The sequence below is a fragment of the Massilia luteola genome (assembly GCF_034420155.1).
GTDB lineage: Bacteria > Pseudomonadota > Gammaproteobacteria > Burkholderiales > Burkholderiaceae_D > Telluria > Telluria luteola.
Window position 1 is genome coordinate 1 of sequence record NZ_JAXOFN010000017.1, and the last position, 57,103, is coordinate 57,103.

A 57,103-nucleotide genomic window follows, 5' to 3' on the forward strand; every position below is an offset into this window, starting at 1 on the left:
AGGCTGGCCCATCGCACCTGCGCAAGCTGCTTTACATGCCAGCCGTCGTGGCCCGGCGCTTCAATCCTCACATCAAATCCTTCAGCGAGCGCTTGCTCGCTAAAGGCAAGTCCAAGATGGCCGTGATCGGTGCCTGCATGCGCAAGCTGGCCCACCTGTGCTTTGGTGTTGTGCACTCAGGCAGGCCATATGACCCGAATTACGCCATGTGAGGCTTGACGCGCAAGACGGTATCTACATTATTCAAAATCGCCCCGCTCCGGATTTACCCCTGCCCGATCAACCGGATGCGCCCGTCACGCACATACTTTAACGTTCGCTTCGCCTCGTAGGGTGGGCACCCCGTGCCCACGCGTGACGTTTGCGTCGTGCCGACGTTCGCTATTCAAAATCGCCCCACTCTGGATCCGCTCCACCTTCCCAATCGGCCGGATAGACGCCCTCGCGCACATACCGATGGATCGTGGAATACGGCCAATCGACCGCACGCGTCACGTATCGATGCCGCACCGGGTTGTAATGGATGTAGTCGAGATGCCGCTCGAAATCGACGTCGTCACGGATCAGATGTTCCCAAAACCGTCGTTGCCAGATCGTCGATTCGCGATGCTTGCGTGCGGACGCACCGCGCAGATTTGGATTAAGCGCGGCATCCGGCGAAAAACGCGAGACGGAACGTTTGATCAGCGACCAGCGCGTGGAAAAATCGGAGTCGCCATCGGGCAGAGTCCAGATACAGTGCAGATGATCAGGCATCGATACCCAGGCGTCGATCGAGAACGGACGCGTTTTTCGCACATCATCGATCGCACGCCGTAACGACAGCCGGATCGCCGGATCACACAGGATGGGGCGCCGGTGGAAGGAAACGAGTGTGAAGAAGAATGTATTGCCCGTCCGGGCACGACGATAATAGGTCATGATCCGGCGATCGTACGCCGGCGGTCATCAACCGGGCAGGAGGCCGGTCAAGCGTACGCGTGGGCACGGGGTGCCCACCCAACGGTAACGGTCAATCGTCCGAATCCGGTGAAGATCCACCCAACATCAACTGCGCCGCCTCGGTCGGCAACGCCTCCACCGACTTGAGCTTGCGCGCCATCTGGCGGCTGCGCACCTCGGCATTCTCGATGTTCTTGGCGGCGCGCTCCAGCGTCAACTTGGTCTGCGCCAGCACGTCGCCGAACTTGCCGAACTCCGTCTTCACGGCACCCAGCACCTGCCACACTTCGGACGAGCGCTTTTCCAGCGCCAGCGTGCGGAAACCCATCTGCAGGCTGTTGAGCAGCGCCGCCAACGTCGACGGCCCCGCGATCGTCACGCGCAAGGTGCGCTGCAGGTCGTCGGCGAGGCCCGGTCGGCGCATCACTTCCGCGTACAGGCCCTCGGTGGGCAGGAACAGGATGGCGAAATCCGTCGTCGCCGGCGGTGCGAGGTATTTGTCGCAGATGGTCTTCGCCTCGCCGCGCACGGCGCGTTCCAGCTCCGCGCCTGAGCGCGCGACGCCGTCGGCATCGCCCTGCTCGGCCGCTTCCAGCAGGCGTTCGTACTGCTCTTTCGGGAACTTGGCGTCGATGGGCAGCCACAGCGGCGGGCCGCCGTCGATTGAGCCCGGCAGCTTGATCGCGAATTCCACGCGCGCGTTCGAGCCCCGCACCGTCTCGACGTTCTTGGCGTACTGGTCGACGGTCAGCACCTGCTCGAGCAGCATCTCCAGCTGTACTTCGCCCCACGTGCCGCGCGTTTTCACGTTGACGAGCACGCGTTTCAGGTCGCCCACGCCCACGGCCAGCTGCTGCATCTCGCCCAGGCCTTGGTGCACTTTTTCCAGGCGGTCGGACACCTGGCGGAACGATTCCGTCAGGCGTGTCTCGAGCGTCGCGTGCAGCTTTTCGTCGACGGTCTGGCGCATCTCTTCGAGGCGCTGCGCGTTGTCGTTCTGCAGGTCGCGGATCTTGGCCTCGAGCGTCGCGCGCACCTCCAGCATGCGCTGTGCGTTCGACTCCGTCAGGTTCGCCAGCGCGCCGTTCAGCGTGTCGGAAAAACGCTTCAGCGCGCGCGCCTGTTCTTCGCGGCCGCCCTGCGAATTCAACTGGATCTGCTGGCGCATGCCGTCCAGCTGCTGCACGGTGGCGGCCTGGTTCTGCGCGAGATGCGCGGCCAGTTCCTGGCGCGTCGCCTGGGCGCTGGTCTGCAATTCCTGGCGCAGCTCGCGCTCCAGGCGTTCGAAGGCGTGGCGTTCGTCGCCGCCGCGCCGCGCACGGCTCAAGAGGACGACCTGCAGGCCGAGCACGGCCAGCAGCGCCAACGCGAGCATGATGAATTCGAGGGTCGACATGTCAGTGCGCGCGCTCAGTGTGCTCGATTTCGCATCCAGTCGGCCGTCTGGTAGAACGATTGCATCAACTTGAGGCGCAGCTCGTAGTCGTAGCCGAGATCTTCCAGCGCCATCGCCATGCAGCGCAGCCACTGGTCGCGCTCGGACGTGCCGATCGCGAACGGCAGGTGGCGCGCGCGCAGCATCGGATGGCCGTAGCGCTCGATGAAGAGGTTCGGCCCGCCCATCCAGCCGGACAGGAACATGAACAGCTTGTCGCGCGAACTGTCGTTGGGGACGGGGTGCATCGCGTGGATGCCGGCGAAATCCGGCTCCAGTTGCATGAGGTCGTAGAAACGGTCGACCAGTTCGCGCAGGCGGGTTTCGCCGCCGATGACTTCGTACAGGGTGCGGGTCTCTTCCTGCTGCTCCTGCGCGTCCTGGGAATCTTGGGGTGCGTGGGGTTGTGACATCCATCCATGATAGCGCAGCGGAAGCAACACGTGGGAAGGCGGTTTGCCGCGGGTCAGCGATATGCAACACGTCTTGCGATGATGGTGGGCACAGGGTGCCCACCCTACTGCGATCCGGTCATCGTAGGTTGGGCACCCCGTGCCCACGGAGGACGTCACGCTTCACGAAGGGTTTGTAGCGGCGGCTGCCGCAACACATTGCGCAGGCCGAACCAGCCGCCCGCCAGCGCACACACGATCCCCACGACCAGCCCCGCCACCCACACCTGCGGATCGAACGTCCACGGAAGCTTGAACTGGTACCTGGCCAGCGCCCAGCCCAGTGCCGCCGCGCCCGACGCCGCCAGCAGGCCGGACAGGCTGCCGACCAGCACGAACTCGATGCGCTGCGCCTGCGCCAGCTGGCCGCGCGTCGCACCCAGCGCGCGCAGCAGGCCCGCTTCGCGCGTACGCTCGCCCTGCGATCCCATCAGCGCGGCGTACAGCACGAGCACACCCGATGCGAGCGTGAACAGGAACAGGAATTCCACCGCGACGACGACCTGGTCGAGCACCTCCTGCAACTGGCGGATGATGCCGCTGACGTCGATGACCGTGAGATTCGGCCACGCGCGCGTCAGCGCGTTGGCCAGGCCGATGCCGCGCGCCGGCAGGTGGAACGCCGTCATGTACGTCGTCGGCGCGTTCTCCATCGCGGCCGGGTTGATGATGACGAAGAAGTTGGCGCGCATCGATCCCCATTCCAGCTTGCGCAGGCTCGTGATCCTGGCCTCGACGATCTGGCCGCCCATGTCGAAGCGCATCGTGTCGCCCAGCTTCAGGCGCAGCGTGCGCGCGAGGCCCTGCTCGACGGACGCTTCGGCCACGCCCGGCGCGTCGCGGTACCAGCGGCCCGCCGCGATTTCGTTCGACGGCGGCAGGTCGCGCGTGCTCGAGAGGTTGAACTCGCGCTCCGCGAGGCTCTTCGCGCGCTCCTCCGTGTACGTGCCGGCAGTGACGGCGTCGCCGTTCACGGCGACGAGGCGGCCGCGGATCATCGGGTACAAGGTCACGTCGCGCACCCCGGCCGCATGGATCGTGCGCGCGACGCCGTCGCGCTGGTCGGGCTGGATATTGATGATGAAGCGGTTCGGCGCATCGGGCGGCGTGGCCATGCGCCACGCGGACATCAGGTCGCCGCGCACGACGGTCAGCACGAGCAGCGCCATCAGGCCGAGCGACAGCGCGACGATCTGCACGACCGTCGCGCCGGGCCGCCGCTGCAGCGACGTGATCGCGAAGCGCCAGGCCTGGTGGCGGAACATGCCGCGCAGATGGCGCAGGCCGCGCAGCGCGAGCCAGCCGACGAGCGCGAACAGGCCGAACGCGCCGACGAAGCCGCCGGCAGTGAGCAGCGCGAGCTGCAGGTCGCCGGCCTGCCACAGCAGCAGGCCGACGAAGACGGCCGTGCCGAGGCCGTACGTGGCCAGCGCGAGCGGCTTCGGCGCCGCCTGTTCGCGCCGGATCACGCGGTTGTGCGGCACGTTGCGCAGCTGGAGCACGGGCGGCAGCGCGAAGCCCACGAGCAGCAGCATGCCGGTGGCGACGCCCTGCAGCGCGGGCAGCAGCGACACCGGCGGCAGCTCGGCCGGAATGAGGTTCTTGACCATCTCGAGCAGCACGAAGTGGGCGCCGAAACCGACGAGCACCCCGAGCACGCTGCCCGCGAGGCCGACGATGGCGAATTCGACGAGGAACAGCAGCCCGACCTCGTTCTGCGTCATGCCGAGGCAGCGCAGCATGGCGCAGGCGTCCAGGTGGCGCTGCATGAAGCGGCGCGCGGCCATCGCGACGGCCACCGCGGCCAGCATCGCCGACAGCAGGCCGACGAGCGACAGGAAACGCTCGGCGCGGTCGATCGTCGAGCGCATCTCGGGCCGGCCGTTTTCCAGCGTCTCGATGCGCACGCCGCGCACGTTGGCCTCCGCGATCCGGGCGCGCAGCCAGCGCTCGTAATCCGCGACCGCGGCCCGGTCGTTCGGCGACTTCGCCGCCACCTGCATGCGGTAGGTGACGCGCGCGTAGGCGTCGACGAGGCCCGTCGCCTTGAGGTCGGCGAGCGCCAGCATCACGCGCGGCGCGAAGTTGGCGAACGACGCGCCGCGGTCGGGCTCCGATGCGATGAGGCGCGCAATTGTAAACGTCTTGTCGCCCAGCTGGATCGTCGAGCCGACCTTCACCCGCAGCGGCGGCAGCAGGTTGACGTCGACCCATACCATGCCAGGGGCGGGCGTGTCGTGCGTGATGTCGCCGAGGGCTTCGCGGGCATCGGTCGGACTCGTCGTGACGCGCATGGCGCCGCGCAGCGGATAGTCCGGCGACACGGCCTTCACGGAGGCGAGCAGCGCCTGCGACGCGTCGCCCTGTCCCGCCTGCGCCATGCTGGGAAACGTCACCGTGTCGGCCAGCAGCAGGCCGCGCCGGGTCGCCTCGTCACGCCAGTCCCGGCGCAGCGGCTGGTCGGCGTTCACGAGCAGGTCGGCGCCGAGCAGCTGGCGGGCGTCGCGGTTCAGGCCCGCGCGCATGCGGTCGACGAAGAAGCCGACCGCCGCCAGCGCCGCCACCGCGACGACGAGCGCCACCAGCAGGAAGCGCAACTCGCCGGCGCGCCAGTCGCGCGCGGTCATGCGCAGGGATTGCATCAGCATCGTCGTCCGTCCTCGTGCGTGAAAGCTGAAAATTATGCGGCCTGCGCCGCGTCGAAGAACGCGTCGACTTCGGCGAGGCAGGCGCGCTTGCGCTCGGGCTCGAGGAAGGCCGCGCTGAAACTGTTCCTGGCCAGCCGGCGTGCGTGGCCGGCGTCGAGCGGCAGCGCGTCGAACGCGGCCAGGTAGTTCTGGTTGACGTAGCCGCCGAAATAGGCCGGGTCGTCCGAATTCACGGTGGCGACGAGGCCCGCGTCGAGCAGGCGGCGCAGGTTGCTGTCGGCCATCACGTCGAACACGCGCAGCTTCAGGTTCGACAGCGGACACACGGTCAGTGCCACCTGTTCGCGCACCAGGCGCTCGACCAGGGCCGGGTCCTCGAGGCAGCGCACGCCGTGGTCGATGCGCTCGACGTTCAGCACGTCCAGCGCGCTTTCGATATAGGCCGGCGGCCCTTCCTCGCCGGCGTGCGCGACGAGGTGCAGGCCGAGGTTGCGGGCGCGCTCGAACACGCGCGCGAACTTTTCGGGCGGATGGCCGACCTCGGACGAATCGAGGCCCACGCCGATGAGCTTGTCGCGGAACGGCAGCGCTTCTTCCAGCGTGGCAATGGCTTCTTCTTCGGAAAGGTGGCGCAGGAAACACATGATCAGCGTGGCGCTGATGGGCCCGTCCTGGCAGGCGCGCCAGATGCCATCGATGACGGTCTTGAACGGTACCCCGCGCGCCGTATGGGTCTGCGGGTCGAAGAAGATTTCGGCGTGGCGGACGTTGTCGGCGGCGGCGCGGCGCAGGTACGCCATCGTCATGTCGTAGAAGTCCTGCTCTTTCAACAGAACACTTGCGCCAGCGTAATAAATATCCAGGAAAGACTGTAGATCGGTGAAAGCGTACGCTTGTCGCAACATTTCAACGGACGCATACGGGAGCGACACGCCATTCCTTTGCGCCAGCTCAAAAATCAGCTCGGGCTCGAGCGAGCCTTCGATGTGGATGTGCAATTCTGCTTTCGGCATCGCCTGCAACATGTGGCGCAGCTGTTCGTTCAGCATGGATTCTCCGATGGATCGATGGGAATGGATTCGGGAGCAGTGTAGCGCATGGTTGCGAGGCTCTCATTTCACTGGAGGATTCGGGCTATATCGCTGCGCCATACGCGTGCGCCACTGCTTAGCAAGATAGTGCACTATTTACTTACCAATTAATAAACACGATTGTCGCCACCGGGATCAAAAGTCCCGTTTGGAAATCATGTCGACATTACCAAATTGGTGTAAAGACCTGGTTCGCAATCCTATTTAAATTGGTTATTTCCTCATTCGTTTCAACGACTTAGGAAGGCCACGCACAAGTGCGCGACACTGTTTTGACTTCGAGAACTAATAGGCAGATAATAAATTTCATAAGCGTAAGAAGACGCTCTCAGCGGGCGCTAACAATCCGGCGAGGGACCTCGCCACCAGCGCGGATCCACGCCCAGCGGGCTCCACGAGGTCCCGGTGAAACCGGATGAAAAAAAGAACATCGCCCTTCGTTTTGTGTCAGATCTTCTGACCTCCAAAATTCAGACGGCGACCCCAACAAGAACGCTTGGGGACCTCGAAAAACCGTCGGGTTTTTCAAGGTCCCATCTGCCGGAACGGGGCTTGGGCGACCACCTTCATCGGTTGCCGGACAGTGATTCAGTGTTAGCACATTAGAGGACATTCACATGACCATTTTTGATAACTACGCAGCCCGCTACGAGCGTACCCGGGAAGAGGAATACTCCCTGTCTGAGTACCTTCAGCTTTGCAAAAAAGATCCCCTGACTTACGCCAGCGCTCCCGAGCGCATGCTGGCCGCAATCGGCGAACCCACCCTGGTCGACACCCGCCTCGACCCGCGCCTGTCGCGCATCTTCGCCAACAAGGTCATCAAGGTTTATCCCGCTTTCCGCGAGTTCTACGGCATGGAGGAAGTGATCGAACAGGTCGTTTCCTATTTCCGCCACGCGGCCCAGGGCCTGGAAGAGCGCAAGCAGATTCTTTATCTGCTCGGGCCGGTCGGCGGCGGTAAATCGTCCATCGCGGAAAAACTCAAGCACCTGATGGAGCAAGTGCCGTTCTTCGCGCTGAAGGGCTCGCCGGTGAACGAATCGCCGCTCGGCCTGTTCAACGAAGAAGAGGACGGCGCCATCCTTGAAGAAGACTACGGCATCCCGCGCCGGTTCCTGCGCGCGATCCCGAGCCCGTGGGCCGTCAAGCGCCTGCACGAGTACGGCGGCGACATCAACAAGTTCCGCGTCGTCAAACGCTATCCGTCGATCCTCAAGCAGATCGCGATCTCGAAGACGGAACCGGGCGATGAGAACAACCAGGACATCTCTTCGCTGGTCGGCAAGGTCGACATCCGCAAGCTCGAGGACTACGCGCAGGACGACCCGGACGCCTACAGCTATTCCGGCGGCCTGTGCCTGGCGAACCAGGGCCTGATGGAATTCGTCGAGATGTTCAAGGCGCCCATCAAGGTGCTGCACCCGCTGCTGACGGCCACGCAGGAAGGCAACTACAAGGGTACCGAGGGCTTCGGCGCGATCCCGTTCGAAGGCATCATCCTGGCGCACTCGAACGAATCGGAGTGGAAGACCTTCCGCAACAACCGCAACAACGAGGCATTCCTCGACCGTATCTATATCGTCAAGGTGCCTTACTGCCTGCGGGTGTCGGACGAGGTCAAGATCTACGACAAGCTGCTGCGCAATTCCTCGCTCGACAAGGCGCCATGCGCCCCCGGCACCTTGCGCATGATGGCCCAGTTCGCGATCCTGTCGCGCCTGAAGGACCCGGAAAACTCGAGCGTCTATTCGAAGATGCTCGTGTACGACGGCGAAAACCTCAAGGACACCGATCCGAAGGCCAAGTCGCTGCACGAATACGTCGACTATGCCGGCGTGGACGAAGGCATGAACGGCCTGTCGACCCGCTTCGCCTTCAAGATCCTGTCCAAGGTCTTCAACTTCGACAACACCGAAGTGGCGGCGAACCCCGTGCACCTGCTGTACGTGCTGGAGCAGCAGATCGAGCGCGAGCAGTTCCCGGGCGAGACCGAGCAACGCTACATGTCGTACATCAAGGAACACCTGGCGAACCGCTACGTCGACTTCATCGGCAAGGAGATCCAGACGGCCTACCTGGAAAGCTATTCCGAGTACGGCCAGAACATCTTCGACCGCTATGTCACGTTTGCCGACTTCTGGATCCAGGACCAGGAATTCCGCGATCCGGACACGGGCGAGAGCTTCGACCGCGAGACGCTGAACGCCGAGCTCGAGAAGATCGAGAAGCCGGCCGGCATCTCGAACCCGAAGGATTTCCGCAACGAAATCGTCAACTTCGCGCTGCGCGCCCGGGCGACGAACGGCGGCAAGAATCCTGCGTGGACCAGCTATGAGAAGTTCCGTTCGGTGATCGAGAAGAAGATGTTCTCGAATACCGAGGAATTGCTGCCGGTAATTTCGTTCAACGCGAAGGCCAGTGCCGAAGATGCCACCAAGCACGCCGACTTCGTTGCCCGTATGGTCGAGAAAGGCTATACGCCCAAGCAGGTCCGTTTGCTGTGCGAATGGTATCTGCGTGTCAGGAAGTCCTCGTAAAAGGCCATCGCAAAACCAGGAGCGTGGGGCGGGCGCCGGAGCGCCCGCCGGCAGGAGCGGCGGCAGGCCGGCACGGGCCGGCCGCCGAAATCCGCGATGCCAACCACGTTACGACGCGGCGCGTTAATATACAGGGACCGGGAAGGAATCCGGCCCGCCGCGACTTTCAGCAGGAGGCCTGTTTTGACTTACCTCATCGACCGACGCTTGCAAAGCAAGAACAAGTCTGCGGTCAACCGCGAACGATTCTTGCGTCGCTATAAGGCGCAAATCAAGGATGCGGTGGGCCGGGCGATCAAGGGTCGCTCGATCACCGACGTCGAAAATGGCGAAAAGGTTTCGATTCCCGTCAAGGACGTGAGCGAACCGCATTTCGGACATGCCCATGGCGGTGTCTGGGAGACCGTCAACCCCGGCAATACGGAATACCAGAAAGGCGACACGATCAACCGTCCCCGCAGCGGTGGCGGCGGCGCCGGACGCGGCAAGGCCGGGAACAGCGAGCAGACGACCGAGGACGATTTCATCTTCGAGCTCAGCCGCGAAGAATTCATGAACTATTTCTTCGAAGACCTTGAGCTGCCGAATATGGTGAAGACGCAGCTGACCCAGGTCGTCGAATACAAGAACCAGCGCGCCGGCTACAACATTTCCGGCACGCCATCGAACATCCACGTGCTGCGCTCCCTGCGCGGCGCGCTCGGCCGGCGCATCGCGGTGGGCGGTCCCTCCCGTAAACAACTGACGGCCCTCGAACACCAGTTGCGCGAACTGCAAGAACAGGGTGTGGAAGACGATGACCCGCAGGTGATCGAGCTCAAGCAAAAGATCCACCACCTGCATACGCGCCTGCTGGCGATTCCGTTCATCGATCCGATCGACCTGCGCTACAGCAACCGGATCAAGATCCCGAAGCCGTCGACGGCGGCCGTCATGTTCTGCATCATGGACGTGTCGGGCTCGATGGATGAAAGCCGCAAGGACACCGCCAAGCGTTTCTTCATCCTGCTGTACCTGTTCCTCAAGCGGGTCTACGAACGGATCGACGTCGTCTTCATCCGCCACCACACGGCGGCGGCCGAGGTCGACGAAAACGAGTTCTTCCACTCGCGCGAGTCGGGCGGCACCGTCGTGTCGTCCGCACTGCACCTGCTGAACAAGGTCATCAGCGAGCGCTACAGCAGCGGCGACTGGAACAGCTATGTCGCACAAGCCTCGGACGGCGACAACTGGGACAACGATTCCGTGCTGTGCAAGCAGATTCTGTCCAACGCGATCATGCCCATGGTCCAGTATTACACGTATGTCGAGATCACCGACGGCCCACCCCAGAACCTGTGGGAGCAGTACGCCGAGGTGGCGGCCTCGCACCAGAACTTCGCCATGCAGAAGATCGTGACGCCGGCCGACATCTATCCGGTGTTCCGAGAATTGTTCAAGAAGCAGCCAAAGTAGCGAGGCCCGCTCATGCCAAGAGATCCCAACAACCCGCGCGCCCTGCCCGAGCAGTCCGAGTGGACGTTCGACCTGATCGAACAGGCGCACGAGGAAATCCGCCGGGTGGCCAGGAAGTTCGGCCTGGACACCTACCCCAATCAGCTCGAAATCATCACGGCCGAGCAAATGATGGACGCGTACACGTCCGTCGGCATGCCCGTCTCGTACAATCACTGGTCGTTCGGCAAGCATTTCCTGACGACGGAAAAGAGCTATAAGCGGGGCCAGATGGGCCTCGCCTATGAAATCGTCATCAACTCGAATCCCTGCATCGCCTATCTGATGGAGGAAAACAGCCTGACGATGCAGGCCCTCGTGATTGCCCACGCGGCCTACGGCCATAATTCCTTCTTCAAGGGCAATTACCTGTTCCGGACCTGGACCGATGCCGACGCCATCGTCGACTATATGGTCTTTGCGAAGAACTATATTGCCGAGTGCGAACAGCGCCACGGCATCGACGCCGTCGAAGAGTTGCTCGATTCCTGCCATGCGATCCAGAACTACGGCGTCGACCGCTACAAGCGGCCGGCCAAGTTGTCGGTGGCGCAGGAAGCGGCGCGCCAGAAGGAACGCGAGGAGTACATGCAGTCGCAGGTCAACGAGCTGTGGCGCACCCTGCCGCGGCGCGAGGAACAGATCCGCGACCAGCCGCCGCCGCGCTTCCCGCTCGAGCCCGAGGAAAACCTGCTGTACTTTATAGAGAAGTACGCTCCCCTGCTCGAACCATGGCAGCGCGAACTCGTACGGATCACGCGCAAGATCTCGCAATATTTCTATCCGCAGCGCCAGACCCAGGTCATGAACGAAGGCTGGGCGACCTTCTGGCACTATACGATCCTGCAGGAGCTCTATAAGGAAGGGATCGTCGGCGACGGCTTCATGCTGGAATTCCTGCAGAGCCATACGAACGTCGTCTACCAGCCGCCGGCCACGAGCCCCTATTACAATGGCATTAATCCGTATGCGCTCGGTTTCGCGATGATGACGGACATCAAGCGGATCTGCGAAGACCCGACGGACGAGGACCGCGCCTGGTTCCCCGACATCGCGGGCAGCGACTGGCTCAAAACGCTCGATTTTGCCATGCGCAATTTCAAGGATGAGAGCTTCATCGCCCAGTACCTGTCGCCCAAGCTGATCCGGGAATTCCACTTCTTCGCCGTGCTCGACGACGACCGCAGCGACAAGCTGACGATTTCGGCCATCCACGACGAAGCCGGATACCGTTACGTCCGCCAGCAACTGGCCGATCAATATAATATCGGTAACCGCGAGCCGAACATCCAGGTCTGGCAGGTCAATACGCGGGACGACCGGGCGCTGACGCTGCGTCACGCCCAGTTCCAGCGCCGCCCCCTGAACCAGCAGGCGCATGAGGTCCTGAAGCACGTTGCACGTCTGTGGGGCTTCGATGTACGCCTCGAGACCGTTGACCCATCCGGGCGCGTCGTCAGCAGCCTGGAGTGTCGTCGCGAGAAGCGCGCACGTTACTGACATCCCGGCCCGCGCTACTCGGCGCGGGCATTTTTTTCTTCCATCCTGTTGACACCATTCTCCCCTTGTGATGTAGTTCAACTAACCTCGGACGTGGTTAGTGAGCCATATCAATCGCCTGTATCCACATAAGATCTTGTTATGGCCGAGCCCTCTGATCCAGGGGGAAAACCGTTTCAACAGTACGCACGCGCGCTTGAAATTTCGATATAGTTAGCAGAAACGCCATGATGCTTGCTTATTATATTTTCTCAAATGCAAAACAGACATGGAAAGTTCGGCAGCATGGCATCGATCGCCTTATTTTCCACACATCATGAAAGGGACACACATAACATTGCAAAACAACTAACTTCGACCCCCATCGGCCAACCTGCGCCGGTTCTTTATTGATCACTTTCCTTGCCTGTTTTCACAGACAAACAGCCTCTGTTTGAGGGTATAAAAATGTATGTGCAAAAAAGAATTCGTAGGTATAATTCGCCGATGTCCCGGATGCGGCTCTTAGCTTTTTGTCGTGTTTTGTGGGTTTAGTAGCAACAAAAAAAGGTTGGTATTGGAGAAAGCAGGATGAATTTTTCGCATGAGAAGAACCCCGGGAAGAATTTGACTGGTATCGCCATTGTCATCGTCTTGCACCTGATCGTTGCTTACGGGATCGTGACCGGTCTCGGCAAACGGATGGTCAGCAAAATGGCCGAGGCAGTGGAGACCAAGATCGTTGAAGACGTAAAGCCGCCGCCTCCTCCGGAGACGCCGCCCCCGCCGCCGCCGCCGGAAATGAAGGCACCGCCGCCACCGTTCATCCCGCCGGTGGAAGTGCAAGTGCAAACCCCGCCGCCGCAGCAAAATGTGATCGCTAACACGACGCAGGCGAAGCCGGCGACGACGGAAATCATCAAGGCGCCACCGGCACCTCCGGCCCCGGTGGCCAAGCCGGCCGGTCCGGCCCGGACCCCGGCAGTCGCGGACTTCAATACGTGTTCGAAGCCGGAATATCCGAAATCGTCGCTGCGTAACGAAGAAACGGGTGTGTCGACGATCTCGTTCCTGATTGGTTCGGATGGCGGCGTGAAGGATTCCAAGGTCACGAAGTCCAGCGGCTTCCGCGACCTGGATAAGGCTGCTCAGGTGGCACTGGGCAAGTGCCGGTTTAAACCGGCGACTGAGAACGGCCAGGCCATCGAGTCCTGGCAGCCGGTACAGTACGTCTGGACGCTGGAATAACCAGAGGCAGCGTATCGTCTCAACGCATGATTTTCGTTGTCATTAAGTTCAGCGAACTGTTCATTTTAAATTTTTGGAGGAAGCATGTTTAAGAATACCCGTTTGTCCGCTACCGTAGCGGCTCTCCTGTTCTCGGTCACTGCGGCATCGGCACTGGTGTCCGCCCCGGCCTTCGCCGACGCTCCGGCTTCGGCAGCAGCGAGCGCCCCGGCAGCGGCACCGGCGGCTGACGCAGCAGCACCGGCAGCCGACGCTGCCGCTCCGGCAGCGGCTCCGGCTCCGGCAGCTGGCGGCGAAGCCAAGAAAGAAGAAATCTCGAACCCGTTCGGCCCGGCGGCCATGTGGGCAGAAGGCGGCGTCGTCTCGCGCAGCACCCTGATCATCCTGTCCATCATGTCGATGGGTTCCTGGTACATCATCATCACCAAGCTGCTGGACCAGATGAAGATCTTCAGGCAGTCGAAGGAAACCAACCAGAAGTTCTGGAAAGCACCGTCGATCGCCGCTGGCTCGGCACAACTGACCGACGGCTCGCCGTTCCGCTTCATCGCTGAAACCGGCACCAAGGCAACCCAGCACCACGACGGCGCCCTGCTCGAACAGATCGACCTGTCGAGCTGGGTGACGATGCAGATCCAGCGCGCCGTGGACAAAGTCCAGTCGCGCCTGACGGACGGCCTGTCGTTCCTGGCAACCGTCGGCTCGACCGCACCGTTCATCGGTCTGTTCGGTACCGTCTGGGGCATCTACAACGCACTGACCAACATCGGTATGACCGGTAACGCGTCGATCGACAAGGTTGCAGGTCCGGTGGGTGAAGCACTGATCATGACCGCCTTCGGTCTGTTCGTGGCAGTTCCGGCCGTTCTGGGCTACAACTGGCTGGTCCGTCGTAACAAGGCCGCAATGGAAGATGTCCGCTCGTTCGGCGCTGACGTGCACTCGGTCCTGATCTCGGGCGCAATGCACACTTCGGAAGCTGCACGTGCCGCCGGCGCTGCCGCTAAAAAGGTTGGCTAAACCATGAGCATGAGTGTTGGCTCCGATAGCGGAGACGAAGATGCAGTGATGTCAGAAATCAACACCACGCCCCTCGTGGACGTGATGTTGGTTCTCCTGATCATCTTTCTGATCACCAGCCCGGTTGTCCTCAAGCTGCAGAAGATTAACCTGCCGATCGAGACCAACCAGGTTGTCAAAACCACGCCGGAAGACGTGAATATCTCGGTCAACAAAGATGGCGAGATATACTGGAACCAGAAGCACCTGGCAAACACCGACGAACTGTTCGACTTCCTGGCCAAGGAATCGGTGAAATTGCCGCAGCCGGAAGTGAAAATTCGTGGCGACCAAGAAACCCGCTACGAAGCCATCGGCAAGGTGCTCTACACGGCCCAGCGTGCGGGGATTCAGAAGGTCGGTTTCATCACCGAACCGCCTGATAAGGGCTGATCCTTCAGGACACAACCCGCCAGCGTGACAGTGGTTCGCCGCTGTCACGCTGGTCCCCAAGATTTGAAAGGAAACACCATGGGTATGAACGTTGGTTCGTCCGGTGCTAAATCGGCAGATCCGGAACCGATGATGGAAATGAACATGACGCCGATGATCGACGTCATGCTGGTGCTGATCGTCATGCTGATCATCACCATTCCAAAGCAAAACCATTCGGTTAACTTGAACATGCCGGTTGGCAATCCGCCGCCGCCGACCAAGGAACCGGTAGTGATCACGATCGACGTGGACTTCGACGGTACGATCCTCTGGGATAACACCCCGGTCCCGGATCGTGCCACCCTCGAAGCCAAGCTGGCCAATGTGGCCGCCCAGGCCGATCAGCCGGAAGTGCACCTCCGTCCGAACAAGCTGGTCGAGTACAAGGTTGTCGCTGGCGTGATGGCTTCGGCCCAGCGTCTTGGCGTGACCAAGATCGGCATGGTCGGTAACGAACAGTTCCAGTAAGTCGCTTTGGCTATAATGAACACGGCAGGGTTTCCCTGCCGTGTCTATTTTGAATGAAAGAATTTCGCTAATGTCCAAATTCCGCCTCGCACACCTCGGCCTCGTTGTGGCCGCACTCGGATTCACCGCCGCCGCCCCGGTCGTCGGCCTGGCGCCCGCCTACGCAGCTGAAACCCTCCGCCCGGAAGTCGGCAAGCCTCTGGTGGAAGCCCAGCATCTGATGAAGTCGGGCAAGAACAAGGAAGCGCTTGCCAAGCTGCGCGAACTCGACAAGGTCAGCGGCAAGTCGGCGAACGAAACGTACCTGGTCGAACGCACCCGCGCCGGCGCCGCGTCGGCCGCCGGCGATTACGATACGGCCGCCAAGTCCTTCGAATACCTGATCGGTTCTGGCAAGCTGTCGGCCACCGAAAAAGCCCAGTTCTCGGAAGGCCTGATCGGCATCTACATGCGTGCCGGCGACCTCAACAAGGCCAATGCCGCCATCGAACGCCAGCTCAAGGAACATGACGATCCCAAGCTGCGCGCCTACCTCATGCAGAACTATTACAAGCAGGGCAACATCAAGGCCCTGGAAAGTGAACTGCATGCGGCCGAGAAGAATGGCCGCCTGAGCGAAGACCAGCTGGGCATGCTGGCCAACATCCAGCTCAAGAAGAATGACAAGGCCGGCTACGTCAACACCATCGAGAAACTCGCGGCCAACTATCCGAATGCCCGGTACTGGACCGACCTGCTGAACCGCGTGCAGAACAAGCCGGGTTTCTCGGGCCGCCTGGCCGTGGACGTCTACCGTCTGAAGCTGGCCAACAACCTGATGAAGAAGCCGAGCGAGTTCATGGAAATGGCCCAGCTCGTGCTGCAGGCCGGCGCGCCGGCTGAAGCCCTGAAGGTCATCGACAAGGGCTACAAGGCAGGCGCACTGGGCACCGGTCCGGACGCCGCCCGTCACCAGCGCCTGAAGGACCTGGCCGAGAAGACCCTGGCCGACCAGAACAAGACCCTGGCCGCCACCGAAGCGCAGCTGACCAAGGACGCCGACCACGACGGCCTGGCTGCGCTGGGTTACGCGCTGGTCCAGTCGGGCCAGGCCGACAAGGGCCTGAAGATGCTGATCGAGGCGTCCAAAGCCGACGACCTGAAGCATCCGGAAGACGTCAAGCTGCACCTGGGCGAAGCGTATGCCGTCGCCGGCAAGAAGCAGCAGGCCATCAACACGTTCAAGGCCATCGGCGGTACCGACGGCGCCGCGGACCTGGCCCGTTACTTCATCATGGCGATCAACAAGCCGATCTCCGGCTGAGCCACCGTGCTCCCTGCATGACGACTGCCTGCGGGCAGTCGGACAAAGCGCAGCCCGCTCCATGCCGGCTGCGCTTTTTTCTTGTGTGATGCAAACCGTACGCGTGGGCACGGGGCGCCGACCCTGCCAACCCAGGCATTGCGCTGTGCAACATGGCCTTTGCCGTATAATCTGGTATTTCGCCTAGAAGCACGAACCATCCAATGAAGGTATTTCGCGGACTTCCCAACGACAGGGCACGCGCGCCTTGCGCACTCACGATCGGCAACTTCGACGGTGTCCACCGCGGACACCAGGCACTGTTGGCCCATGTGACCGCGAATGCCCGCAAGCTCGGACTGGAAGCCGCCGTGATGACGTTCGAGCCCCATCCGCGCGAATATTTCGCCGGCCGCAGCGGCGATATGTCCAAGGCCCCGGCGCGTATCGCCAACCTGCGCGACAAGCTCGAATCGCTGGAGAATGCCGGCGTCGACCGCGTCATCGTCGAACACTTCAACGAGCATTTCGCGTCGATGTCGCCGGATGAATTCACGCGGCGCGTGCTCGTCGACGGCCTGCACGTGAAATGGCTGATGGTCGGCGACGACTTCTGCTATGGTGCCCGCCGCGCCGGCAACGTCGCCCTGCTGGCCGAGGCCGGCAAGCATTATGGCTTCGACGTGCACAGCCTTCCGGCCGTGCTGCACGACTCGACCCGCATCTCGTCCTCGGCCGTGCGCGCGGCGCTCGCGGCCGGCGATTTCGACGCCACGCGCGCCCTGCTCGGCCACCCGTATTCGATGTCCGGCCACGTGATCCATGGCCAGAAACTGGGCCGCACGCTGGGCTTTCCCACCTTGAACCTGCGCGTCGCCCACCGTCCCGCGCTGGCCGGCATCTTCGTCGTACAGGTGCACGGCCTGGCCGACAGGCCGCTGCCCGCCGTCGCCAGCCTGGGCGTCCGTCCGACCGTCGAGGACGCGGGCCGCATGCTGCTGGAAGTCCATGTGTTCGACTGGGACACGCCGTGCTACGGCAAGCTCGTGCGCGTGGAATTCCTCACCAAGCTGCGCGATGAAGAAAAATACATCGACCTGCCGACGCTCACGGCCGCCATCGAGCGCGACGCCCGGCAGGCGCGCGCCTGGTTCGCCCGACGCGCCGGCGCCCTCACGGCCACCGACCGAATTTGACCGGGACGTCGGCACGCTTACCGCCCGTCCCGACGGCCACGCGCCGTCCCGTCATCACGAACAACAGCAGTCCACTTTAGAAACCACCATGTCCGATACCAAGCAGGGTCCAAAAGCAGGCCAACAAGCAGGCCAACAAGGCAATAAGAAGCCGGAGAGCAAATACCCGGTCAACATGACCGACACCCCGTTCCCGATGCGCGGCGACCTCGCCAAGCGCGAGCCGGGCTGGGTCCAGCAGTGGCAGGACAAGAAGATCTACCAGCGCATCCGCAGGGCGGCCGCCGGCCGGCCGAAATTCGTCCTGCACGACGGTCCGCCATACGCGAACGGCGACATCCACCTGGGCCACTCCGTCAACAAGATCCTCAAGGACATGGTCGTGAAATCGCGCACCATGGCCGGCTACGACGCGCCCTATGTGCCGGGCTGGGACTGCCACGGCATGCCGATCGAGATCCAGATCGAAAAACTGTATGGCAAGAACCTGCCGACGGCCGAGGTGCTGCAAAAGGCGCGTGCCTATGCGCTCGAACAGGTCGACCGCCAGCGTACCGGCTTCATCCGCCTGGGCGTGCTGGGCGAGTGGGACAATCCGTATCTGACCATGAACTTCAGTAACGAGGCCGACGAGCTGCGCGCTCTCGGCACGATGCTCGACAAGGGTTATGTCTACCGCGGCCTGAAGCCCGTGAACTGGTGCTTCAACTGCGGCTCGGCGCTGGCCGAGGCGGAAGTCGAATACCAGGACAAGCGCGACCCGGCCATCGACGTCGGCTTCCCGTTCGCGGAACCGGAGAAGCTGGCGCAGGCGTTCGGCCTCGACAAGCTGCCCGCCGGCGACGGCTTCATCGTGATCTGGACGACGACCCCGTGGACGATCCCGTCGAACCAGGCGCTGAACGTGCATCCGGAAGTGACGTACGCCTTGGTCAGGGCCGAGCGCAACGGCGCGCCGGTCCTGCTGATCGTCGCGCAGGACCTGGCCGAATCCGTCCTGCAGCGCTACAAGCTCGAAGGCACCGTCGTCGCGACGACGACCGGCGAACAGCTCGCCGGCATCCGCTTCAAGCACCCGCTGCACGCGGCCGATCCGTTCTACGATCGCACGTCACCGGTCTACCTGGCCGATTACGTGACGACCGACAGCGGCACCGGCGTCGTCCACTCGGCACCGGCCTACGGCCTGGAAGACTTCCAGTCGTGCAAGGCGCACGGCATGAAGGACGACGAGCTCCTGAAACCCGTGATGGGCGACGGCCGCTTTGCGAGCACGCTGCCGCTGTTCGGCGGCATGACGATCTGGGAAGCCTCCAAGCCGATCTGCAACGCGCTGTCCGAAGCCGCTGCCCTGTTCGAACTCAAGATGTTCGACCACAGTTACATGCACTGCTGGCGCCACAAGACGCCGATCGTCTACCGCGCGACGTCGCAGTGGTTCGCCGGCATGGACGTCAAGCCGAAGGACGGCGGCCCGACCCTGCGCGAATCCGCGCTGGCCGGCATCGCCGACACGCAGTTCTTCCCCGACTGGGGCCAGGCGCGCCTGCACGGCATGATCGCCAACCGTCCGGACTGGACCCTGTCGCGCCAGCGCCAGTGGGGCGTCCCGATGGCCTTCTTCCTGCACAAGGAAACGGGCGAGCTGCACCCGCGCACCCCGGAACTGCTGGAACAGGTCGCGCAGCTGATCGAGCAAGGCGGCATCGACGCCTGGCACAAGCTCGACCCGCGCGACCTGCTGGGCGAGGAAGCGTCGCTGTACGAAAAGAACCGCGACACGCTGGACGTGTGGTTCGACTCCGGCACGACGCACCAGACCGTGCTGCGCGGCTCGCACGCGCAGCAGTCGCACTTCCCGGCCGACCTGTACCTCGAAGGCTCGGACCAGCACCGCGGCTGGTTCCACTCGTCGCTCTTGACCTCGTCGATGCTGAACGGCCGCCCGCCGTACAAGGCGCTGCTGACGCACGGCTTCACGGTCGACGAGCATGGCAAGAAGATGTCGAAGTCGCTGGGCAACACGCTGGCGCCGCAAAAAATCTCCGACACGCTGGGTGCCGACATCCTGCGCCTGTGGGTCGCGTCGACCGATTACACGGGCGAGCTGGCGATCAGCGAAGAAATCCTCAAGCGCGTCACCGAAGCGTATCGCCGCATCCGCAACACGTTGCGCTTCCTGCTCGCGAACACCTCGGACTTCGACCCGGCGACGAATGCCGTGCCGGTCGCGGAGCTGGTCGAAATCGACCGCTACGCCATGGCGGAAACGGCACGCCTGCAGGCGGACATCGCGCAGCACTTCGAGCGCTACGAGTTCCATCCGGTCGTGGCGCGCCTGCAGAACTTCTGTTCGGAAGACCTGGGCGGCTTCTACCTCGACATCCTGAAGGACCGCCTGTACACGACGGGCGTGAACTCGCACGCGCGCCGCTCGGCGCAGACCGCGCTGTGGCACATCGCGCACGCGCTGCTGCGCATCATGGCGCCGATCCTGTCGTTCACGGCCGAGGAAGCATGGGCAGTGTTCGCGGGCGCGCAAGCCTACAAGGACAGCGACGAGACCATCTTCACGCAGACGCTGTGGCAATTCCCGGCAATCGCCGACGGCGCCGCCCTGCTGGACAAGTACGCGCTGCTGCGCGCCGTCCGCACCGACGTCACCAAGCAGCTGGAAGAAGTGCGCGCGTCCGGCGCGATCGGCTCGTCCTTGCAGGCGGAGCTGGCCATCAAGGCCGCCGGCGCCAAGTACGCCACGCTGGCCAGCCTGGACGACGACCTGAAGTTCGTGTTCATCACGTCGCAGGCCGCCGTCGAACAGGTGCCTGACGCGTCCGCGGAAGCCGTCGCCGTGACGCCGTCGGAGGCGGCCAAGTGCGAGCGCTGCTGGCACTATCGCCGCGACGTGGGCCACGACCATGCCCATCCGGGCCTGTGCGGCCGCTGCACGAGCAATCTGTTCGGCAGCGGGGAAAGCCGCCGCTTCGCCTGACGCACGCATGTCCCGGGCCCCGCGGCCCGGGTTTTCACTTCACCACCATCGACATGGCCAGCAAAAAAAAACCAACATTCTCCGCCGTCCCGTCGCGTTCCGGCGCGAGTCTCATCCCGTGGCTCGGCATCGCCTTCATCGTCATCCTGTTCGACCAGATCAGCAAGATCACCATCACGCGCACCTTCATGCATGGCGAAGAGAAGCCGGTCACGGGCTTCTTCAACCTGGTGCTCGCGTATAACCCGGGCGCGGCGTTCAGCTTCCTGTCGACCCAGGGCGGCTGGCAGCGCTACCTGTTCGCGGGCATCGCCATCGCCGCCGTCTGCTTCATCATCTACCTGCTGCGCAAGCACGCGGGCCAGCGCATGTTCTGCTGGGCGCTCGCGCTGATCATGGGCGGCGCGCTGGGCAACCTGATCGACCGCATCGCCTACGGCCACGTGATCGACTTCCTCGATTTCTACTGGCGCGGCCTGGGCCACTTCCCGGCCTTTAATATCGCCGATACGGGCATCACGATCGGCGCGTTTTTATTCATCGTGGACGAACTGCGCCGCGTGAACAAGCACTGAACCCATCGCGGAGGATTTCATGAGCATGGACCTGAAGGGCAAGAAGATCGTCCTCGGCCTGTCCGGCGGCGTGGCCTGCTACAAGGCGGCGGAACTGTGCCGCGCCCTCACCAAACAGGGCGCGCACGTGCAGGTCGTGATGACCGAGGCGGCCACCCATTTCATCGGCACCGTGACGATGCAGGCCCTGTCCGGCCGCGCCGTCTACACCGACCAGTGGGACGGCCGCGTCCCCAACAACATGGCGCACATCGACCTCACGCGCGATGCCGACGCCATCTTCGTCGCGCCCTGCTCGGCCGACTTCCTGTTCAAGCTCGCGCACGGCGCCACCGACGACCTGCTGTCGACCTTGTGCCTCGCGCGTCCGCACTTGGTGCCGCTGCTGGTGGCGCCCGCGATGAACGTCGAGATGTGGGAAAAGGCGGCCACGCAGCGCAACGTCGCGCAGCTGCGCGAGGACGGCCTGTGCATCCTGGGCCCGGCCGCCGGCTCGCAGGCCTGCGGCGAGACGGGCATGGGCCGCATGCTCGAACCGGACGAGCTGCTGGCCGAACTGGTCGCCTCGTTCCAGCCCAAGGTCCTCGCCGGCAAGCGCGTGCTGATCACGGCCGGCCCGACCTATGAAGCGATCGACCCCGTGCGCGGCATCACCAATCTCTCGTCGGGCAAGATGGGCTACGCGATCGCGCGCGCCGCGCGCGAGGCCGGCGCCGACGTCACGCTCGTCTCCGGCCCGACCGCGCTGCCGACGCCGCACGGCGTGCGCCGCATCGACGTGCAGAGCGCACGCCAGATGCTGGACGCCGTCGTGGGGGCCGTCGCCGGCCAGCACGTCTTCGTGGGCGTGGCGGCCGTCGCCGACTGGCGCGTCGACAATGCCAGCGACCGCAAGATCAAGAAGGACGGCAGCGGCGACGCCCCGCAGCTGCAGTTCGCGGAAAACCCGGACATCCTCGCGACCGTCGCGTCGACCACGTCGCTGAACGGCTGGCCGTACTGCGTCGGCTTCGCGGCCGAATCGGAGAACCTGATCGAATACGGCGCCGTCAAGCGCGAGAAAAAAGGCATTCCTCTGCTCGTGGGCAATATCGGCCCGCAGACGTTCGGGCAGGATGAGAATGCGATCGTGCTGTTCGACGAAAGCGGCCACACGGTGCTCCCGCGCGCGACCAAGCTGGAACTGGCGCGCCAGCTCATCTCCGAGATCGCCAAGCGCCTGGAACGAAGGTCGCTGCTGGCCTGATTCATCCCGCACTATCCAAAGCATCCGACACACTGACGTAACCCATGAAGAACATCGACCTGAAAATCCTCGACCCGCGCATGAAGGACTTCCTGCCAGCCTACGCCACCGCCGGCAGCGCGGGCCTCGACCTGCGCGCCTGCATCGAGGCGCCCATGACGATCGAGCCCGGCCAGACCGTGCTCGTGCCGACCGGCCTCGCCATCCACATCGGCGATCCGGGCTATGCGGCGATGATCCTGCCTCGTAGCGGACTCGGCCATAAGAACGGCATCGTTCTGGGTAATCTGGTAGGCTTGATCGACTCCGATTACCAGGGCCAGCTGATGGTCTCGACCTGGAATCGCGGCCAGACCGCGTTCAACCTGCAACCGATGGACCGCCTGGCGCAGCTGATCGTGGTGCCTGTCATGCAGGTGGGCTTCAACGTCGTGGAGGATTTCGCAACGAGCGACCGGGGCGCCGGAGGATTCGGCTCCACCGGCAAACATTAAAATGAGGAGCACATGACCGGTATCCATCGTCAGCGCCCCGCGGGCATCAGGACTGCCGCGCTGGGCATCACCGCAGCCTTGCTGCTGTCGGCCTGCGCCACGCAGGCACCGCGCGCGCCGGGCACCACGCCGCGTATCGTCGAACGTCCCGTGGAGGCCCCGGGCCTGACGCCGCAAATGGCCGCCGCGGCCGACACGCTGACGAAGATGGCGGACCTGCAGCACCGCCTGTACAAGGTCGCGGCCCCCCTTCTGATCCAGAATGCCGAATTGTGCAAGGGCCAGGCCCGCAACCTGCTGGGCTTCACGGCGAAGAACCGCTGGTCCTACCCGGGCGACTACAACGAAGCGGCCCACGTCGCCTTCGGCATGGACGAACGCCTGCAGGTGACGGGTGTGCTGGCCGGCAGCGGCGCCGCGCGCGCGGGCCTGCAGACGGGCGACGTCCTGCTCGCCGCCGGCGGCAAACCGCTGCCGGCCGGCGAACACGCGCTGTCCCAGGCCGGCGCCATCTTCGGCAAGATCATCGCGTCGCAGGCGAGCCTGCCGATGACGGTCGAACGGCGCCGGAGCGAGCGCCAGTTGACGATCCCCGTCACGCGCGCGTGTGCCTTCGCGATCGAACTGGGCAACGCGGACAACGTCAACGCGTACGGCGACGGTTCGCGCGTGCTCGTCACGCGCGGCATGATCAACTTCACGCACGACGACGACGAACTGGCCTTCGTGCTGGCCAAGACGATGGCCCACAACATGCTGGGCCACCCGGCCATGCAGCGCAACAGCGCGACGATCGGCAGCATCATCGACAACCTCAAGAGCATCGTGCCCGACACGTCGATGCTGATCGGCAGCGGCGGCATCAAGGCCATGCCGGCCGACGCCGATGCCGCCGCCGACCGCCTCGGCATCTACCTGGCCGCACGGGCCGGCTACGACATCGAGGAAGCCCCCGCGTTCTGGAAGCGCCTGGCCGAAGCGTATCCGCCGACCGTGTTGAACGGCTACAGCGCCAATCATCCGGCGTTGCCGCAGCGGCTGGCGGCGGTGGAAAAAGCGACCGCCGAAATCAGGAGCAAGCGGTCGGGCAAGAGGCCGTTGCTGCCTTGAACGGCAGCGGATTCGCATGATCGACAGGGCCGCGTTCGCGGCCCTGTTCATTTGCGTTCCCCCGGATGGCGCGCCATATCATCGGCCTGTTGAACTCGACCAGCCGCAAATCAGCGGCCTCCAGCAGCATCCGCGCGCTTTTTGTATCATGACCGATTCCCCGCCTCCACCGCCCGATTCGAGCGCAAGAAACAGGAGGGCGGGGCAAACCGCGCGTCCTATCATCCGGCGCCGGCCCGACCTGATACCGACCCAGGAACCATGAACACTGCCAATCTTCTGCGCCTCATCCTGCTTGCCGCCATCTGGGGCGGCTCCTTCCTGTTCATGCGCATCAGCGCGCCGACACTGGGGCCCGCCGTGCTGATCGAATGCCGCGTGCTGTTCGCGGCCCTGTTCCTCGCCGCCGTCGGCGTCGTCCTCAAAAAACGCCTCGACCTGCGCGCCCACTGGAAGCACTACTTCATCCTCGGCTTCTTCAACTCGGCCTTTCCGTTCCTGCTGTTCGCGTTCGCGGCGCGCACGCTGCCGGCGTCCGTGATGGCCGTGCTGAACGCCACCGCGCCGATGTGGGGCGCGCTGCTCGGCGCCGTGTGGGGCCGCCGGCCGATCCGCGCGCGCACGGCGCTGGGACTCGTGCTGGGCACCGCGGGCGTCGCGCTGCTGGTCGGCTTCGACCACGCGACCAGCCGCCCCGGCGCCGGCATCGCCGTCGCGGCCGCGCTGCTGGGCTCGTTCAGCTACAGCGTCGCGAGCCTGTACGCGCGCACCGCGAAAAGCGTCGAGCCGTTCGCCAACGCGCACGGCACCATGTGGACGTCCGCGCTGATGGTGCTGCCCGCCCTGCTCCTGTTCCCGCCCGCCGGCGCGCCGACCGCCGGCATCGTCGGCGCCGTGATCGCACTGGGGGTGCTGTGCAGCGGCATCGCCTACATCCTGTACTTCCGCCTGATCGAGCAGGTGGGCACCACGTCCGCCCTCACCGTCACGTTCCTGAGCCCCGTGTTCGGCATCCTGTGGGGCGCGCTGTTCCTGGGCGAGGCGATCGGCTGGTACACGGTCGTGGGCTCCGCCATCGTGCTGGTCGGCACCGCGTTCGTCACCGGCGTCAATCTCCGCCTCGGCCGCGCGGCGCCGCAGCCGGCATCGAACAAATGAGCCGCCACGACACCATCGCGCTGCCGGCCGGCTACCGCCGCGCGGACGCCTTCGCCTTCCACGGCCGCGACGCCGATGCACTGGCCGAACGCGTCGACCCGCACACGGGCCGCATCCGCAAGGGCGTGCTGCTGGGCGGCGTACCGACCGTGCTCGACCTCACGCTGCACGCGGACCGCGCCGAGTGCGTCGTCGCCAGCGACGGCATGGTCGCGGACGACGCCGTGCACGACGCCCTCGTGAACATGCTGGGCCTGCGCATCGATCCCGCGCCGTTCGAACTGGCGGTGCGCGACGATCCGCTGTTCGGGCCCGTCGTCGCGCGCCAGCCGGGGCTGCGCGTGATCCAGTCCGCCACCGTGTTCGAGGCGCTGACGTGGGCCATCATCGGCCAGCAGATCAACCTGCCGTTCGCGATCGCGCTGCGCCGCACGTTCATCGGCCTGGCCGGGCGTGCCCATTCGGGCGGCCTGTGGTGTTATCCGGAGGCGGCCGATGTCGCCCGCCTCGACATCGAGCAACTGACCAGCCGTAAGTTCTCGGGCGCAAAGGCCGAGACCCTGCTGCGCTTCGCCCGCCTCGTCGCCGACGGCGCACTGTCGTTGGCGCGCGCGAGCGACGCCGCCAGCGTGAGCGAGCGCCTGCTCGCGGTCAAGGGCATCGGCCCGTGGACCGTCAACTATGGCTTGCTGCGCGGCTGGGGCTATGCGGACTGCTCGCTGCACGGCGACGTGGCCGTACGCAACGCCATCGGCCGGCTGGGCGGCACCGAACGTCCCGACATGCGCGCGGCGGAAGCATTCCTGGCAGCCTATCGTCCGCACCGCACGATGGCCGCGGCCTATCTCTGGGCCAGCCTGGGCCAGCCTGCCGGCTGACGCACGCCATCGATGTCTGGTGCCGCCACAAGGCATCGCTGCTCCGCTTGTCCAGACTGCTCCTGGCCGGACTCGACTGGAGATAGCAATGACAGCGAAAACGTGCAATGGCGGCAGTGCTGATGGTCCATGCCGCCGTCGCCCAGGCGGACACGACCGCCGACACCATCGCCCCCGACGATCAGGGCGCGTATCTGTCGCTCGCATTCGGCAACGGCCGCATCTCCGGATCAGCTGCCAGGCCGAACGTGCGCTGTCCGCGCGCATGCGGGCCATCGTCAACGTCAACCGCATCAAGACCTTCCGCAAGACGAACGACCGCGACCTGTTCCAGATCGGCCTGCTGCAACGCTTTTAGCCCACGCCTTTAGCCCGCCTCTAACCATGCCCCTCCCAGCGCGGCAGCCCGTCGAACTGCTGGGCGCCTTCGCCGGCGAAACGGATCAGCTCGTGCAAGGGCACCATGGCCAGGTTGTCGCGCCCATAGTGCCCACCTAGCGCACTGGGTATTTTCAGACAATACTTGCGCCCGGCCGTGAGGGGGCCCAGCGTCGTCTCGGCCAGGCGCACCTGGTCGGGCATGTACCAGCCGTCGAGGAATTCCTGGTTGTACGACAGGGCATCGAGGGCGGCGCGGTCGTCGGCGACCGGCTCGCACCTGAGGTCTTGCGGGGACAGGCGCCAGTACATGCCGTCCTCGTCGCGGACGATCAGATTGCCGAAGGCGTTCTCGCCCAGCACCTCCACCGCGTTCAGGCCGGTCCAGCCCCAGGCGTCGTTGATGTCTTCCACAGTAATCATCGTTCGCTCCGCTTTCAATGCATTCCCTGTCTTCGACCGGGCCGGGCGGGGCGCGTTGCGAGGAGAGTGGGAATGCTTGAGCCGGGTCGAATGGGCGAATCCGGGCGGGCCAAAACGAAAAAACCGCTGATCCTGGACAGGATCAGCGGTTTTGGAATCTGGTTGCGGGGACAGGATTTGAACCTGTGACCTTCGGGTTATGAGCCCGACGAGCTGCCAGACTGCTCCACCCCGCGTCTGATGCTTTGCATTATACGCACCTTTGGCACTTTAGGCAATCGCGGTTCTCCGACTCCCCGAGATCGCAGCATAAGTTGCCTCCGCGAGGGTGAGAACCGCTGGCGGATTGCGGTACAGCCGACACCAATACGGTGGTAAAGTAAAGGCAATTCAATTCATCCGTTCCCTATGAAATTCTGCTCCGAGTGCGCCCACCCGGTCACGGTGGCCATCCCCGAAGGCGACAACCGTCCGCGCTTCGTGTGCACCAATTGCGGCACCATCCATTACCAGAACCCGAAGATGGTGATCGGCTCGATCCCCGTGTGGGAACAGGACGGCGAACTCAAGGTCCTGCTGTGCAAGCGCGCCATCGAGCCGCGCTACGGCTACTGGACGCTGCCGGCCGGCTTCATGGAAAACGGCGAGACCACCAGCGCCGCCGCCGCGCGCGAGACCGAGGAAGAAGCCGGTGCCAACGTCGAGCTGGGCAATCTGTTCACGCTGCTGAACGTCGTGCACGTGCACCAGGTCCACCTGTTCTACCTGGCGCGCCTCGTCGACCTCGATTTCGCGCCGGGCATCGAAAGCCTGGACGTGCAATTGTTCAGCGAACACGAGATCCCGTGGAGCGACCTGGCCTTCCCCACCATCCGCACGACGCTCGAACTATTCTTCGCCGACCAGCACAAGATCCGCGCAGGCGGCACCTACGGATTCCACACCCACGACATCGTGGGTCCCATGCGCGCCCCCGTCCAACCCGACTGACCGCCTGACCATGATTCCCTGGCTCGAGGCCCATACGCCGTTCCCCGACGTGTCCGAAGCGTTGACGACCGACGCGCCGGGCCTGCTGGCGGCCGGTGCGGACCTCTCGCCGCAACGCCTGCTGCAGGCGTACCGGCACGGCATCTTTCCCTGGTTTTCCGAGGGCCAGCCCATCCTCTGGTGGAGCACCGACCCGCGCATGGTGCTGTACACCGACCGCTTCAAGGTCAGCGACAGCCTCAGGAAGACACTGCGCCGGATCGAGCGCAGCCGCCAGGCCGGCGGGCCGTGGGTCGTGCGCTTCGACGGCGCCTTCGAGGCCGTGATGCGCGCCTGCGCCGCGCCGCGCAAGGACGGGCCCGGCACCTGGATCTCGGAAGACATCATCGCCGGCTACACGGGCCTGCATCGCATGGGTTACGCGCACTCGTCCGAGGTCTGGCTGGACGGCGAACTGGTCGGCGGCGCCTATGGCGTGTGCATCGGCCGCATGTTCTACGGCGAATCGATGTTCGCGCGCGTGCCGGACGCGTCGAAGGTCGCGCTGGCCTACCTGGTCTCCTTCTTGCGCGGCCAGGGCGTGGCGATGATCGACTGCCAGCAGGAGACGGGCCACCTGGCCTCGCTGGGCGCCAGCCCGATCCCGCGCCGGGATTTCCTGCACCACCTGCGCCAGGCGATCCAGGAGAGCGCCATCGAACGTTGGGAAGTCGCGCCACCGTTGACCACCTAACGGTGCGCGGCGCCGTCTTTGGCTACAATGGGTCCAACACACGTCGTTCCGAGAGCTTTGCATGACGCACCTGAATGATCTGCCATTTTCCACGCTGCAGTTCTATACGACTGCACCGTATCCTTGCAGCTACCTCGATGCACGCCAGGCCCGCTCGCAGGTCGCCACCCCGTCGCACCTGATCAATGCGGACGTGTATTCGGAACTCGTGCGCAACGGCTTCCGCCGCAGCGGCATCTTCACGTACCGCCCGTATTGCGACGGCTGCCGGGCCTGCATCCCCGTGCGCGTGGCGGCCGAGCGCTTCGCGCCCAACCGCAGCCAGCGGCGCGCCTGGACGCGCCATGACGACCTGACGGCGATGGTGGCGAACCTGTCGTTCTCCGACGAGCACTATGCGCTGTACCTGCGCTACCAGACGACGCGCCACGTGGGCGGCGGCATGGACCAGGACAGCCGCGACCAGTACGCGCAATTCCTGCTGCAGAGCCGCGTCAACACGCGCCTCGTGGAATTCCGCGAACCCGACGGGACGTTGCGCATGGTGTCGATCATCGACGTGCTGTCGGACGGCCTGTCGTCGGTCTACACATTCTTCGACCCGGACGTGCCCGGCGCCTCGTTCGGCACGTACAACGTCATGTGGCAGATCGGCCAGGCGCGCGAACTGGGGCTGTCCTACGTCTACCTGGGCTACTGGATCGAACAGAGCCCCAAGATGGCGTACAAGATCAATTTCCGGCCGCTGGAGGCACGTATCGACGGCGTGTGGGGTGTGCTGGAACGGTGAAGGGCCCCGGGCGGCGGCGAAAGTGCGGCATTGCCTCCACACAAGGTAAAATGTCGCGAATTCCGAATTAGGCCATCATGTCCGACAAACTCCTGTACGCCCTCGCCCGCCCCCTGCTGTTTTCCCTCGATCCCGAAACGGCCCACAACGTCACGCTGCCCGCCCTGCGCCGCGCGGCGGCCCTGGGGCTGACGGGCATCGTCAGGAAGCCGAAACCGGATCCGCGCACGGTGATGGGCATCACGTTCCCGAACCCGGTCGGCCTGGCCGCCGGCCTCGACAAGGACGGCGCGTACATCGACGGCCTGGCGGCGCTCGGCTTCGGCTCGATCGAGATCGGCACCGTGACGCCGCGCGCCCAGCCGGGCAACCCGCGGCCGCGCATGTTCCGCCTGCCGGCCGCGCGCGGCATCATCAACCGCATGGGCTTCAACAACGGCGGCGTCGACGCCTTCGTCGCCAACGTCCAGGCCTCGCGCTTCTACCAGGAACGGCAAGGCGTGCTGGGCCTGAACATCGGCAAGAACGCCGACACGCCCATCGAACGCGCCGCCGACGATTACGTGGCCTGCCTGCGCAAGGTGTATCCGTACGCCAGCTATGTCACCGTGAATATTTCGTCGCCGAATACGAAGAACCTGCGCCAGCTGCAGGGCGCGTCCGAACTGGATGCCCTGCTGTCCCAGCTCAAGGAAGAACAGTCGCGCCTGGCCGACAAGTACGGCCACTACGTGCCGCTGGCGCTGAAGATTGCGCCCGACGTCGATGGCGACCAGATCCGCAACATCGGCGGCGCCCTCGTCCGCCACGGCATCGACGGCGTGATCGCCACCAACACGACCCTGGCCCGCCGCGACGTGGAAGGCATGCGCCACGCGGCCGAAACGGGCGGCCTGTCGGGCGCGCCCGTGTTCGAACAGTCGACCATCGTGATCCGCGCGCTGAAGGTCGAAGTCGGCGACACCGTGCCGATCATCGGCGTCGGCGGCATCCTGAGCGGACGCGATGCCCAGGCCAAGATCGCGGCCGGTGCCCGGCTCGTGCAGCTGTACAGCGGCCTCATCTACCGCGGGCCCGCGCTCGTGCGCGAGTGCGCGGACGCACTGCGCGAGAAGCGCTGAACGCTCGATCCGATCGTTAGCGTGTAAACGTCGTCCCTGCGAAGGCAGGGATCCAAGTTTGCTCGCGCAGCCGATACGCAAAAATTGGGTCCCCGCCTGCGCGGGGATGACGTTGATCGAGTGTGCGAGGCCTTTTACGCCGCCACCGCCGGATGCAACGCCTTCTCGATATCCGACTTGGTAAATCCCTGGGCGAAACGCTCGATGAAATCATAGGCGTACGCGCGCAGATAGGCGCCGCGGCGCACCGCCAGCCGCGTGACGTTCGGCGCGAACAGGTGCGATGATTCGATCGCGCGCAGGCCGCGGTCGCGGCCGTGGTCGAACGCCATCGACGCGACGATGCCGACACCCATCCCCAGCGACACGTATTGCTTGATGACGTCGGAATCCATCGCCGTCAGCATGATGTCGGTGCTCACGCCGGCGGCGGCGAACGCGGCGTCAATGTGGCCGCGGCCCGTAAAACCCACGTCGTACGTGATCAACGGATGTTCGGCGAGGTCGGACAGCCTGATCGGCGACTGCGACAGCAGCGCATGGCCGTCGGGCACGACGACGAGGTGGCTCCAGCGGTAGCACGGGAACGACACGAGGTCGGGGAACGCGGACAGGCCCTCGGTCGCGATGCCGATGTCGGCGCGACCCGACAGCACCCATTCGGCGATGTGTTCCGGCGCGCTCTGCTGCAGGGCGATGCGCACGCCCGGGAACGCCGTGCGGAACGCCTGCACCACCTGCGGCAGCGCGTAGCGCGCCTGCGTGTGGGTGACGGCGACCGTGAGCGTGCCGCTGTCCTGCGCCGCGTATTCGCTGCTGGCCTGCTGCAGGTTCTCGGCCTCGACGAGCAGGCGCTCGACGATCTTGAGGATGCCCTTGCCCGGGTCCGTGAGGCCGGTCAGGCGCTTGCCGTTGCGCTCGAAGATGACGACGCCGAGCTCGTCCTCCAGTTCGCGGATCTGGCGCGACACGCCCGGCTGCGACGTGAACAGGGCGTTGGCCACGTCGGTCAGATTGAAATTGCGGCGCGCGGCTTCGCGCACCGAACGCAACTGCTGGAAATTCATATGCCGTCTCCCTGGTCGACGAACACGTGCATGCGCCTGGGTTTCACGAGCAGCGTCTCGCCGTCGCGCAGGCCCAGCTCGCGGTAGCGCTCGTTCGGGATCACGGCCTCGATGATCTGGGCATTGTCGGCGCGCTCCAGGTCGAGCTGGGCCAGCGGGCCGATCGCGTGCGCGCGGCGCAGTTTCACCGCGACGCCCTCGCCGCCCGGCACGTAACGCTCGACGTCGAGGTCGTGCGGACGGACGTAGGCGATGCCTGCGCCGTTCTGTACGTTGGCGTACTGCGGCGCGTGGAACGTGGCGTCGCCGCTGGCCAGCACGCCTTCGTGCACGCGGCCGTGGAACAGGTTGACGTTGCCCAGGAAGCCGTAGACGAACGGCGACGCCGGGTGGTTGTAGACGTCGGCCGGCGTGCCCAGCTGCTCGACGTGGCCCTTGTTCATCAGCACGACCTGGTCCGCCACTTCGAGCGCTTCTTCCTGGTCGTGGGTGACGAAGATCGACGTCACATGCAATTCGTCGTGCAGCTGACGCAGCCAGCGCCGCAACTCCTTGCGCACCTTGGCGTCGAGCGCGCCGAACGGTTCGTCGAGCAGCAGCACGCGCGGCTCCACGGCGAGCGCGCGCGCGAGGGCGATGCGCTGGCGCTGGCCACCCGACAGCTGCGGCGGGTAGCGGTCGGCGATCCAGTCCAGCTGCACGAGCTCCAGCAGCTTTTTCACTTTGTCGCGGATCTGCGCTTCGGACGGGCGCTCCTTGCGCGGTTTTACGCGCAGGCCGAACGCGACGTTCTCGAACACCGTCATGTGCTTGAACAGCGCGTAATGCTGGAACACGAAGCCGACCTGGCGCTCGCGCACGTGGCGTGCCGAGGCATCGTCGCCGTCGAGCAGCACCTTGCCCGCGTCCGGGAACTCGAGGCCGGCGATGATGCGCAACAGCGTCGTCTTGCCGCAGCCGGACGGGCCGAGCAACGCCGTCAGCTCGCCGTCGGCGAACTTCAGCGAGACGTCGTCCAGGGCCGTGAACTGGCCGAACTGCTTGCGGATATGTTGGACTTCGATCGTCATGTCATTGCTCCGTGGTGTGGCCCTGCGCGCTGGCCTTGTGGGCCTGGTGCAACCGCCATTCGATAAAGGTTTTCACGGCCAGGGTCACGAGGGCCAGCAGCGCCAGCAGCGACGCGATCGCGAACGCGGCCGTGAAGTTGTATTCGTTGTAGAGGATCTCGACCTGCAGCGGCATCGTGTTCGTTTCGCCGCGGATGTGGCCGGAGACGACGGACACGGCGCCGAACTCGCCCATCGCGCGGGCGTTACACAGGATCACGCCGTACAGCAGGCCCCATTTGATGTTCGGGAGCGTGACCTTGAAGAAGGTCTTCCAGCCGGACGCACCCAGCACCAGGGCCGCCTCTTCCTCCTCGCTGCCCTGCGCCTGCATCAGCGGGATCAGTTCGCGCGCGACGAACGGGAACGTGACGAAGACGGTCGCCAGCACGATGCCGGGCACGGCGAACAGGATCTTGATGTCGTGGTCCATCAGCCACGGACCGAACCAGCCCTGCGAACCGAACAGCAGAACATAGATCAGGCCCGCGATCACGGGAGACACCGAGAACGGCAGGTCGATCAGCGACAGCAGGATGCTCTTGCCGGGGAAGTCGAACTTGGCGATGGTCCAGGCCGCGGCCACGCCGAACACGAGGTTCAGCGGCACGGCGATGCCGGCGGCGATGAACGTCAGCCTGATGGCGGACAGCGCGTCCGGATCGAGGACGGCTTCCTTGTACGTGTCCCAGCCTTTCCTGAGCGCTTCCGTGAACACGGCGACGAGCGGCACGAACAGGAACAGCGTCAGGAAGGCCAGCGCCACGCAGATCAGCGCGTAGCGCACCCAGGCCGGCTCCAGCGTATTGGTGGCCTTGCGCGGCGCCGGTGCGGTGGCGGCCTGGTCTTTCGTTTGATTGTCGAGGACGGCACTCATGTCACTTCCCCGCGCGCTTGCGCGCCCAGGCCTGCAGCAGGTTGATGGTCAGCAGCAGCAGGAACGAGACGAGCAGCATCACGACGGCGATGGCGGTGGCGCCCGTGTAGTCGTACTGCTCCAGCTTGGTGATGATGAACAGCGGCGTGATCTCGGACACCATCGGCATATTGCCGGCGATGAAGATCACGGAGCCGTATTCGCCGGTGGCGCGCGCGAACGCGAGGGCGAAGCCCGTCAGCAGCGCGGGCACGATGCCCGGCAGGATGACCCGGACAAACGTCTGCCACGGACTGGCGCCCAGGCTGGCGGCCGCCTCTTCCAGTTCGCGCTCGGCGTCTTCCAGCACCGGCTGCACCGTGCGCACGACGAACGGCAGGCCGATGAAGGTCAGCGCGATGACGACGCCCAGCGGCGTGAACGCGACCTTGATGCCGGCCTTTTCCAGGTATTGCCCGATCCAGCCGTTGGACGAATACAGCGCCGTCAGCGTGATGCCGGCGACCGCCGTCGGCAGCGCGAACGGCAGGTCGACCAGGGCGTCGACGAAGCGCTTGCCGGGGAACTGGTAGCGCACGAGCACCCATGCGACGATGCCGCCGAACACGACGTTGATGGCGGCCCCGATCAGCGCGGCGCCAAAGCTCAGCCGGTACGACGCCATCACGCGGTCGGACGTGACGGCGCTGACGAAAGCGCCCCAGGTCATCGTGAACGTCTTGAGGAAGATCGCCGACAGCGGGATCAGCACCAGCAGCGCCAGGTAGAAAATCGTGAACCCGAGCGACAGGCCGAAGCCGGGGATCACCCGGTTGGCGCTGTTACGGCTTGCAAATATGTTCATGGGGTCTTATTACAAATTCTTCTAACGATACGGAATAATCGCACTCTGCAATCATATTGCAAACGAAGCATTCCTTATTTGCATAGAAGATTCTTGCATGATGAGCCGGCGCACCGACTCATCCATGAACACCGCAGGCAGCCAGGGGCTATCCGACCAACGAAAGGCCAGCGGCATCGATCTTTACGGCGTTCCCGGGCGGGGCGCCCCCTTGGCGGGAACCCGAGTTCGAGAGGCCGCCCACGCAAAATCGGCTCCGCCTCCGCGGGGAAGACGTGCCGATGATCCCGGAAATCGCGCCTGTTACCTCGTATCGGTCGGATAGACCCTAGCGCGCGCGCGTCGGCAGCCCGCCGCCCGCCCGCCGGGGCTGCATTGCGCGCAACAGGAGGACGGCGCTGGTCCACAGGATGGCGCCGGTGGCCAGCAGCGTGGGCGCGATGGTGCGGGCGCCGGCGCCCGCCAGGACGTCGAGCACGGCCACGAGCACCAGCGCAGCCGCCGTGGCGTCATAGCCGCGGTAGCGGAACAGGCGCGCCAGCGGCACGAAGTGCACGCCCACCAGGAAAATCACGCCGGGCACGATCCACGCGACGTGCCCGCTGACGTTCAGCGCCAGGATCAGGAGGCCGATCAGTGACCACTGCACCGCGTTCACGGCCATGAACGACCGCGCCAGGCGCTTCCTGACGGCCGCATCGGCGCCGAAGACCGGAGGGCGGCGCCGGAACACGGCCAGCCCCCACGCCGCGATGCCGGCCGCGCCCGCGGCGATGGCGGCGAGCGCCGCCGGGCTCACGCCCAGGTAGCGGTAGCTGGCGCCCGCGAGCCAGAGGGCGCCGAACAGGGAAAGGAATACGCCGCCGAGGGCGACGCCCGGATGTGGTGCTTGGGACTGTGCCATATGAGACCTCTGCATAAAGGGTGGAAACGGAGCGTTCAGGCCGCGCATTCGGCGTCGCTGTCGATGGGCGCCGTCGCGCCCGCATGGCGCACGAGCGCCGCTTTCACGACGACGATACCCGCTTGCGCCAGGTCGGCGGGCGTGACGTCGCAATAGACGACGTGGACAGCCTGCGCCTCCCCGCCGCCCGCCAGCGCAGCCAATGTGCCGTGGGCACGGCCGGGCGCGGACGGCGCGCCGAACGGGCCGTAGCCGAGCTGCGGCGGCAGGAAATCGCTCCAGGTGGCCGCGCTGGCGCCGCCCGCGCCGACCGCCAGGGCCTCGGTCAGCGCCTGGCGCGCGGCATCGTCGACGCCGCTCCCGGCGCCCACCAGCACCGGGCCGCCGGCGGCGGCGCCGTCCAGCGCGACCAGCACGACGGCCGTCGCGTCGAGCGTGAACGTCCACGCCGCGGCGGCCGGCGCACCCTGGCGCAACAGGTCGAAATACGCAGCGAGCTCGGGCGCCCACTGCCCCGGATCGGCCGCGGCCGGCACGATGTCGCCGTCGGCCACCGCCTGCAAGCCCTGGCGCGTGACCAGCGACAGCATGGCCGCGCGCCGCGCCTCGAGGGTGCCGAAGCCGGCACCGGCGCCGCTGCCCGGCATCTGCAGGGCCGGCTCGCCGGGCACGCCGGCGCCGAACACGTCGGTGCCGGGCAGCAGGTACGGCCGGCCGTCGGCGGCATCGACCGCCCACAGCCAGGACGACACGTGGCGGGCCGGATCGGCCAGTCCGGCCCGGCCCGTCACCGCGTCCGTATCGATCACGGCGGCGGCGCTGCGCGCGGCCTGGGCGTTCGACAGCAGCATGCCGGGATCGGGCGCGCGTCCCAGCGCATAGCCGAGCGCACCCGCCAGCAGCGCCTGGCGCCGCGCCTGCGCATTCGACGCCATGCTGTTGCCCGGATAACTGGCGCCGCCGGCGGCGCCCGTGCGGCGCAGGCGGCTCTGGAACACCGGCACCTGCTTCAGGGTGTCGTCATCGAAGGCGGCGAACAGGCCGAAGTCGGCCGCCACCAGCATGCGTTCGGCCGCCAGCGCGTCGGTGCCGGCATCGACGGGCGCCGCGCGATGGGCCAGCGTGCAGTCGGGATGCGCCAGCACCGTGCCCGCGCGCGCCTCCAGGGTCATGGCGGAGATCGATTCGACCGCATGGCCGTGTCCACCGGCCTCGCCGGCGATGCCGCAGGCGTGCTGGAACAGGCGGAACGCCAGGCCGTTGCCCATCACCTGCAACAGCGGCGCGCCGGAATACTGGGCCTCGGCCACGTACGGCAGGCCCAGGGCGCGATGGCGCCACAACTGCGCGGCCAGCGGGGCCGGCACCTGGTCGAGCAGACGCAGGAACGCACAGTTCCAGCAGCCGGGTCCGTGCGCCGCCGGCAGCGGGCCGATGCGCGCCGCGCCGTCGATCAGCACGGCCGGGAACAACGCCACCCGGTCCAGGGCGCACGACCGCGTCAATCCGGCCAGCGCGTCGAACGCGGGCCGGTCGGACACGTAGGCGGCGAAGTCGAACGCGTGGCGCGCGTGCTCGCCGGCGAAATCGTCGGCCAGGCGCAGCACGGCCGCGTTGACGCCCTGCCCGCGCAGGTCGGCGGCCGTCCGCTCCAGCACGGCGGCCAGGTCGTCGTCGATGCCGGCGGCCAGATACAGTTGTCCGACGCCGTTGCGCAACAGGGTCTTGCCGGCCGCCTGGCACGCGATGCCGGTGCCGTCCAGGTAGACGCGCGCCGTGCGCAGGCGCAGCAGCGCGGCGCCGGGACGGTCCACCAGATGTTCGAGGAACGCCAGCTGCGACGCGTAACAGGCGCGTTCGTGCGACGTCAGCAGGGCCTGGTCGTCGTCCGAGCGGGCGATCAGGACTTTCTTCTCGATCAGCGTCGTCAGCAACTGGCGCAGCGCGCCCGCGCTCGCGTCGGACATGCCGGCGCACAGCGCAGCGAGCGTCTGCTGGCCGTCGAGCAGCGGCGCCAGGCGCAGGAACGCGCCGTGGATGCTTTTCCCCTTGAGCGTCATGACGCGCTCGTTGCGGCGGATGTACATGCCCGTGTCGGTGGGCAGGAACACGGTGTCGTGCGGCAGCACGGGCTTGATGTGGTCGATGTTCACGATGGTCTCCCGGTATGGTTGAGCGCTGCGGCCGTGGATGTCAGCCGTCGAAGCGGCTGTCGAAGGCGGCCTGCTGGTTGGGGCGGCGTGCGATCAGCATCATCAGCACGATGCTTTCGGCCGGCCGGTCGAGGCCGAACAAGCGGTCGGCCTCGGCGCAGTTAAAGCCCAGCACGGCGCCGCACGACAGCCCCAGCTGCGCGGCGGCCAGGTAGAGGCGCTGCGCCGCCATGCCGGCCTCGCCGTTGCAGATGCGGATGCTGCGCTCGCCCCAGGCCGCGTACGCGGCGTCATGGCGCGCCACGACGGCCAGCAGCAGGCCGGTCTGGTTGATGTTGTAGTTCTGCATGTAATAAATCCGCTGCAGGTCGATGTCCGAATCGTCCGGTCCGGCGCACGCGGCCAGTCCGTGCCGGCGCGCGCAATAGGCGTAGGCGCCGGGCGCGAGCCCATCGACGTGGCGCGCATAGGCGGCCAGGCGCACCGAGCGCGGCGGCGCGGCGGCGGGCGCCAGGTCCGAGCGGAACGGCTGGCCCGCCGCCGCCAGCAACGTGGCCAGTTCGTGCCGCGTCAGCGGGTCTTCCCCCAGTTGCCGTCCCATGCTGCTGCGGCGCTGCATGAACAGGCGCGTGCTGCCGACGATGGTGTCGGCCGCGGGCAGCGCCTGCCAGGCGGATGCCACGTACGGCCCGTCCCAGGCCGGCAGCGGCGCCAGCGGCGCGGCGGCGGCGCGCACGGTGGCGCGGTGCAGTTCACCGATCAGCGCGGGCACCGCGACGCGCCGCGAACGCTCCAGCGGCGCCGGCGGCCGCGCGCCGGACGGCACCGCGCGCGGCGGGCCGGTCCGGACCGGGCCGTGGCCCAGCTCGATCACGATCATCGGCACTTCGGCGTCGGCGTCCAGTCCCATCAGGCCGGCCACCTGGCGGTCGGCGAAATGGAAGCGCACGGTGGCGGCGATGCCGACGTCGCCCAGCGCCTGCAACAGCGTGCCCACGACGGCGCCGCAATCCTCGGTCATCAGCTGGTAGCCGAAGTTCTTGTACTTGAAGACGTTTTTCCAGAAGCGCGTGGTCAGCACCAGGTGGCAGACACCGTGCCGCGCCTCCCCTCGCCAGCTGGCGCACAGCGCCGGTCCGTAGCGGCCGGCGCGCGTGCGCTGCAGCGCGGAGCGCGCCTCGCAATGGTGGTAGATCCCGTTGGGCAGGCCCGGCAGGTCCTCGGCCACCAGGTACAGCTCGGTCGGATACAGGCCACCGCCCGACGAGGTGCCGCGTGCGTAACTCGCGCCGTCGCGGTTCTGGCCGGCCGCGGACTTGGCCCAGTCGACGTCGAACTTGCGGCGCAGCAGCCCGTTGGCGTACCACAGCACCTGCGCCAGCGCCGCCAGCGTCAGCCCGGGCCGCGGCCCGGCCGCCGCCAGCAGCTCGGCCAGCAGGCTGCCGTTGGGCAGCGGCACTTCGAACACGCCGCGCCGGACCGTGTGCTTGAACGGCGCGTCGGACCAGTCCACCGGGCCGGACACGAGCTCCTGCGACAGATACCCGTCGCGCTCGCGGAAGCTGGCTTGATAATCCTGGATCAGAGACATGGCGGTATCCGTTTGCGTTGTGATCATGGGAATGGATGCGGCGAACGGTTGACGTCGTCCGCGCGCAGCGGCGCCGCGCGCAGGCCGAGGCGGTGCGGCAGTTCGTACAGGCGCGGCAGCGTGGCGGCGCGGCAGCGGCCGTGGCCAAAATCGATGGGCAGCAGCCCCGGCACGATGGCGCGCACGGTGCGCAGGCCCAGTTGCACCTGTTCGGGCGAGCTCTGGTCCACCCACACGACGTCGCCGTAGCCGGCGGCGCGCAGCGCGGCGAAGAAGAATTCGAGGTCGTCGAGCAGCGACAGCGACGCCGGCCGCTGCGCGTTCCACGCGGCATACGTGTCGGCATAGCTGCGTTCGTCCGGGTTCTCGACGAGGAAGCGCGCCAGCGGCAGCGCTTCCGGCTGGCCATAGAACAGCGCGTGGTCTTCGAGGCTCTTGACGCTGGCGAAGCCGGTGGCGCCCGCGCGGGCGTTCGCCGCGGCGGCCAGGCGCGAGCGTTCCTCGAACCCGTGGAAATGCACCGCGACCTCGCCCAGCGCACGCCGGATCGCGTCGACCGGATCGAAGCTGGCGCCGGCCGCCAGCGAGAACGCGCCGAACTCGCCCGGCGCGCGCACGATCACGGCCAGCACGACGGGCACCGGCAGGTCCAGCCGCGCGTCGAGCAGGTGCAGTTCGGCGCCCGCCGCCGCCAGTCGGGTGATGATGGTCTTGCACTCGACGTCGGCGATGCTGTCGAGCGCGATGCGGCGCGGCGCCAGGCGCGCCAGCCAGTGCAGCATGAAGGCATCGCGTTCGATGGTTTCGAGCAGGCCGAACAGCAGCGCCTCCTCGACGCAGCTGCCGGTGGCGCAGCCGCTGGAATTCCCGTAGATCATCTGGCGGCTGCCGTAGTACACGAAATCGGACGGCACCAGCACGGGCGACCGGCGTGCCACCGAGTGGCCCCACACCCAGTCCAGCGGCGCCTCGTCGTCGAAGCGCAGCAGCGCCGCGTCGGCCGCGTACGTGGCGTCTTCGTACAGCCCGAGGCTGCCCGGATGCAATGCCATGCCGGCCGCCGCGGCGTAGGACGTGCGCACGGTGCCGCCGCCCTCGCGCGCCAGCAGGCCCGCGTGCCGCTCGAGGCCCTCGAAGATGCCGACGACGGCGCTGTCCTGGTAGGTCTGCGCGGTGCCGAACCAGTCGATGGGCGCCTCGCGCGCCAGTTCCGATTCGAAGAAGCGGCCGTTGGTAAGCGCGTAGAACGGCAGTTCGCGGTTCTGCAGCAGCGTCTTGCCCAGCATGCCGTTGACCGGATTGATGTAGCGCGCGACGTCGATCGCATACTCGCTGAGCTGCCGGCAGCGGTACGCGGCCGCATGCCGCTTCTGGCGGTGCACCAGCGCGCGCGGCGGCGGCGGCGCCAGCGCGTCCGCCGGCTGCGGCGCGGGCGCCCCGGCGCTGCCGCACAGCGGACAGCTGCGCTGCCCGTGCGGCGCGAAGCGCGTGATGCGCAGCGTGATGAGGTCGAGCGCGATGCCGGTCCCGGCACCGTCCGCCCGCACGAAGCCGTGCAGGGTCGGCACCAGGTCCAGCGCGAACGACGACAGGTGGGCCGGCGCGCACAGGTCGATCGCCACACCCTGGCGATGCGCGGCGATCTCGTGCGGCACCTGCTGCGCCAGGCGCACCTGGTGCAGGCATGCCACGCAGCCGGCGTCGGCCGGGAAGAACAGCAGCAGCCCCTCCACCGCGACGATGCCCACGCTGCCCGCCCCGGCACGCCGCATGTGCGCGAAGGCGGCGGCGTCGCCCGGGTCGGCGTAGGCGTGCACGTCGTCCCCGGCGCCGACGGCGGCGGCCAGCCGGGCCCGGACGTCGGCGCTGGCCGCGAAGATGAAGACGCCGGCGTCGGCGCGCATCGCCGGGAGCGCGCGGACGGCTTGCGGGTGGGCGAGCGTGTTCATTCTGCCAGCGCCTGCGAGATCGACTGGCGCGTGGCGCGCACGGCCGGGAACAGTCCGCCCAGCACGCCGATCGTCACGGCCCAGGCCGCACCGATGGCCAGCTGGCGAGGCGCCAGCGACATGTTGAACACGAGCGTGGAAAAGCTCCCGCTCAGCGTCGAGCCGCTCATGTTGTTGAACACGAGGCAGGCGCCCAGCGTGCCGAGCGCGGCGCCGGCCAGCGCCAGCACGAGCGCCTCGACCAGCGTGCCGGCCATCACGGCGGCATGGCCGTAGCCGAGGATGCGCAGCGTGCCGATTTCCTTGCCGCGTTCGGCCACCGAGCCGTACATCGTATTCAGCGCGCCGGCCAGTGCGCCCAGCGCCATGATCAGCGCCAGCGGCTTGCCGATGCTGTTGATCAGGTCGGTGCTGAGCCTGGCCTGGTCGGCGTAGTACTCGCGGTCGGACTTGACCGTCACGTCCAGGCGCGGCTCGGATGCGGCGTAGCGGCGCACGGCGGCCAGCCCGTCCGGTCCGGTGACGCGCAGCCGCAGCGCCTGCACCGAGCTGCCGCGGCCCGTCAGTCCCTGCAGCACGTGCAGGTCGGCCCACATCTCCGATTCGAACACGCTGCCGCCGGCGTCGAAGATGCCGACGACCGTCCAGTCGACGCCGTGGAGGCGCACGTGGCCGCCCAGCCCCAGGCCCTCGAACGCGCGCTCGACCCCGCGGCCGACGACGATCTCGTTGCTGCCCGGCGCGAACATGCGGCCGCTGGCGATGCGCACGGCCGGCCGCACCTGCAGCGCCGCCGGCGTGATGCCGCGCAGCGCGATGTTGGCGCGCTTGCCGCTCGACTTCTTGATGCCGTCGACGACCATGGCCAGCTCCGGCGACGCCACCGCCTGCCCGTTCACGTGCAGGACGCCGGGAGCGGCCGCGAGCAGGTCCTGCTGCGATTTGTCGAGCGTGCTGTTGACTTCGCTTTCGGAACCGGCGCGCAGGACGATCGCGACATCGGCGGCGCCACTGTTGTCGAGGGCATGGCGGAACCCGTTGTCGAGCGCGAGCGCGCCGAGCAGCACGAACACGACCATCGCGATGGCGACGATGGCCGCCAGCGACAGCGCGCGCCGCTGGTTCAGGCTGAACAAACCGATCCGGGTCGCGGCCCCGATCTGACGGAATATGGTGAACATGATTCAGACCCTTCCCAATGCGGTGGCAACGTCGAGGTTGAGGGCCGTGCGCAGGGGCACGGCGGCGGTCAGCAGGCCCAGCAGGAACGCCGCGCCCAGGCCGCCGAGCCAGATCGCGGGCGGCATCGTGAGGCCGGCGAAATTGGGGCTGGTGCGCAGCAGCGCGACGACGCCGCCGGCCAGCAGCAGCCCGCCCAGCGCGGCGCTGACGGCCAGCAGCAGCGATTCGCCCACGACCATGCGCGCCACGCTGGCGCGCGGAAAGCCCAGCGACTTGAAGATGCCGATCTCGCGCGTCCGGGCCCGACTGTTCATCATCATCGTGTTGCCGACGACGAGCAGCATCGTGATGAACGCGGCCCCGACCACGATGCGCACGATCGCGCCGATGTTGCCGAACTGGGCCAGGAACGCCTGGGCGAACTGCTGTTCGTTGACGGTGCTCGTCTCGTCGGGCGTGTTCGAGAATGCCTGGTCGATGGTGCGCGCCACGCGTTCGCCGCTGGCGGCGTCGCGGGTGGCGACGACGATCGAGCCGATCTTGTCCATGCCGAACGTGCGGCTCGTGTTCAGGTAGTCGTAGTGGAAATAGACAGCCTGTTCATCGCCGTTCGCCTTGTCGTTGGTATAGATCGCGCTGACGACGAAATCCCAGGCGTGGCCGCCCTGGCGATTGCTGAAGATGCTGGAGGACAGCGCCACGTGCTGCCCCAGCTGCCAGTGGAAGCGCTCGGCCGTCGCGCGCCCGACCATCAGGCCGTTGCGCTCGCGTACGAAGGCAGCGCGCTGCGCGGCGCCCAGGCGCAGTTCCGGATACACCTTCAGGTAGGCTTGCGGGTCGACCGCATACGACACGAGGAAATTGCGCGGCTCCTGGTAGTAACCGCCGAACCACGTCGCGTGCGCCACCGCCTCCGCGCCGGGCAGCGCCGCGACGCGTTCGGCGTAGGCATAGGGCAGCGGCTGCGTGAAGTTGATGCGGTTCGAGACGATCAGGCGGTTGCCCTGGTTCGCTTCCGACTTGCCGGACATGACGGACTGCACGCTTTGCAACAGCCCGAACAGCAGGAACGCGACCGCGATCACGACGTACATCAGCAGGAAGCGCAGCGGCTTGCGCAGCAGGTTTTTCCGGATCAGGGTGAGCTCAGACATGGGCGGCCTCTTTTTGCACGAAGACGCCCTTGTCGAGATGCAGCGTGCGCCGGGCGTACGCGGCGGCGGCCGGGTCGTGGGTGACCATCACGATGGTCTTGCCGTGCTCGCGGTTGAGCAGGCGCAGCACGTCCAGGATGGCGTCCGCGCTTTCGCGGTCGAGATCGCCGGTCGGCTCGTCGCACAGCAGCAGGTCGGGATCGGCCACCAGCGCCCGCGCGATGGCAACACGCTGCTGCTGGCCGCCCGACATTTCACGCGGATAATGGCGCGCGCGCTCGGACAAGCCGACCACGTCGAGCGCGATCTGCACGTTCTGCGCGCGCTGGCGGCGGTTCAGCCTGGTCAGCAGCAGCGGCAGTTCGACGTTCTGCGCCGCGCGCAGCATCGGCATCAGGTTGTACGACTGGAAGATGAAGCCGACGTGGCGGGCGCGCCATTGCGTCATGCGGCTTTCGCTGTAGCCGTCGAGCTGCTCGTCGCGGAAGCGCAGCGAGCCGGTGCTGATCCGGTCGATGCCGCCGAGCAGGTTGAGCAGCGTGCTCTTGCCCGAGCCGGACGGGCCCATGATGGCGACGAAATCGCCTTCCGGGATCGTGAGGTCGAGGTCGTCGAAGATGGACACGGCCTGTTTGCCGCGGCTGTACGTCTTGCTGACCTGCTGGAGTTGGAACAAAGCGGACATGTCAGTTTCCTTTCGGTGAAGTAGCGTGAATCGTGACTTTGACGGCCATATCGGGAAGAATCTTCGGCTCCGGCCGCAGCAGCGCGATGCGCACGCGCACGGTGCCCTTGTCGCGGTTCGCCGTCGGCACCACGGCCAGCACGCGCGCCGCGATGGCCAGGTCGGGATACGCGTCGAGCACGGCATCGACGCGCTGGCCCTCCCGCACGCGGCCGATGTAGCTTTCGTTGACCTCGGCCTGGATCTCGAGGCTGGTCATGTCGATGATCGTGCAGATGCCCGAGCGCGTGAAACCGCCGGCGCCGGAGATCGGCGAGACGATCTCGCCCGGCTGCGCGTTCTTGTCGACGACGATGCCGGCGAACGGCGCGCGGATGTCGTACTGGCGGCGCTGGGCCTGCAGCCGCGCCGCGTCGGCGCGCGCCGCCTGGGCCTCGGCCTCGGCCCGGCCCAGTTGCGCCTCCAGGTTGGCGACGCGGGCGCGGTCCTTGACGAGGCTCGTCTTGCTCAGGAAGCCGGTCTGGGCCAGCGTGTCGCTGCGCCGCGCCGTATCGCGGCCCTCGGCCAGGTCGGCGGCGGCGGCGCGGGTGCTGGCGTCGGCCGAGGCGACCCTGGCCTGCGCGCTGGCCAGCTCGCTGTCGGCCATGCCGGCGTCGAGCACGGCGAGCACCTGGCCCTGCGCCACGCGCTGGCCTTCTTCGACGCGGATGTCCATCAATCGTCCGGTCACTTCGGCCGCCACCGTGGCGCGCCGGCGCGCCACCACGTAGCCCGACGCGACCAGCACCTGCCCGGCCGGCGCGACGGCGGGCACCGCGACCGGCGCCGGCACGGTGGCGGCCGGCGCCAGGGCGGCGGCGCGGACCGGCAGGCCGCGCGGCGCCAGCAGCGCGCCGGCCGCGCCCAGCACCACGACGGCGCCCGCGGCCAGCGCCAGGCGGCCGGGCCGGACCGGCGCGGAAGGCGCCGCCTCGCGTCCGATCTTGAGCAAATCGAGTTTTGCACTCACGTTAGACATGGTCATCCTCATGGATTCAGGGATTGGCGGGAACGGGCCGGGCCGCGGCCCTGGCCTTGCCGGCCTTCAGCGACAGCGCCAGTACCAGCAGCAGCGGCGCCGGGGCCAGCCACGGCAGGCCGGTGTCGACGCTCCAGCGCACCCACCGGAACAGGGCCCAGCCCACCGCGGCGGCCGTGACGAGCGCATAGCCGAGGCCGTACGCCAGCAGCGGCCAGTTCGCCGGCGCGGCGCGCGGCCGGACCCGGCGTGCCCGCGGCAGCATGAGGCGCAATTCCTTGAACGCTTCTTCCTTGAGCTCGGGCCGGCCGCGCGCGATGCTGAGCAGCATGTAACCGTCGAAGCGCAGGAAGGGCAGCAGGTTGAACAGCACGCTGAGGTTGTAGAACACGAGCATCCACGCGCACAGCTGCTTCAGGAAGTCGGCGCCGCCCAGGCAGGCATCGATGACGCCGAACGGCAGCAGCAGCAACAGGTTGGCGGTGACGCCGGCCAGCACCACCACCTTGCGGGCGCGGGCGTCGGGCAGCACGACGAGGTCGTCGAGTTTGCAATACGGGAACAGCATCAGGTAGCGGAACATCAGCCCCATATCGTTGACACGGCCGCCGTAGCGCACGCACATCGTGCCGTGCGCCAGCTCGTGCACCAGCGCGCCCGCGTACGTGATGCCGGCGAACACGGCGATCAGCAGCGCGGACGGATGCCGCAGCGATACCTGGATGGTGTCCCACAGCGCCGCGTGGCGCGCCAGCGCGTAGGCCTCGCACAGGCCGATCGCCAGCACGATGCACCACGTGGCGACGGCGCCGTCGATCCAGCCCAGGCGGCGCACGATGGCGTCGAGCAGGCGGCCGGGATCGGCGACGCGCAGGTACACCTCGCCCCAGCCCCGAACGGCGAGGCGCGGCAGCGGCGCGGCGGGCGGCACGGCCGGCGCCGTCCCCGGCAACGCCAGCAGGCCGCGGCTGCCGAGGATCTGCAGGATCTTCTGCATCCCGCCCGTGCTCAGCGGCACGCCGAATTCGCGCTCGTAGGCGGTGCCGATGTCGGCCAGCGTACGCTCGCCGTCCATCGCCGCCAGCAGGAAGGTCTCGCGTGCGCCGAGCCGGCAGTAGCTGGCGGCGGCGCCGTTCTTGACGTAATGCACGCGCTGGCCGCCGACCCGCATCGCCGGGCCGATCGTGGCGTGCGCGCTGCGCGCGGGGCGCAGCGCCAGGAGCGCGGTATCAGACATGATGGGTGAACGCCTGGTCGGCGAGGTAGGCCAGATAGACTTCGTCGGAAATCGCCAGGCCCAGCCGGTTGTTGTGCATGTGGACATAGCTCGGCAACAGATAGCGGACATAGCCGGCCAGGCCGCCTCGCTCTTCCGGCACCACGATGTCGCCGTTGGCGCCGGCCTCGGCCAGGCTGGCCTTCAGCCGCCGCAGCGCCGCGATCCAGGCCGCCTCGACCGGCACCGTGACGGCGCGGCCGGCGAGCACGTCTTCGCAGGAGCGCAGTGCGCCGTCGAGGAAGTCGCGCTGGCGGCCATATTTGTACGCAAAATCCGACAGCGTCGACGGCGACTTCTTGCCGCCGAACTGGGCCCACTGGCGCTGGTAGGCGGCGGCGAAGGCGGCACGGTCGGCGCCTTCGAAAAACGTCAGGCACAGATAGATGAAGAAGCGGAACGCCTGGCCAAGCACGATACGGAAATCGTGGCCGTTCTGGCCGCCCAGCACCTGCAGCGTGATGGCGCTGGACGCCTCGAAATACTGCTCCGCGATCGCGGTGCCGGCCGTGCCGCCGTAGCGTTCGTATTCGGGCTCGTAATCGACCTGCCGGATGCTGTTGTTGCGCTCGAACGGAATCAGGCCCTGCGGCCCGTATTTCCGGTACAGCGCCGCCGCGCCGTATTCCTCGATGAACAGTTCCTTGAAATTGTCCGACATATACATCGACGGGAACTTGAAGATCGACGGCCGGCGTGCGAGGAATTGCTCGACGCGGCTGCCGACCGCCTGCAGCAGCGTCGGCGCGGCGTCGGCGTGCGCCGGCAGCAGGCGCAGCCGGATGTGCGGGCCCTGTTCCCAATAGCGGACGAAGAAATAGTTCGCCAGCAGGCGCTGTTCGGACAGCCTGGCGATGAGCGGATCGATGGTCTCGGTGAGGAGCCAGAACGGATCGCTGTTGTAGTGGATGTGCAGGCTGAGCCAGTTCGGTTTCATGATCATTGCCCCGTGGTGGAGGTGAGGTCGAAGATGTATTCGCAGTGATGGCGCCCGCCGGCGGCGCCGTCCGGCGCGGGATCGGGCAGCGCCTCGGCCAGCCACAGCACGCCCTCGTGTTTTTCCAGTTCCTTTTGCAGCGCCAGCACGGAGCGGATGCTGCCCAGGTCGAAGAACATGGGCTTGCGCTGGTTGGCCTCGTCCATGCTGTCGATGCGCGCGAACGTGATGTAGCTGCGCGCCGGCAGCGCATGCGTCTTGCGCCAGGCGCGCAGGCGCAGGTACAGGTCGGCGTCGGTCTCGCCGGCGGCACGGCGCGGCACCAGCTCCGGCGCGATCGACCACATCTTGCGCAGCAGGACGATCGTCCCCGCCGACAGGCGCGGATAACGCTGGACGCCGGCCGGCGCACGCGTCGCGAACAGCGTGTTCCAGGTCGGCAGCACGACGGTGCTCGACAGGCCGAACAGCAGCAGCAGCTTTTGCACGTCGGGCAGCAGGGCGCTGACCAGGCCGCCCAGGTACACCGGCAGGATCTGGTGGCCGCCGCCGGCCGACAGCAGCTGCAGCGTGTCGCTGGCCGTGTCGTGGCGGATGCGCAGGTCGGACAAGGGGATGTTGCGGCGCCCGCCCGCCTGCCCCGCGCCTTCCGCCCCTTCCGCGCCGCCGATCACGTGATCGACGAGGTCGGGGTGGAAGTTCAGGTTCGAATCGCCGTTGCCCGGCAGCTCGGCGATCACGCTGCCGGCCGGCACGTTATCGGCGATGTAGTTGCGCAGGGTGCGCGTGGGCAGGTTGTCGCGCTCGTCTTCCCACAGGTATAGCAGCCGGCTCATCAGCTGGCCGGAGCCGCCGTAGACCTTGTTGAGCACCCAGTTGTCCGTCTGGCGGTCGGGCGTGCACGGCTGCACGAAGAAGGACGACGAATAACTGCGGTGCAGGCGCGTCGGCATGTGGGCGAGCAGCGTGTCGATGCGCTCGGGGCCGATGTCCACCTCGTCCGCCGTGCTGCTGCGGCCGAGATGGCGCACGTGACGCATGCACAGGTTGCGCAGGCAATGCAGCACGCGCGAGGCGCGGATATTCCGGCTGTGCTCGATGTCGAAGCTGGCGTCGAACAGTTCGATGGTCCTGGCCTCCGAACTGACGTTCTGGAACGGCCCGGCGCATTCGCGCGCGAATTCCTCGGACAGGCGCGGCACGTCGCGGCACTCGCCGCCGACGCCGTAGCGCTTCTTGAAATACTCGACCAGCGCGGCCCGCAGCGGCGCGCCGGAATCGAAGATCGGCTGCAGCTGCTGCAATTGCTTGAGCTGGTCGATGAACGCGGCGTTGCCCGCGTACGGCAGGCCGAACCGGCCGCCGGCCAGCGCCGCGTCCTCGTAGAAGATGGTCGACGCTTCGAGCTTGATCTGCAGGCCGTCGGCCTGGGCCGACAAGTCGCTGACGGCCGCGGCGATGCCGGCGAGTTGCGTGCGGCGCTGCGCGACGTCGTCGGTATCCATTTGCCGGGTGATGCCCTCCGCGCGCTCGACGAAGTTCGACAGCACGTCCGAGCCGATCTGTTCGGCGCCGCGCCGCACGTGCTCGACCAGCGTGTCGTAGCGGGTGGCGTCGTAGGTATCGGTGGACTCGAGCAGGCCGACTTCCGTCAGGTGCGTGAGCCACGCGCGCAGTTGTGCGGGGTCGGCGTCCGCCTGCAGTTGCTGCTGCAGGTGCTGGAACGGCAGCGTGGCGCCGTCCCGCATCAGGGTCAGCAGGCGCTGCAGCGGCTCGGTGACGGCGATGCTGAACATGCCGTGCGAGGTCAGCGAACCGAACGCGTTCAGGCGCGACAAGGGCCGCGAGCGCAGGCGCAGGAAGTGGATGCGCCCGTCCTTGTGCACGCAGGTCGGATTGAGCCGCAGGTCGACCTCGGCGCGCGCGATCCGCGCCTTCGAAATGGACGACGCCATGCGCGCCAGCAGCGCCGCGTTCAGGCGGGTGCGGGTAGTGTAGGCGATGTCGCGCGCCAGATGGGCCGTCTGGCCCGGGCGCAGGTCGCTCCACAGCCCGTACGACACGACGCCGAAGGTGCTGAAGGGGCTGGTCTTGCTGCAGGCGCGCAGGAAGTAGCCGTACAGGGAATTGTCGAGCAGGCGGTGCTTGTGGGTGATCGGGCCGACGTTCTGCGTGAAATAGCGGTCCAGTTTTTCTTCCAGCTGGGCGTTGGCGATCTGCAGCGCGCGCTTGAAGACGGGACGGTTCGACCAGGCATGGATGGCGAGACGCGACGCTTCCAGGTCGAGCTGCAGCGCGCCGGCGCAGTCGGCCACGGCCGCCTTCAGGCCCTGGGCGGCGTCGGCCCAGGCACCGAGCGACTGCTGCGCGGCGGCATCGAGATAGCGTTTGGCGACGTCGACGGCGGACGCGCGCTTCGGCGCACGCTGGTTATGCACGGCGCGTTTGAGTTCGATCAGTTCGCGCATGTCGTCGCGCAGCAGATCGTCCTTGGCGACCTGGTTGATGACCTGGTGCAGCACGGTACCGAGCGGCTCGCCCAGCGCCTGCAGCGTGTGTTCGTGGCGGTCGATCGCCTCGGCCAGGGCACGCAGGCGGGGCGACGCGATCGCGCCCAGCGCCTCCAGCGGCAGCCCGGCCAGGCGGAACAGGAAGAGCGGCGACAACTGCGTCGAGATGCAGCCCGGCTGACGGCCGCGGCCGGCCGGCTCTACGTAAGACAAGGCGGTATTCGGCACGATGGCTCCATGAGGTAAATGCGCGCAACGGTATTGGCGGTTGTCGCGGTGTCTGTAGATAATCGTCGCGGGGACGACGTTTTATTGATTCGACTGTGTGAATCAGGACGAGCAGCAGGCGCTGCAACTGGCGCAACCGCTGCACAGCGTAATCGACATCGGGGCGTGCAGATTCAAATCGCTGATATCCTCGATTTCGAAATTTTCCTGAGAAAGATCGAATTTCGGATCGATCCTGGTTTCGCCGGCGGGCATATCCTTGATTTCTGCACTCATGTCATTCCCCTTTTATCGGATTAATTGTTTACGATTCTTTTCGATATCCCGTATATCGCCGCCCGCTGCGCCGCATTCCATTAACACCGATCCGGCAATCCGTCTCTATCAGTTCTGATAGTCGGCCAGGCGTTAATGGACGCGGGCGGGGTTGGTAGTCGAAACGCCGTTCCGACTACCAGCCGCTCAGCGCTGGTCAGCGCATTACGAGCAGCAGCTGCTGCAGCTGGAGGTGCTGGAGCTGCTGCAGAGCGAGATCGACAGCGGGGCGTACAGGTTCAGGTCGCTGATGTCTTCGACTTCGAAGTTTTCCTGGGCGATATCGGTGGTGGTATCGACTTTGGTATCGACGATTGCTGCATCTTTGATTTCGTTATTCATGGTTATTTCCTTTCGAGGTTAGTGTTTCGGATTTGTTTTCGTCACTGGATGCGACGGATTCATATTATCGAAACGAATTTTCGAAAGCAGCTATAAGAACTACTAGCCGGAATCCCATGCCGGCGAAATGCGCCGCGCAAATACATCAGCCTACCGGACTCGTCCTTAGTAGTTCTGATAGGGTGTCGCCCTTTTCCGACTACGTGATTTACCAGTACTTTCGAATAGCCGAACGCCATAAAGTAGCCACATCGGCTAACGACAAACCGCCGAACCAGGCAGCGCGATACCGGAAATACCACCGCATTCAAACTCGTTAATCAAAGGGGAAATGAAATGGGCTCACTGATTCAGATCGGACAGCGTAATCACTTCGATAAAAGCGACCTGCGTGCCATTCATGTATTGCGTGCCAAGGTATTCCGCGACCGCATGGGTTGGGATATTCCGGTGCTGGCGGGAATGGAAATCGACGGCTACGACGCGCTGGAACCGCACTACATGGTGATCCGCAACGACGAGAACCAGGTGTGCGGTTGCTGGCGGATGATGCCGACGAACGGGCCGTACATGCTGAAGGACACGTTCCCGGAACTGCTGAACGGCGCGACCGCCCCGGAACATGAACGGATCTGGGAACTGAGCCGGTTCGCCATCGAGACGGGCGGCGACGGCGGTTTCGGTTTCGCCGAGCGGGCCATGGAAGCGATGCGCAGCATCGTCCTGTTCGCCGACGAGCATGGCATCGACAAGTACGTGACCGTGACGAGCACCGCCGTCGAGCGCCTGCTGCGCCATGCCGGCGTCGAGATCACCCGCATGGGTCCACCGCAGCGCATCGGCGTGGAACGCGCCATCGCCCTCGAGATCCATCTCGGCCAGCAAACCCGCAGCGCCCTGTTCGGCGCGCTGCATTGATCCGGGCCGGCACCGGCACCCTGGCGACGGGTGCCGGCACGGCCTGCGTGAGAAAGCGATCGATGAACGACGAATTGCGACCAGTCATCAGGAAGATGCTGGACCTGGAAGGCAACGCGCTGGTGCAGCCGGATCCGGCGTTTTACCGGATGACGCCGCGCGACAAGACGCTGATGCGCGACCTGCGCTATCTGATGAAGGAAAACCAGACCCAGTTCTGGAGCCGGTTTGGCGTGGCCCAATCCAGCGGCAGCCGGTTCGAGCGGGGCATGCCCGTGCCGTTGCCGGTGCTGCTGCTGATCCGCCTCTATTTTTTACGCTACGTCAGCGATGGAGATTTGCAGGCCGTGCGCTCGCCGGCATACGAAAGCGGCGCACTCGGCGGCATAGCGGTCAACCCGGCAGGGAAACCAGGCCCAGCCGGATCGCCTTGAGCACGACGTCGTTGCGCTTGCTCACGTTGAACTTCGTGCGCAAATTACTGATGTGGAAGTTGACGCCGGCTTCGGAGATGCTCAGGATACGGCCGATTTCCCATGCCGTTTTTCCGGCAGTCATCCATTGCAGGCAATCGAGTTCGCGTGCGGTGAGCACCGGCGGCTTTTCCTGCGCGTCGGCGACACGGATATACTTGCTCGTCCAATCGAACGCCACGTCGCGCAACAACGCCAGCGCCATCAGGTTGTGCTGCAGGTCTTTCAGGAAGGACTGGCCGGGCGCTTCGTCGCGCACGCAGGTCAACATGCCCAGTTCGCCATCCGCGCCATGGATCGGCAAGGTCACCCCGACACGCAAGCCAAACGACGATGCCTCCTCGTACAGCGATTGCTGGACGTCGGTCTGGAACGATTGCGGCATCCAGACCATCGGCGCACCGGACTTGAAACAGTGCCCGACGGTGGGATCGACGACCCGCATGTTTTGTTCGTCGTAATGCTTGCGCCATTCGGACGGGTACGTGGTCCGCATGAACACGTCCTTGGGATTGACCTTGGGCTGCGGCATCACCGCGAATAACATCTTGTCGAATCCGAGATTCTGGACCGCACTCTGCAAACTGGTAAATGCTTCGTCGCTGGAGCTCGCGTTCATCAGCGGCGCGAGCGGGGCGAAAAAATCGGGTACGAGAGCATCGAGAGTGTGGTCCATCGTTTCTCCGTGAAACGTGTCGAACCCGGATTATTCCGGCCCTGAGATTGCATTTATCGTAACATGTAATTTCTCAATAGTAAAACAGATATACAGATGATTTTACGTTCGCCGGACGGCCTGCCGGCGGTGCCTGATCAGTGAATCAGTTTGTAGGCGACGGTTGCCAGCGTCATGGCCAGCATGCCGCGCAGGAATCGTTCCGGCACGGCCCGGGCCGCCCAGGCGCCGAGGGTGATGCCGGGCACCGAGCCGACCAGCAGCGTCAGCAGCAGATTCCAGTTGATCGACCCCAGCCACCAGTGGCCGACCGCGGCGATCGCGGTCAGCGGTACGGCATAGGCGATGTCGGTACCGGCCACCTCGGCCGGCGTCAGGCGCGGGTACAGCATGACGAGCAGGGTCGCGCCGATGGCGCCCGCGCCGATCGAGGAGATCGTCACCAGCGTGCCCAGCAGTACGCCGGAAGCGACCGTGGCGGCAACGAGGCCGCGGCCCTGCAACTGGCGCGACGGGCTCGCGTGGACCCAGGCGAGCATCTTGCCGCGGAACAGGATCGCGACGACGGTCAGCAGCACGGACACGGCGATCGAGTAGCGGATGATCTTGCCGATCGCGGCGTTGAGCGGGCCGAAGTACTGCAGCGCCAGCGTCGCGAGGAGCGCCGCGGGCAGCGCGCCGAGGCACAGGCGGCCGACGATATCCCAGTGGACCGTGCCGCGCGAGCGGTGGGTGACGGTGCCCACGCTCTTGGTGATCGAGGCGAAGGCGAGGTCGGTGCCGACGGCGACGGATGGCGTGACGCCGAACATCAGCGTCAACAGCGGCGTCATCAACGAACCGCCGCCGACGCCGGTCATGCCGACCAGGACACCGACGGCGAATCCCGACAAAACGAATTGAATGGACATGCTTTACCCCCAGGTTGGCCCCAAGGGTAATGGTCCTCAACCGTAAAACAAACGACACGTTCCTTATTTGCTTATGCGGGCTGTGCGTGATCCCGGCGTTACGCGTGGGCTCGGGGAGCCCACCCTACGTGGCCGTGACGTACGATCGAATGCGGCGGCGAATCCGGTCCAGGTTTCATCCTGGACGTACGGTGGGCAGGCTCCGCCCACCGTGCATGCCGCGGACGCCGATTATTTGTTCGGCTGCGGGGTCAGGCGGAGATACGGCTTCGGCGCGCTGAAACCTTTCGGGTATTTCTGCTTGAGCTGCTCCGGATCCTGAATGGTCATCGGGATGATCACGTCATCGCCATCCTTCCAGTTGCCCGGCGTCGCCACGGTGTAGCCGTCGGTCAGCTGCAGGGCGTCGATCACGCGCAGCACCTCGTCGAAGTTGCGGCCGGTGCTCATCGGGTAGGTGATGGTCAGGCGGATCTTCTTGGCCGGATCGATCACGAACAGCGAGCGCACGGTCGCCGTCGCCGACTGGTTCGGGTGGATCATGTCGTACAGTTGCGAGACCGATTTATCGGCATCGGCGATGATCGGGAAGCCGACGACGGTCTGCTGGGTTTCCTCGATATCCTTGATCCATGCCTTGTGCTGGTCGGCCGGGTCGACGGACAGCGCGATCGCCTTGACGTTGCGCTTGTCGAATTCCGGCTTGAGTTTCGCGGTCAGGCCCAGTTCGGTCGTGCACACCGGCGTGAAGTCGGCCGGGTGCGAGAACAGCACCACCCACGAATCGCCCGCCCATTCATGGAAGCGGAGGCGGCCGATGGTGGAATCCTGTTCGAAATCCGGAGCCGTGTCGCCCAGGCGTAAAGTCATAATGATCTCCTTTGGTTGAGAGTTGGTCCGCCGCGCCGGCGCGGCGTGCCGATACGTCAAAAAAAGCGGTTGTACAGCACGACCGCCCAGGTGGCGGCCGCCATCGTGATCGCCAGCGCCACCGCCGCGCTGCCCAGATCCTTGGCGGCCTTGGACAGCGGATGGCGCTCCAGCGACACGCGGTCGACGACGGCCTCGATGGCCGCATTGATCAATTCCACGAGCAGCACGAGGCCCAGCACACCGATCAGCGCCAGCTTCTCGAACGCGGAAATCCTCAGCAGCAGCGCGACGACGGCGGCCGGCACGGCCACCATCACTTCCTGGCGGAACGCGTGTTCGTGCTGCCACGCCGCCCGGAACCCCGCCATCGAATAGCGGAACGCGCCGACAATGCGGCCCAGACCGCCCTTACTCTTGAACTCGCTGCTCGGTTGATCCATGAATCTTCGACAATCTGTACAGAAACGCCATTATGCGCATACAGCTCCGCCCCCGCGCAACACCAAACTGACAGGATTACCAATTCTTTTCACATTATGGTATAAAGTAGAGAAATATACCGCACTGCACCAACCACATCATGAAAATGGAAACCCCAGAACCGGCCAAGACTTCCATCCAGGTGATCGAGCGCATGGTGGCGCTGCTCGACGTACTTGCCAGTTTTCCCGATCCCGTCAGCCTGAAGGAGTTGTCGAAGATCTCGGGCCTGCACCCGTCGACGGCGCACCGCATCCTGAACGACATGGTCGTGACGCGCTTCGTCGACCGCGTGGAGCCGGGCACCTACCGCCTCGGCATGCGCCTGCTCGAACTGGGCAACGTGGTCAAGAGCCGGCTGTCCGTGCGCGAAGCCGCCGTCGACCTGATGCGGGCGCTGCACAACAAGACCAAGCAGACCGTCAACCTGTCGGTCCGCCAGGGCGACGAGATCGTCTACATCGACCGGGCCTTCTCCGAGCGCTCCGGCATGCAGGTCGTGCGCGCGATCGGCGGCCGCGGTCCGCTGCACCTGACGTCGACCGGCAAGCTGTTCCTGTCGATCGACGAACCGAAGGCGATCCGCGCCTACGCCACGCGCACGGGCCTCGCCGGCCACAACAAGAATTCGATCACGGACCTGACGCGCCTGGAGCGCGAACTGTCGCTCGTGCGCGCACGCGGCTACGCGCGCGACAACGAGGAACTGGAACTGGGCGTGCGCTGCATGGCGGCCGGCATCCACGACGACAGCGGCAAGCTGGTGGCTGGGTTGTCGATCTCGGCGCCGGCGGACCGGTTGCAGGACGATTGGCTGGAAGACCTGGTGACCACGGCCGCGCAGATTTCCGCGACGCTGGGACATCGGGTGGGCGGCGCGAGCTGAAAACCGTCGTTCCGCGCAGGCGGGAACCTAAGTTACGCTAGCGTACCGGAACGTACTTGGGTTCCCGCCTTCGCGGGAACGACGTATCAAGCGCTTGTGCACGACGAATACCGTTACTGCACCACGGGTTGCCGTTACTGCACCACGGTTGCCGTTACTTTGCGACGAATGCCGCTACTGCACGACGGCTGCCGCTACTGCGCGACGGCTGCAGTTACTTCGCGACGAATGCCGTTACTGCACCACGGCTGCCGTTACTTCGCGACGAATGCCGCTACTGCATGACGGTTGCCGTTACTCCACCGCGGATACCGTTACTCCACCACGGATACCGTTACTGCACCACCGGCGGCGCCGCGGACACGGTCGCCGGCACCGTCGCCGACACGGTCACGGGCACGCCCGCCGCCGCCGTGGCCGGAATGCCGGTCGGCTTGAGCGCTTCGAGCCAGCGGCGCATGCGTCCGGCGTCCGCGGTGCGCGACTGCTTGCCCTTCGAGTCGAGGAACACCATGATCACGTTGCGGCCCTGGATCATGGCCTGCATCACGAGGCAGCGCCCCGCTTCGTTGATGAAGCCCGTCTTCTGCAGGCCGATGTTCCAGTCGGGCGAGGCGACGAGGTAGTTGGTGTTGTGGTACTGCAGCGCCCGGCCGCCCGCCTGGACGACGTAACCCGGATCCGTCGTGTACTGGCGCAGCAGCGGTTCCTCGTGCGCCACCTTGACCAGCTTGGCCAGGTCGCGCGCACTCGACACGTTCTGGCTCGACAGGCCGCTCGAATCCACATAATGCGTATCGCTCATGCCGAGTTCGCGCGCCTTCGCGTTCATCGCGTCGACGAAGGCGCCAATACCGCCCGGATAGTTGCGGCCCAGCGCCGCGGCGGCGCGGTTTTCCGAGCTCATCAGGGCGATGTGCAGCAGGTTGCCGCGCGTCATGCGGGCGCCGACGGGCAGGCGCGAGCTGGTGAACTTGTGGCGGTCGACGTCGGCCTCGGTGATCGTCAGCACCTCGTTCAGGTCCTGCTGGGCCTGCACGACGAGCAGACCGGTCATCAGCTTGGTGATGGACGCGATGGGCAGCGCG

51 protein-coding genes, 1 tRNA gene and 1 pseudogene (1 of these 53 cut by a window edge) are annotated in these 57,103 nt (G+C 65.9%); 24 read left to right on the forward strand and 29 right to left on the reverse strand.

Annotated elements, in window-relative coordinates:
* Positions 1-212: pseudogene (locus U9J41_RS17390) on the forward strand (IS110 family transposase); the annotation flags it as partial.
* Between the two features lie 169 nt (positions 213-381).
* Here the strand turns inward: U9J41_RS17390 and U9J41_RS17395 are convergent.
* From U9J41_RS17395 to U9J41_RS17415, 5 genes are all read right to left on the reverse strand, one after another.
* Positions 382-921, reverse strand: a complete 540-nt coding sequence (locus U9J41_RS17395) for an REP-associated tyrosine transposase (RefSeq protein WP_322403432.1) — start codon at positions 919-921, stop codon at positions 382-384.
* A 91-nt stretch (positions 922-1,012) separates the two neighbouring features.
* Complete coding sequence (locus U9J41_RS17400) at positions 1,013-2,338, reverse strand: DNA recombination protein RmuC (RefSeq protein WP_322403433.1); 1,326 nt, start codon at positions 2,336-2,338, stop codon at positions 1,013-1,015.
* A gap of 14 nt (positions 2,339-2,352) precedes the next feature.
* Entirely contained in the window at positions 2,353-2,790 is a 438-nt protein-coding gene (locus tag U9J41_RS17405) for a group II truncated hemoglobin (RefSeq protein ID WP_322403434.1), read from the reverse strand.
* A 155-nt stretch (positions 2,791-2,945) separates the two neighbouring features.
* The gene (locus U9J41_RS17410) at positions 2,946-5,477 is read right to left on the reverse strand and encodes an ABC transporter permease (RefSeq protein ID WP_322403435.1); all 2,532 of its coding nucleotides are present in this window, start codon (positions 5,475-5,477) and stop codon (positions 2,946-2,948) included.
* Positions 5,478-5,509: 32 nt separating this feature from the next.
* The gene (locus tag U9J41_RS17415; protein WP_322403436.1) at positions 5,510-6,526 is read right to left on the reverse strand and encodes an adenosine deaminase; all 1,017 of its coding nucleotides are present in this window, start codon (positions 6,524-6,526) and stop codon (positions 5,510-5,512) included.
* A gap of 659 nt (positions 6,527-7,185) precedes the next feature.
* Between U9J41_RS17415 and U9J41_RS17420 the strand changes: the two genes are divergently transcribed.
* From U9J41_RS17420 to U9J41_RS17495, 16 genes are all read left to right on the forward strand, one after another.
* Positions 7,186-9,108 (forward strand): PrkA family serine protein kinase, encoded by a 1,923-nt coding sequence (locus tag U9J41_RS17420; protein WP_056443711.1) that lies wholly within the window; start codon positions 7,186-7,188, stop codon positions 9,106-9,108.
* 183 nt (positions 9,109-9,291) lie between these two features.
* Positions 9,292-10,563 (forward strand): YeaH/YhbH family protein, encoded by a 1,272-nt coding sequence (locus U9J41_RS17425; RefSeq protein ID WP_322403437.1) that lies wholly within the window; start codon positions 9,292-9,294, stop codon positions 10,561-10,563.
* A gap of 12 nt (positions 10,564-10,575) precedes the next feature.
* A complete protein-coding gene (locus U9J41_RS17430) occupies positions 10,576-12,102 on the forward strand; it encodes a SpoVR family protein (protein WP_322403438.1) in 1,527 nt (508 codons plus the stop codon).
* A 570-nt stretch (positions 12,103-12,672) separates the two neighbouring features.
* On the forward strand, positions 12,673-13,329 hold the full coding sequence (locus U9J41_RS17435) for an energy transducer TonB (RefSeq protein WP_322403439.1): 657 nt from the start codon (positions 12,673-12,675) through the stop codon (positions 13,327-13,329).
* Between the two features lie 84 nt (positions 13,330-13,413).
* Complete coding sequence (locus U9J41_RS17440) at positions 13,414-14,349, forward strand: MotA/TolQ/ExbB proton channel family protein (protein ID WP_322403440.1); 936 nt, start codon at positions 13,414-13,416, stop codon at positions 14,347-14,349.
* 3 nt (positions 14,350-14,352) lie between these two features.
* Positions 14,353-14,781: an ExbD/TolR family protein gene (locus U9J41_RS17445; RefSeq protein ID WP_322403441.1), complete on the forward strand. Its 429-nt coding sequence runs from the start codon at positions 14,353-14,355 to the stop codon at positions 14,779-14,781.
* A 78-nt stretch (positions 14,782-14,859) separates the two neighbouring features.
* Complete coding sequence (locus U9J41_RS17450; protein WP_322403442.1) at positions 14,860-15,291, forward strand: ExbD/TolR family protein; 432 nt, start codon at positions 14,860-14,862, stop codon at positions 15,289-15,291.
* A 70-nt stretch (positions 15,292-15,361) separates the two neighbouring features.
* Complete coding sequence (locus U9J41_RS17455) at positions 15,362-16,594, forward strand: tetratricopeptide repeat protein (protein ID WP_322403443.1); 1,233 nt, start codon at positions 15,362-15,364, stop codon at positions 16,592-16,594.
* A gap of 203 nt (positions 16,595-16,797) precedes the next feature.
* Positions 16,798-17,769, forward strand: coding sequence for a bifunctional riboflavin kinase/FAD synthetase (locus tag U9J41_RS17460; RefSeq protein ID WP_322403444.1), 972 nt, complete (start codon positions 16,798-16,800; stop codon positions 17,767-17,769).
* An 88-nt stretch (positions 17,770-17,857) separates the two neighbouring features.
* Positions 17,858-20,761, forward strand: coding sequence for an isoleucine--tRNA ligase (gene ileS / locus U9J41_RS17465; RefSeq protein WP_322403445.1), 2,904 nt, complete (start codon positions 17,858-17,860; stop codon positions 20,759-20,761).
* Positions 20,762-20,814: 53 nt separating this feature from the next.
* The gene (gene lspA, locus U9J41_RS17470) at positions 20,815-21,336 is read left to right on the forward strand and encodes a signal peptidase II (protein ID WP_322403446.1); all 522 of its coding nucleotides are present in this window, start codon (positions 20,815-20,817) and stop codon (positions 21,334-21,336) included.
* Positions 21,337-21,361: 25 nt separating this feature from the next.
* A complete protein-coding gene (gene coaBC, locus U9J41_RS17475; protein ID WP_322403556.1) occupies positions 21,362-22,582 on the forward strand; it encodes a bifunctional phosphopantothenoylcysteine decarboxylase/phosphopantothenate--cysteine ligase CoaBC in 1,221 nt (406 codons plus the stop codon).
* 44 nt (positions 22,583-22,626) lie between these two features.
* Positions 22,627-23,076 carry a dUTP diphosphatase gene (gene dut, locus U9J41_RS17480; RefSeq protein WP_322403447.1) on the forward strand — a complete coding sequence of 150 codons (450 nt, stop codon included), beginning with the start codon at positions 22,627-22,629 and terminating at the stop codon, positions 23,074-23,076.
* Between the two features lie 12 nt (positions 23,077-23,088).
* Positions 23,089-24,186, forward strand: coding sequence for a M48 family metallopeptidase (locus U9J41_RS17485; RefSeq protein ID WP_322403448.1), 1,098 nt, complete (start codon positions 23,089-23,091; stop codon positions 24,184-24,186).
* A gap of 261 nt (positions 24,187-24,447) precedes the next feature.
* On the forward strand, positions 24,448-25,344 hold the full coding sequence (locus tag U9J41_RS17490; protein WP_322403449.1) for a DMT family transporter: 897 nt from the start codon (positions 24,448-24,450) through the stop codon (positions 25,342-25,344).
* Positions 25,341-26,222, forward strand: a complete 882-nt coding sequence (locus U9J41_RS17495) for a DNA-3-methyladenine glycosylase family protein (RefSeq protein WP_322403450.1) — start codon at positions 25,341-25,343, stop codon at positions 26,220-26,222. Before U9J41_RS17490 ends, U9J41_RS17495 begins: the two co-directional genes overlap by 4 nt.
* Before the next feature lie 378 nt (positions 26,223-26,600).
* On the opposite strand, the gene U9J41_RS17500 is transcribed toward U9J41_RS17495, so the two are convergent.
* Positions 26,601-27,023 carry a T6SS immunity protein Tdi1 domain-containing protein gene (locus U9J41_RS17500; RefSeq protein ID WP_322403451.1) on the reverse strand — a complete coding sequence of 141 codons (423 nt, stop codon included), beginning with the start codon at positions 27,021-27,023 and terminating at the stop codon, positions 26,601-26,603.
* Positions 27,024-27,182: 159 nt separating this feature from the next.
* Positions 27,183-27,259 (reverse strand) — tRNA-Met (locus U9J41_RS17505).
* 172 nt (positions 27,260-27,431) lie between these two features.
* On the opposite strand from U9J41_RS17505, the gene U9J41_RS17510 reads away from it, so the two are divergent.
* From U9J41_RS17510 to U9J41_RS17525, 4 genes are all read left to right on the forward strand, one after another.
* The gene (locus tag U9J41_RS17510) at positions 27,432-28,013 is read left to right on the forward strand and encodes an NUDIX hydrolase (RefSeq protein WP_322403452.1); all 582 of its coding nucleotides are present in this window, start codon (positions 27,432-27,434) and stop codon (positions 28,011-28,013) included.
* A gap of 10 nt (positions 28,014-28,023) precedes the next feature.
* Positions 28,024-28,746, forward strand: coding sequence for a leucyl/phenylalanyl-tRNA--protein transferase (aat, locus tag U9J41_RS17515; RefSeq protein ID WP_322403453.1), 723 nt, complete (start codon positions 28,024-28,026; stop codon positions 28,744-28,746).
* 61 nt (positions 28,747-28,807) lie between these two features.
* Positions 28,808-29,536, forward strand: coding sequence for an arginyltransferase (locus tag U9J41_RS17520; protein WP_322403454.1), 729 nt, complete (start codon positions 28,808-28,810; stop codon positions 29,534-29,536).
* Positions 29,537-29,613: 77 nt separating this feature from the next.
* Positions 29,614-30,657 (forward strand): quinone-dependent dihydroorotate dehydrogenase, encoded by a 1,044-nt coding sequence (locus U9J41_RS17525; RefSeq protein WP_322403455.1) that lies wholly within the window; start codon positions 29,614-29,616, stop codon positions 30,655-30,657.
* A 134-nt stretch (positions 30,658-30,791) separates the two neighbouring features.
* Here U9J41_RS17525 and U9J41_RS17530 read toward each other — a convergent pair whose 3' ends face one another.
* The 17 genes from U9J41_RS17530 to U9J41_RS17610 all read right to left on the reverse strand — a co-directional run bounded on the left by U9J41_RS17530 (position 30,792) and on the right by U9J41_RS17610 (position 50,798).
* Positions 30,792-31,724, reverse strand: coding sequence for a CysB family HTH-type transcriptional regulator (locus tag U9J41_RS17530; protein WP_322403456.1), 933 nt, complete (start codon positions 31,722-31,724; stop codon positions 30,792-30,794).
* Complete coding sequence (locus tag U9J41_RS17535; RefSeq protein WP_322403457.1) at positions 31,721-32,794, reverse strand: sulfate/molybdate ABC transporter ATP-binding protein; 1,074 nt, start codon at positions 32,792-32,794, stop codon at positions 31,721-31,723. The genes U9J41_RS17530 and U9J41_RS17535 overlap by 4 nt, the downstream gene beginning before the upstream one ends.
* A 1-nt stretch (position 32,795) precedes the next feature.
* Positions 32,796-33,710, reverse strand: coding sequence for a sulfate ABC transporter permease subunit CysW (gene cysW, locus U9J41_RS17540; protein ID WP_322403458.1), 915 nt, complete (start codon positions 33,708-33,710; stop codon positions 32,796-32,798).
* 1 nt (position 33,711) lies between these two features.
* Positions 33,712-34,554, reverse strand: coding sequence for a sulfate ABC transporter permease subunit CysT (gene cysT, locus U9J41_RS17545; RefSeq protein ID WP_322403459.1), 843 nt, complete (start codon positions 34,552-34,554; stop codon positions 33,712-33,714).
* Between the two features lie 328 nt (positions 34,555-34,882).
* Positions 34,883-35,458, reverse strand: coding sequence for a hypothetical protein (locus tag U9J41_RS17550; RefSeq protein WP_322403460.1), 576 nt, complete (start codon positions 35,456-35,458; stop codon positions 34,883-34,885).
* Between the two features lie 35 nt (positions 35,459-35,493).
* Entirely contained in the window at positions 35,494-37,611 is a 2,118-nt protein-coding gene (locus tag U9J41_RS17555; protein WP_322403461.1) for a YcaO-like family protein, read from the reverse strand.
* Between the two features lie 40 nt (positions 37,612-37,651).
* Positions 37,652-39,202, reverse strand: a complete 1,551-nt coding sequence (locus U9J41_RS17560) for a SagB family peptide dehydrogenase (RefSeq protein ID WP_322403462.1) — start codon at positions 39,200-39,202, stop codon at positions 37,652-37,654.
* Positions 39,203-39,225: 23 nt separating this feature from the next.
* On the reverse strand, positions 39,226-41,151 hold the full coding sequence (locus U9J41_RS17565; protein ID WP_322403463.1) for a TOMM precursor leader peptide-binding protein: 1,926 nt from the start codon (positions 41,149-41,151) through the stop codon (positions 39,226-39,228).
* Complete coding sequence (locus U9J41_RS17570) at positions 41,148-42,332, reverse strand: ABC transporter permease (protein ID WP_322403464.1); 1,185 nt, start codon at positions 42,330-42,332, stop codon at positions 41,148-41,150. The genes U9J41_RS17565 and U9J41_RS17570 overlap by 4 nt, the downstream gene beginning before the upstream one ends.
* Before the next feature lie 3 nt (positions 42,333-42,335).
* Positions 42,336-43,487 (reverse strand): ABC transporter permease, encoded by a 1,152-nt coding sequence (locus tag U9J41_RS17575; RefSeq protein WP_322403465.1) that lies wholly within the window; start codon positions 43,485-43,487, stop codon positions 42,336-42,338.
* Positions 43,480-44,172, reverse strand: a complete 693-nt coding sequence (locus tag U9J41_RS17580; protein WP_322403466.1) for an ABC transporter ATP-binding protein — start codon at positions 44,170-44,172, stop codon at positions 43,480-43,482. Before U9J41_RS17580 ends, U9J41_RS17575 begins: the two co-directional genes overlap by 8 nt.
* 1 nt (position 44,173) lies before the next feature.
* Entirely contained in the window at positions 44,174-45,190 is a 1,017-nt protein-coding gene (locus U9J41_RS17585; protein ID WP_322403467.1) for an efflux RND transporter periplasmic adaptor subunit, read from the reverse strand.
* 16 nt (positions 45,191-45,206) lie between these two features.
* The gene (locus U9J41_RS17590) at positions 45,207-46,427 is read right to left on the reverse strand and encodes a M50 family metallopeptidase (RefSeq protein WP_322403468.1); all 1,221 of its coding nucleotides are present in this window, start codon (positions 46,425-46,427) and stop codon (positions 45,207-45,209) included.
* Positions 46,420-47,403 (reverse strand): thiopeptide-type bacteriocin biosynthesis protein, encoded by a 984-nt coding sequence (locus tag U9J41_RS17595; protein ID WP_322403469.1) that lies wholly within the window; start codon positions 47,401-47,403, stop codon positions 46,420-46,422. Before U9J41_RS17595 ends, U9J41_RS17590 begins: the two co-directional genes overlap by 8 nt.
* A gap of 2 nt (positions 47,404-47,405) precedes the next feature.
* On the reverse strand, positions 47,406-50,126 hold the full coding sequence (locus U9J41_RS17600; protein ID WP_322403470.1) for a lantibiotic dehydratase: 2,721 nt from the start codon (positions 50,124-50,126) through the stop codon (positions 47,406-47,408).
* A 117-nt stretch (positions 50,127-50,243) separates the two neighbouring features.
* The gene (locus U9J41_RS17605; RefSeq protein ID WP_322403471.1) at positions 50,244-50,417 is read right to left on the reverse strand and encodes a hypothetical protein; all 174 of its coding nucleotides are present in this window, start codon (positions 50,415-50,417) and stop codon (positions 50,244-50,246) included.
* A gap of 204 nt (positions 50,418-50,621) precedes the next feature.
* Positions 50,622-50,798: a hypothetical protein gene (locus U9J41_RS17610; RefSeq protein ID WP_322403472.1), complete on the reverse strand. Its 177-nt coding sequence runs from the start codon at positions 50,796-50,798 to the stop codon at positions 50,622-50,624.
* A gap of 336 nt (positions 50,799-51,134) precedes the next feature.
* Here U9J41_RS17610 and U9J41_RS17615 point away from each other — a divergent pair, with 336 nt between their 5' ends.
* Together U9J41_RS17615 and U9J41_RS17620 are read left to right on the forward strand one after the other, a co-directional pair.
* Positions 51,135-51,716, forward strand: coding sequence for an acyl-homoserine-lactone synthase (locus tag U9J41_RS17615; protein WP_322403473.1), 582 nt, complete (start codon positions 51,135-51,137; stop codon positions 51,714-51,716).
* Between the two features lie 62 nt (positions 51,717-51,778).
* Complete coding sequence (locus tag U9J41_RS17620) at positions 51,779-52,150, forward strand: hypothetical protein (RefSeq protein ID WP_322403474.1); 372 nt, start codon at positions 51,779-51,781, stop codon at positions 52,148-52,150.
* Here the strand turns inward: U9J41_RS17620 and U9J41_RS17625 are convergent.
* The 4 genes from U9J41_RS17625 to U9J41_RS17640 form a co-directional block, all read right to left on the reverse strand.
* Positions 52,110-52,865, reverse strand: a complete 756-nt coding sequence (locus U9J41_RS17625; protein WP_322403475.1) for an autoinducer binding domain-containing protein — start codon at positions 52,863-52,865, stop codon at positions 52,110-52,112. The two genes, U9J41_RS17620 and U9J41_RS17625, sit on opposite strands and share 41 nt — an antisense overlap.
* Before the next feature lie 137 nt (positions 52,866-53,002).
* Entirely contained in the window at positions 53,003-53,776 is a 774-nt protein-coding gene (locus U9J41_RS17630) for a sulfite exporter TauE/SafE family protein (RefSeq protein ID WP_322403476.1), read from the reverse strand.
* A 231-nt stretch (positions 53,777-54,007) separates the two neighbouring features.
* A complete protein-coding gene (locus tag U9J41_RS17635) occupies positions 54,008-54,646 on the reverse strand; it encodes a peroxiredoxin (RefSeq protein WP_056443786.1) in 639 nt (212 codons plus the stop codon).
* A 56-nt stretch (positions 54,647-54,702) separates the two neighbouring features.
* Positions 54,703-55,089: a diacylglycerol kinase gene (locus tag U9J41_RS17640; protein ID WP_322403477.1), complete on the reverse strand. Its 387-nt coding sequence runs from the start codon at positions 55,087-55,089 to the stop codon at positions 54,703-54,705.
* Between the two features lie 140 nt (positions 55,090-55,229).
* Between U9J41_RS17640 and U9J41_RS17645 the strand changes: the two genes are divergently transcribed.
* Positions 55,230-56,015 carry an IclR family transcriptional regulator gene (locus U9J41_RS17645; RefSeq protein WP_056443792.1) on the forward strand — a complete coding sequence of 262 codons (786 nt, stop codon included), beginning with the start codon at positions 55,230-55,232 and terminating at the stop codon, positions 56,013-56,015.
* 334 nt (positions 56,016-56,349) lie between these two features.
* Here U9J41_RS17645 and U9J41_RS17650 read toward each other — a convergent pair whose 3' ends face one another.
* On the reverse strand, positions 56,350-57,103 hold the 3' portion of the coding sequence (locus U9J41_RS17650) for a serine hydrolase (protein ID WP_322403478.1). Its footprint extends 359 nt past the window's final position; only the last 754 of its 1,113 coding nucleotides appear in the window; its start codon lies beyond the right edge, outside the window; its stop codon occupies positions 56,350-56,352.

What these genes read in the sequence shown, in the direction of transcription:
- U9J41_RS17395 (WP_322403432.1), bottom strand. Translation starts at nt 921, where the DNA reads ATGACCTATTATCGTCGTGCCCGGACGGGCAATACATTCTTCTTCACA.
- U9J41_RS17400 (WP_322403433.1), bottom strand. Translation starts at nt 2,338, where the DNA reads ATGTCGACCCTCGAATTCATCATGCTCGCGTTGGCGCTGCTGGCCGTG.
- U9J41_RS17405 (WP_322403434.1), bottom strand. Translation starts at nt 2,790, where the DNA reads ATGTCACAACCCCACGCACCCCAAGATTCCCAGGACGCGCAGGAGCAG.
- U9J41_RS17410 (WP_322403435.1), bottom strand. Translation starts at nt 5,477, where the DNA reads ATGCTGATGCAATCCCTGCGCATGACCGCGCGCGACTGGCGCGCCGGC.
- U9J41_RS17415 (WP_322403436.1), bottom strand. Translation starts at nt 6,526, where the DNA reads ATGCTGAACGAACAGCTGCGCCACATGTTGCAGGCGATGCCGAAAGCA.
- U9J41_RS17420 (WP_056443711.1), top strand. Translation starts at nt 7,186, where the DNA reads ATGACCATTTTTGATAACTACGCAGCCCGCTACGAGCGTACCCGGGAA.
- U9J41_RS17430 (WP_322403438.1), top strand. Translation starts at nt 10,576, where the DNA reads ATGCCAAGAGATCCCAACAACCCGCGCGCCCTGCCCGAGCAGTCCGAG.
- U9J41_RS17435 (WP_322403439.1), top strand. Translation starts at nt 12,673, where the DNA reads ATGAATTTTTCGCATGAGAAGAACCCCGGGAAGAATTTGACTGGTATC.
- U9J41_RS17440 (WP_322403440.1), top strand. Translation starts at nt 13,414, where the DNA reads ATGTTTAAGAATACCCGTTTGTCCGCTACCGTAGCGGCTCTCCTGTTC.
- U9J41_RS17445 (WP_322403441.1), top strand. Translation starts at nt 14,353, where the DNA reads ATGAGCATGAGTGTTGGCTCCGATAGCGGAGACGAAGATGCAGTGATG.
- U9J41_RS17450 (WP_322403442.1), top strand. Translation starts at nt 14,860, where the DNA reads ATGGGTATGAACGTTGGTTCGTCCGGTGCTAAATCGGCAGATCCGGAA.
- U9J41_RS17455 (WP_322403443.1), top strand. Translation starts at nt 15,362, where the DNA reads ATGTCCAAATTCCGCCTCGCACACCTCGGCCTCGTTGTGGCCGCACTC.
- U9J41_RS17460 (WP_322403444.1), top strand. Translation starts at nt 16,798, where the DNA reads ATGAAGGTATTTCGCGGACTTCCCAACGACAGGGCACGCGCGCCTTGC.
- ileS (WP_322403445.1), top strand. Translation starts at nt 17,858, where the DNA reads ATGTCCGATACCAAGCAGGGTCCAAAAGCAGGCCAACAAGCAGGCCAA.
- lspA (WP_322403446.1), top strand. Translation starts at nt 20,815, where the DNA reads ATGGCCAGCAAAAAAAAACCAACATTCTCCGCCGTCCCGTCGCGTTCC.
- coaBC (WP_322403556.1), top strand. Translation starts at nt 21,362, where the DNA reads ATGGACCTGAAGGGCAAGAAGATCGTCCTCGGCCTGTCCGGCGGCGTG.
- dut (WP_322403447.1), top strand. Translation starts at nt 22,627, where the DNA reads ATGAAGAACATCGACCTGAAAATCCTCGACCCGCGCATGAAGGACTTC.
- U9J41_RS17485 (WP_322403448.1), top strand. Translation starts at nt 23,089, where the DNA reads ATGACCGGTATCCATCGTCAGCGCCCCGCGGGCATCAGGACTGCCGCG.
- U9J41_RS17490 (WP_322403449.1), top strand. Translation starts at nt 24,448, where the DNA reads ATGAACACTGCCAATCTTCTGCGCCTCATCCTGCTTGCCGCCATCTGG.
- U9J41_RS17495 (WP_322403450.1), top strand. Translation starts at nt 25,341, where the DNA reads ATGAGCCGCCACGACACCATCGCGCTGCCGGCCGGCTACCGCCGCGCG.
- U9J41_RS17500 (WP_322403451.1), bottom strand. Translation starts at nt 27,023, where the DNA reads ATGATTACTGTGGAAGACATCAACGACGCCTGGGGCTGGACCGGCCTG.
- U9J41_RS17510 (WP_322403452.1), top strand. Translation starts at nt 27,432, where the DNA reads ATGAAATTCTGCTCCGAGTGCGCCCACCCGGTCACGGTGGCCATCCCC.
- aat (WP_322403453.1), top strand. Translation starts at nt 28,024, where the DNA reads ATGATTCCCTGGCTCGAGGCCCATACGCCGTTCCCCGACGTGTCCGAA.
- U9J41_RS17520 (WP_322403454.1), top strand. Translation starts at nt 28,808, where the DNA reads ATGACGCACCTGAATGATCTGCCATTTTCCACGCTGCAGTTCTATACG.
- U9J41_RS17525 (WP_322403455.1), top strand. Translation starts at nt 29,614, where the DNA reads ATGTCCGACAAACTCCTGTACGCCCTCGCCCGCCCCCTGCTGTTTTCC.
- U9J41_RS17530 (WP_322403456.1), bottom strand. Translation starts at nt 31,724, where the DNA reads ATGAATTTCCAGCAGTTGCGTTCGGTGCGCGAAGCCGCGCGCCGCAAT.
- U9J41_RS17535 (WP_322403457.1), bottom strand. Translation starts at nt 32,794, where the DNA reads ATGACGATCGAAGTCCAACATATCCGCAAGCAGTTCGGCCAGTTCACG.
- cysW (WP_322403458.1), bottom strand. Translation starts at nt 33,710, where the DNA reads ATGAGTGCCGTCCTCGACAATCAAACGAAAGACCAGGCCGCCACCGCA.
- cysT (WP_322403459.1), bottom strand. Translation starts at nt 34,554, where the DNA reads ATGAACATATTTGCAAGCCGTAACAGCGCCAACCGGGTGATCCCCGGC.
- U9J41_RS17550 (WP_322403460.1), bottom strand. Translation starts at nt 35,458, where the DNA reads ATGGCACAGTCCCAAGCACCACATCCGGGCGTCGCCCTCGGCGGCGTA.
- U9J41_RS17560 (WP_322403462.1), bottom strand. Translation starts at nt 39,202, where the DNA reads ATGTCTCTGATCCAGGATTATCAAGCCAGCTTCCGCGAGCGCGACGGG.
- U9J41_RS17565 (WP_322403463.1), bottom strand. Translation starts at nt 41,151, where the DNA reads ATGAACACGCTCGCCCACCCGCAAGCCGTCCGCGCGCTCCCGGCGATG.
- U9J41_RS17570 (WP_322403464.1), bottom strand. Translation starts at nt 42,332, where the DNA reads ATGTTCACCATATTCCGTCAGATCGGGGCCGCGACCCGGATCGGTTTG.
- U9J41_RS17575 (WP_322403465.1), bottom strand. Translation starts at nt 43,487, where the DNA reads ATGTCTGAGCTCACCCTGATCCGGAAAAACCTGCTGCGCAAGCCGCTG.
- U9J41_RS17580 (WP_322403466.1), bottom strand. Translation starts at nt 44,172, where the DNA reads ATGTCCGCTTTGTTCCAACTCCAGCAGGTCAGCAAGACGTACAGCCGC.
- U9J41_RS17585 (WP_322403467.1), bottom strand. Translation starts at nt 45,190, where the DNA reads ATGTCTAACGTGAGTGCAAAACTCGATTTGCTCAAGATCGGACGCGAG.
- U9J41_RS17590 (WP_322403468.1), bottom strand. Translation starts at nt 46,427, where the DNA reads ATGTCTGATACCGCGCTCCTGGCGCTGCGCCCCGCGCGCAGCGCGCAC.
- U9J41_RS17595 (WP_322403469.1), bottom strand. Translation starts at nt 47,403, where the DNA reads ATGAAACCGAACTGGCTCAGCCTGCACATCCACTACAACAGCGATCCG.
- U9J41_RS17605 (WP_322403471.1), bottom strand. Translation starts at nt 50,417, where the DNA reads ATGAGTGCAGAAATCAAGGATATGCCCGCCGGCGAAACCAGGATCGAT.
- U9J41_RS17610 (WP_322403472.1), bottom strand. Translation starts at nt 50,798, where the DNA reads ATGAATAACGAAATCAAAGATGCAGCAATCGTCGATACCAAAGTCGAT.
- U9J41_RS17615 (WP_322403473.1), top strand. Translation starts at nt 51,135, where the DNA reads ATGGGCTCACTGATTCAGATCGGACAGCGTAATCACTTCGATAAAAGC.
- U9J41_RS17620 (WP_322403474.1), top strand. Translation starts at nt 51,779, where the DNA reads ATGAACGACGAATTGCGACCAGTCATCAGGAAGATGCTGGACCTGGAA.
- U9J41_RS17625 (WP_322403475.1), bottom strand. Translation starts at nt 52,865, where the DNA reads ATGGACCACACTCTCGATGCTCTCGTACCCGATTTTTTCGCCCCGCTC.
- U9J41_RS17630 (WP_322403476.1), bottom strand. Translation starts at nt 53,776, where the DNA reads ATGTCCATTCAATTCGTTTTGTCGGGATTCGCCGTCGGTGTCCTGGTC.
- U9J41_RS17635 (WP_056443786.1), bottom strand. Translation starts at nt 54,646, where the DNA reads ATGACTTTACGCCTGGGCGACACGGCTCCGGATTTCGAACAGGATTCC.
- U9J41_RS17640 (WP_322403477.1), bottom strand. Translation starts at nt 55,089, where the DNA reads ATGGATCAACCGAGCAGCGAGTTCAAGAGTAAGGGCGGTCTGGGCCGC.
- U9J41_RS17645 (WP_056443792.1), top strand. Translation starts at nt 55,230, where the DNA reads ATGAAAATGGAAACCCCAGAACCGGCCAAGACTTCCATCCAGGTGATC.